Source organism: Veillonella sp. VA139 (assembly GCF_003992005.1).
In the GTDB taxonomy this organism is placed as follows: Bacteria; Bacillota; Negativicutes; order Veillonellales; family Veillonellaceae; genus F0422.
Window position 1 is genome coordinate 1 of the sequence record NZ_RQVL01000004.1, and the last position, 55784, is coordinate 55784.

Annotated in this window: 74 protein-coding genes and 2 tRNA genes (1 of these 76 running past the window's edge); 11 read left to right on the forward strand and 65 right to left on the reverse strand. The window is 40.8% G+C overall.

Annotation, left to right across the window (positions count from 1 at the left end):
• Positions 1 to 98: 98 nt before the first annotated feature.
• Entirely contained in the window at positions 99 to 758 is a 660-nt protein-coding gene (locus EO125_RS02785) for a YigZ family protein (RefSeq protein ID WP_127147568.1), read from the forward strand.
• 236 nt (positions 759 to 994) lie between these two features.
• Here EO125_RS02785 and EO125_RS09805 read toward each other — a convergent pair whose 3' ends face one another.
• The 13 genes from EO125_RS09805 to rpmG form a co-directional block, all read right to left on the reverse strand.
• Positions 995 to 1165, reverse strand: a complete 171-nt coding sequence (locus tag EO125_RS09805) for a hypothetical protein (RefSeq protein ID WP_164726420.1) — start codon at positions 1163 to 1165, stop codon at positions 995 to 997.
• 270 nt (positions 1166 to 1435) lie between these two features.
• A tRNA-Ser gene (locus tag EO125_RS02790) sits at positions 1436 to 1526 on the reverse strand.
• Between the two features lie 50 nt (positions 1527 to 1576).
• Positions 1577 to 2143: a carbonic anhydrase gene (locus EO125_RS02795; protein WP_127147569.1), complete on the reverse strand. Its 567-nt coding sequence runs from the start codon at positions 2141 to 2143 to the stop codon at positions 1577 to 1579.
• 10 nt (positions 2144 to 2153) lie between these two features.
• A complete protein-coding gene (hydE, locus tag EO125_RS02800; protein ID WP_127147570.1) occupies positions 2154 to 3266 on the reverse strand; it encodes a [FeFe] hydrogenase H-cluster radical SAM maturase HydE in 1113 nt (370 codons plus the stop codon).
• A gap of 201 nt (positions 3267 to 3467) precedes the next feature.
• Positions 3468 to 4190, reverse strand: a complete 723-nt coding sequence (locus EO125_RS02805; RefSeq protein WP_164726421.1) for a YaaA family protein — start codon at positions 4188 to 4190, stop codon at positions 3468 to 3470.
• Between the two features lie 253 nt (positions 4191 to 4443).
• Positions 4444 to 4803, reverse strand: coding sequence for a hypothetical protein (locus EO125_RS02810; RefSeq protein WP_127147572.1), 360 nt, complete (start codon positions 4801 to 4803; stop codon positions 4444 to 4446).
• Positions 4804 to 4917: 114 nt separating this feature from the next.
• The gene (gene rplL / locus EO125_RS02815; protein ID WP_127147573.1) at positions 4918 to 5289 is read right to left on the reverse strand and encodes a 50S ribosomal protein L7/L12; all 372 of its coding nucleotides are present in this window, start codon (positions 5287 to 5289) and stop codon (positions 4918 to 4920) included.
• Positions 5290 to 5341: 52 nt separating this feature from the next.
• Positions 5342 to 5845 carry a 50S ribosomal protein L10 gene (gene rplJ, locus EO125_RS02820; RefSeq protein ID WP_062401680.1) on the reverse strand — a complete coding sequence of 168 codons (504 nt, stop codon included), beginning with the start codon at positions 5843 to 5845 and terminating at the stop codon, positions 5342 to 5344.
• 181 nt (positions 5846 to 6026) lie between these two features.
• The gene (gene rplA, locus EO125_RS02825) at positions 6027 to 6737 is read right to left on the reverse strand and encodes a 50S ribosomal protein L1 (RefSeq protein WP_127147574.1); all 711 of its coding nucleotides are present in this window, start codon (positions 6735 to 6737) and stop codon (positions 6027 to 6029) included.
• A 71-nt stretch (positions 6738 to 6808) separates the two neighbouring features.
• Positions 6809 to 7234, reverse strand: coding sequence for a 50S ribosomal protein L11 (gene rplK / locus EO125_RS02830; RefSeq protein WP_062401677.1), 426 nt, complete (start codon positions 7232 to 7234; stop codon positions 6809 to 6811).
• 105 nt (positions 7235 to 7339) lie between these two features.
• Positions 7340 to 7876, reverse strand: a complete 537-nt coding sequence (nusG, locus tag EO125_RS02835) for a transcription termination/antitermination protein NusG (RefSeq protein ID WP_127147575.1) — start codon at positions 7874 to 7876, stop codon at positions 7340 to 7342.
• A gap of 12 nt (positions 7877 to 7888) precedes the next feature.
• Positions 7889 to 8113 (reverse strand): preprotein translocase subunit SecE, encoded by a 225-nt coding sequence (gene secE, locus EO125_RS02840; protein WP_127147576.1) that lies wholly within the window; start codon positions 8111 to 8113, stop codon positions 7889 to 7891.
• Positions 8114 to 8148: 35 nt separating this feature from the next.
• Positions 8149 to 8298, reverse strand: coding sequence for a 50S ribosomal protein L33 (gene rpmG / locus EO125_RS02845; RefSeq protein WP_062401675.1), 150 nt, complete (start codon positions 8296 to 8298; stop codon positions 8149 to 8151).
• A gap of 240 nt (positions 8299 to 8538) precedes the next feature.
• Here rpmG and EO125_RS02850 point away from each other — a divergent pair.
• A tRNA-Lys gene (locus tag EO125_RS02850) sits at positions 8539 to 8614 on the forward strand.
• Positions 8615 to 8873: 259 nt separating this feature from the next.
• Here the strand turns inward: EO125_RS02850 and EO125_RS02855 are convergent.
• From EO125_RS02855 to EO125_RS02880, 7 genes are read right to left on the reverse strand one after another with little or no spacing between them, the layout of a single operon-like run.
• Positions 8874 to 9308 carry a hypothetical protein gene (locus EO125_RS02855; protein ID WP_127147577.1) on the reverse strand — a complete coding sequence of 145 codons (435 nt, stop codon included), beginning with the start codon at positions 9306 to 9308 and terminating at the stop codon, positions 8874 to 8876.
• Positions 9308 to 9832, reverse strand: a complete 525-nt coding sequence (locus tag EO125_RS02860; protein WP_127147578.1) for an N-acetylmuramoyl-L-alanine amidase — start codon at positions 9830 to 9832, stop codon at positions 9308 to 9310. The genes EO125_RS02855 and EO125_RS02860 overlap by 1 nt, the downstream gene beginning before the upstream one ends.
• Positions 9829 to 10161: a hypothetical protein gene (locus EO125_RS02865; RefSeq protein WP_240630423.1), complete on the reverse strand. Its 333-nt coding sequence runs from the start codon at positions 10159 to 10161 to the stop codon at positions 9829 to 9831. Before EO125_RS02865 ends, EO125_RS02860 begins: the two co-directional genes overlap by 4 nt.
• Positions 10133 to 10540 (reverse strand): hypothetical protein, encoded by a 408-nt coding sequence (locus EO125_RS02870; protein ID WP_127147579.1) that lies wholly within the window; start codon positions 10538 to 10540, stop codon positions 10133 to 10135. The genes EO125_RS02865 and EO125_RS02870 overlap by 29 nt, the downstream gene beginning before the upstream one ends.
• 3 nt (positions 10541 to 10543) lie before the next feature.
• Positions 10544 to 11914 (reverse strand): collagen-like protein, encoded by a 1371-nt coding sequence (locus tag EO125_RS02875; protein ID WP_240630424.1) that lies wholly within the window; start codon positions 11912 to 11914, stop codon positions 10544 to 10546.
• The gene (locus tag EO125_RS09810) at positions 11892 to 12062 is read right to left on the reverse strand and encodes a hypothetical protein (RefSeq protein WP_164726422.1); all 171 of its coding nucleotides are present in this window, start codon (positions 12060 to 12062) and stop codon (positions 11892 to 11894) included. Before EO125_RS09810 ends, EO125_RS02875 begins: the two co-directional genes overlap by 23 nt.
• A 12-nt stretch (positions 12063 to 12074) precedes the next feature.
• Complete coding sequence (locus EO125_RS02880) at positions 12075 to 12473, reverse strand: hypothetical protein (RefSeq protein WP_127147580.1); 399 nt, start codon at positions 12471 to 12473, stop codon at positions 12075 to 12077.
• A 377-nt stretch (positions 12474 to 12850) separates the two neighbouring features.
• Between EO125_RS02880 and EO125_RS02885 the strand changes: the two genes are divergently transcribed.
• Positions 12851 to 13777, forward strand: a complete 927-nt coding sequence (locus EO125_RS02885) for a site-specific integrase (RefSeq protein WP_127147581.1) — start codon at positions 12851 to 12853, stop codon at positions 13775 to 13777.
• 61 nt (positions 13778 to 13838) lie between these two features.
• Positions 13839 to 14090 (forward strand): hypothetical protein, encoded by a 252-nt coding sequence (locus EO125_RS02890; protein WP_127147582.1) that lies wholly within the window; start codon positions 13839 to 13841, stop codon positions 14088 to 14090.
• 198 nt (positions 14091 to 14288) lie between these two features.
• Here the strand turns inward: EO125_RS02890 and EO125_RS02895 are convergent, their stop codons facing one another.
• From EO125_RS02895 to EO125_RS03090, 40 genes are all read right to left on the reverse strand, one after another.
• On the reverse strand, positions 14289 to 15353 hold the full coding sequence (locus tag EO125_RS02895; protein WP_127147583.1) for a phage tail protein: 1065 nt from the start codon (positions 15351 to 15353) through the stop codon (positions 14289 to 14291).
• Between the two features lie 12 nt (positions 15354 to 15365).
• Complete coding sequence (locus tag EO125_RS02900; protein WP_127147584.1) at positions 15366 to 15986, reverse strand: putative phage tail protein; 621 nt, start codon at positions 15984 to 15986, stop codon at positions 15366 to 15368.
• On the reverse strand, positions 15983 to 17017 hold the full coding sequence (locus EO125_RS02905; protein WP_127147585.1) for a baseplate J/gp47 family protein: 1035 nt from the start codon (positions 17015 to 17017) through the stop codon (positions 15983 to 15985). The genes EO125_RS02900 and EO125_RS02905 overlap by 4 nt, the downstream gene beginning before the upstream one ends.
• Positions 17010 to 17435: a DUF2634 domain-containing protein gene (locus EO125_RS02910; RefSeq protein WP_127147586.1), complete on the reverse strand. Its 426-nt coding sequence runs from the start codon at positions 17433 to 17435 to the stop codon at positions 17010 to 17012. The genes EO125_RS02905 and EO125_RS02910 overlap by 8 nt, the downstream gene beginning before the upstream one ends.
• Positions 17432 to 17854, reverse strand: coding sequence for a DUF2577 family protein (locus EO125_RS02915; RefSeq protein ID WP_127147587.1), 423 nt, complete (start codon positions 17852 to 17854; stop codon positions 17432 to 17434). Before EO125_RS02915 ends, EO125_RS02910 begins: the two co-directional genes overlap by 4 nt.
• The gene (locus tag EO125_RS02920) at positions 17847 to 18962 is read right to left on the reverse strand and encodes a hypothetical protein (RefSeq protein ID WP_206168348.1); all 1116 of its coding nucleotides are present in this window, start codon (positions 18960 to 18962) and stop codon (positions 17847 to 17849) included. Before EO125_RS02920 ends, EO125_RS02915 begins: the two co-directional genes overlap by 8 nt.
• Entirely contained in the window at positions 18962 to 19672 is a 711-nt protein-coding gene (locus EO125_RS02925) for a phage baseplate protein (protein ID WP_127147588.1), read from the reverse strand. The genes EO125_RS02920 and EO125_RS02925 overlap by 1 nt, the downstream gene beginning before the upstream one ends.
• Positions 19672 to 22467 (reverse strand): phage tail tape measure protein, encoded by a 2796-nt coding sequence (locus tag EO125_RS02930; protein WP_127147589.1) that lies wholly within the window; start codon positions 22465 to 22467, stop codon positions 19672 to 19674. Before EO125_RS02930 ends, EO125_RS02925 begins: the two co-directional genes overlap by 1 nt.
• 171 nt (positions 22468 to 22638) lie before the next feature.
• Positions 22639 to 23001 carry a hypothetical protein gene (locus EO125_RS02935; RefSeq protein ID WP_127147590.1) on the reverse strand — a complete coding sequence of 121 codons (363 nt, stop codon included), beginning with the start codon at positions 22999 to 23001 and terminating at the stop codon, positions 22639 to 22641.
• 18 nt (positions 23002 to 23019) lie between these two features.
• Complete coding sequence (locus EO125_RS02940) at positions 23020 to 23475, reverse strand: phage tail tube protein (RefSeq protein WP_127147591.1); 456 nt, start codon at positions 23473 to 23475, stop codon at positions 23020 to 23022.
• 16 nt (positions 23476 to 23491) lie between these two features.
• Complete coding sequence (locus EO125_RS02945; RefSeq protein WP_127147592.1) at positions 23492 to 24622, reverse strand: phage tail sheath C-terminal domain-containing protein; 1131 nt, start codon at positions 24620 to 24622, stop codon at positions 23492 to 23494.
• On the reverse strand, positions 24612 to 25088 hold the full coding sequence (locus tag EO125_RS02950) for a DUF6838 family protein (RefSeq protein ID WP_127147593.1): 477 nt from the start codon (positions 25086 to 25088) through the stop codon (positions 24612 to 24614). The genes EO125_RS02945 and EO125_RS02950 overlap by 11 nt, the downstream gene beginning before the upstream one ends.
• The gene (locus EO125_RS02955; protein WP_127147594.1) at positions 25081 to 25446 is read right to left on the reverse strand and encodes an HK97 gp10 family phage protein; all 366 of its coding nucleotides are present in this window, start codon (positions 25444 to 25446) and stop codon (positions 25081 to 25083) included. The genes EO125_RS02950 and EO125_RS02955 overlap by 8 nt, the downstream gene beginning before the upstream one ends.
• 1 nt (position 25447) lies before the next feature.
• Positions 25448 to 25810: a hypothetical protein gene (locus EO125_RS02960; RefSeq protein WP_127147595.1), complete on the reverse strand. Its 363-nt coding sequence runs from the start codon at positions 25808 to 25810 to the stop codon at positions 25448 to 25450.
• A complete protein-coding gene (locus EO125_RS02965) occupies positions 25803 to 26201 on the reverse strand; it encodes a hypothetical protein (protein ID WP_127147596.1) in 399 nt (132 codons plus the stop codon). Before EO125_RS02965 ends, EO125_RS02960 begins: the two co-directional genes overlap by 8 nt.
• Positions 26202 to 26248: 47 nt before the next feature.
• Positions 26249 to 26524, reverse strand: a complete 276-nt coding sequence (locus EO125_RS02970) for a hypothetical protein (protein ID WP_127147597.1) — start codon at positions 26522 to 26524, stop codon at positions 26249 to 26251.
• Positions 26490 to 28142, reverse strand: a complete 1653-nt coding sequence (locus tag EO125_RS02975; protein ID WP_127147598.1) for a minor capsid protein — start codon at positions 28140 to 28142, stop codon at positions 26490 to 26492. Before EO125_RS02975 ends, EO125_RS02970 begins: the two co-directional genes overlap by 35 nt.
• A gap of 4 nt (positions 28143 to 28146) precedes the next feature.
• Positions 28147 to 29112, reverse strand: coding sequence for a major capsid protein (locus EO125_RS02980; protein WP_127147599.1), 966 nt, complete (start codon positions 29110 to 29112; stop codon positions 28147 to 28149).
• A 16-nt stretch (positions 29113 to 29128) separates the two neighbouring features.
• Complete coding sequence (locus tag EO125_RS02985) at positions 29129 to 29761, reverse strand: phage scaffolding protein (protein ID WP_127147600.1); 633 nt, start codon at positions 29759 to 29761, stop codon at positions 29129 to 29131.
• Between the two features lie 71 nt (positions 29762 to 29832).
• A complete protein-coding gene (locus EO125_RS02990) occupies positions 29833 to 31269 on the reverse strand; it encodes a phage portal protein (protein ID WP_127147601.1) in 1437 nt (478 codons plus the stop codon).
• A gap of 11 nt (positions 31270 to 31280) precedes the next feature.
• Positions 31281 to 32537, reverse strand: a complete 1257-nt coding sequence (locus tag EO125_RS02995) for a PBSX family phage terminase large subunit (protein WP_206168349.1) — start codon at positions 32535 to 32537, stop codon at positions 31281 to 31283.
• Positions 32518 to 32961, reverse strand: coding sequence for a terminase small subunit (locus EO125_RS03000; protein ID WP_127147603.1), 444 nt, complete (start codon positions 32959 to 32961; stop codon positions 32518 to 32520). The genes EO125_RS02995 and EO125_RS03000 overlap by 20 nt, the downstream gene beginning before the upstream one ends.
• A gap of 396 nt (positions 32962 to 33357) precedes the next feature.
• On the reverse strand, positions 33358 to 33801 hold the full coding sequence (locus EO125_RS03005; RefSeq protein WP_127147604.1) for a DUF1492 domain-containing protein: 444 nt from the start codon (positions 33799 to 33801) through the stop codon (positions 33358 to 33360).
• A gap of 9 nt (positions 33802 to 33810) precedes the next feature.
• Entirely contained in the window at positions 33811 to 34191 is a 381-nt protein-coding gene (locus EO125_RS03010; protein ID WP_127147605.1) for a DUF5651 domain-containing protein, read from the reverse strand.
• 56 nt (positions 34192 to 34247) lie between these two features.
• Complete coding sequence (locus tag EO125_RS03015; protein ID WP_127147606.1) at positions 34248 to 34715, reverse strand: hypothetical protein; 468 nt, start codon at positions 34713 to 34715, stop codon at positions 34248 to 34250.
• On the reverse strand, positions 34712 to 34978 hold the full coding sequence (locus EO125_RS03020) for a DUF3310 domain-containing protein (protein ID WP_206168350.1): 267 nt from the start codon (positions 34976 to 34978) through the stop codon (positions 34712 to 34714). The genes EO125_RS03015 and EO125_RS03020 overlap by 4 nt, the downstream gene beginning before the upstream one ends.
• Positions 34971 to 36338 carry a DEAD/DEAH box helicase gene (locus tag EO125_RS03025; protein WP_127147607.1) on the reverse strand — a complete coding sequence of 456 codons (1368 nt, stop codon included), beginning with the start codon at positions 36336 to 36338 and terminating at the stop codon, positions 34971 to 34973. The genes EO125_RS03020 and EO125_RS03025 overlap by 8 nt, the downstream gene beginning before the upstream one ends.
• Entirely contained in the window at positions 36319 to 36618 is a 300-nt protein-coding gene (locus EO125_RS03030) for a VRR-NUC domain-containing protein (RefSeq protein WP_127147608.1), read from the reverse strand. Before EO125_RS03030 ends, EO125_RS03025 begins: the two co-directional genes overlap by 20 nt.
• 402 nt (positions 36619 to 37020) lie before the next feature.
• Positions 37021 to 39405, reverse strand: coding sequence for a virulence-associated E family protein (locus EO125_RS03035; RefSeq protein ID WP_127147609.1), 2385 nt, complete (start codon positions 39403 to 39405; stop codon positions 37021 to 37023).
• Positions 39406 to 39453: 48 nt separating this feature from the next.
• Positions 39454 to 41067 carry a PcfJ domain-containing protein gene (locus EO125_RS03040; RefSeq protein WP_127147610.1) on the reverse strand — a complete coding sequence of 538 codons (1614 nt, stop codon included), beginning with the start codon at positions 41065 to 41067 and terminating at the stop codon, positions 39454 to 39456.
• Between the two features lie 7 nt (positions 41068 to 41074).
• Positions 41075 to 41422: a hypothetical protein gene (locus EO125_RS03045; protein ID WP_127147611.1), complete on the reverse strand. Its 348-nt coding sequence runs from the start codon at positions 41420 to 41422 to the stop codon at positions 41075 to 41077.
• A 12-nt stretch (positions 41423 to 41434) separates the two neighbouring features.
• On the reverse strand, positions 41435 to 42757 hold the full coding sequence (locus EO125_RS03050) for a DNA polymerase (protein WP_240630425.1): 1323 nt from the start codon (positions 42755 to 42757) through the stop codon (positions 41435 to 41437).
• Between the two features lie 622 nt (positions 42758 to 43379).
• Positions 43380 to 43967, reverse strand: a complete 588-nt coding sequence (locus tag EO125_RS03055) for an ssDNA-binding protein (protein ID WP_240630426.1) — start codon at positions 43965 to 43967, stop codon at positions 43380 to 43382.
• Positions 43954 to 45099, reverse strand: coding sequence for a DUF2800 domain-containing protein (locus EO125_RS03060; RefSeq protein ID WP_127147613.1), 1146 nt, complete (start codon positions 45097 to 45099; stop codon positions 43954 to 43956). Before EO125_RS03060 ends, EO125_RS03055 begins: the two co-directional genes overlap by 14 nt.
• Positions 45092 to 45514 carry a hypothetical protein gene (locus EO125_RS03065; protein WP_127147614.1) on the reverse strand — a complete coding sequence of 141 codons (423 nt, stop codon included), beginning with the start codon at positions 45512 to 45514 and terminating at the stop codon, positions 45092 to 45094. The genes EO125_RS03060 and EO125_RS03065 overlap by 8 nt, the downstream gene beginning before the upstream one ends.
• A 141-nt stretch (positions 45515 to 45655) precedes the next feature.
• Positions 45656 to 45985 carry a hypothetical protein gene (locus EO125_RS03070; RefSeq protein WP_127147615.1) on the reverse strand — a complete coding sequence of 110 codons (330 nt, stop codon included), beginning with the start codon at positions 45983 to 45985 and terminating at the stop codon, positions 45656 to 45658.
• 45 nt (positions 45986 to 46030) lie between these two features.
• The gene (locus EO125_RS03075) at positions 46031 to 46339 is read right to left on the reverse strand and encodes a LysM peptidoglycan-binding domain-containing protein (RefSeq protein WP_164726423.1); all 309 of its coding nucleotides are present in this window, start codon (positions 46337 to 46339) and stop codon (positions 46031 to 46033) included.
• Positions 46308 to 46559, reverse strand: a complete 252-nt coding sequence (locus tag EO125_RS03080; RefSeq protein ID WP_127147617.1) for a hypothetical protein — start codon at positions 46557 to 46559, stop codon at positions 46308 to 46310. The genes EO125_RS03075 and EO125_RS03080 overlap by 32 nt, the downstream gene beginning before the upstream one ends.
• 10 nt (positions 46560 to 46569) lie before the next feature.
• On the reverse strand, positions 46570 to 46938 hold the full coding sequence (locus EO125_RS03085; RefSeq protein ID WP_127147618.1) for a hypothetical protein: 369 nt from the start codon (positions 46936 to 46938) through the stop codon (positions 46570 to 46572).
• On the reverse strand, positions 46939 to 47136 hold the full coding sequence (locus EO125_RS03090) for a DNA-binding protein (protein WP_127147619.1): 198 nt from the start codon (positions 47134 to 47136) through the stop codon (positions 46939 to 46941). It abuts the gene before it with no gap.
• Between the two features lie 270 nt (positions 47137 to 47406).
• Here EO125_RS03090 and EO125_RS03095 point away from each other — a divergent pair, with 270 nt between their 5' ends.
• A complete protein-coding gene (locus EO125_RS03095; protein WP_127147620.1) occupies positions 47407 to 47730 on the forward strand; it encodes a YjcQ family protein in 324 nt (107 codons plus the stop codon).
• Here EO125_RS03095 and EO125_RS03100 read toward each other — a convergent pair.
• The 3 genes from EO125_RS03100 to EO125_RS03110 form a co-directional block, all read right to left on the reverse strand.
• Positions 47727 to 47924 carry a hypothetical protein gene (locus EO125_RS03100; protein WP_127147621.1) on the reverse strand — a complete coding sequence of 66 codons (198 nt, stop codon included), beginning with the start codon at positions 47922 to 47924 and terminating at the stop codon, positions 47727 to 47729. The genes EO125_RS03095 and EO125_RS03100 overlap by 4 nt on opposite strands.
• 12 nt (positions 47925 to 47936) lie before the next feature.
• Positions 47937 to 48119 carry a helix-turn-helix transcriptional regulator gene (locus EO125_RS10155; protein WP_127147622.1) on the reverse strand — a complete coding sequence of 61 codons (183 nt, stop codon included), beginning with the start codon at positions 48117 to 48119 and terminating at the stop codon, positions 47937 to 47939.
• 588 nt (positions 48120 to 48707) lie between these two features.
• Positions 48708 to 48917, reverse strand: coding sequence for a helix-turn-helix transcriptional regulator (locus tag EO125_RS03110; RefSeq protein ID WP_127147623.1), 210 nt, complete (start codon positions 48915 to 48917; stop codon positions 48708 to 48710).
• Between the two features lie 176 nt (positions 48918 to 49093).
• Here EO125_RS03110 and EO125_RS03115 point away from each other — a divergent pair, with 176 nt between their 5' ends.
• The 6 genes from EO125_RS03115 (at position 49094) to EO125_RS03125 (ending at position 51763) form a co-directional block, all read left to right on the forward strand.
• Complete coding sequence (locus EO125_RS03115) at positions 49094 to 49447, forward strand: helix-turn-helix domain-containing protein (protein ID WP_127147624.1); 354 nt, start codon at positions 49094 to 49096, stop codon at positions 49445 to 49447.
• A 103-nt stretch (positions 49448 to 49550) separates the two neighbouring features.
• The gene (locus tag EO125_RS09815) at positions 49551 to 49691 is read left to right on the forward strand and encodes a hypothetical protein (protein ID WP_164726424.1); all 141 of its coding nucleotides are present in this window, start codon (positions 49551 to 49553) and stop codon (positions 49689 to 49691) included.
• A 360-nt stretch (positions 49692 to 50051) separates the two neighbouring features.
• On the forward strand, positions 50052 to 50174 hold the full coding sequence (locus tag EO125_RS10085) for a hypothetical protein (protein ID WP_255416565.1): 123 nt from the start codon (positions 50052 to 50054) through the stop codon (positions 50172 to 50174).
• Positions 50175 to 50242: 68 nt separating this feature from the next.
• A complete protein-coding gene (locus tag EO125_RS10090) occupies positions 50243 to 50374 on the forward strand; it encodes a hypothetical protein (protein ID WP_255416566.1) in 132 nt (43 codons plus the stop codon).
• Entirely contained in the window at positions 50374 to 50577 is a 204-nt protein-coding gene (locus EO125_RS03120) for a helix-turn-helix domain-containing protein (protein WP_126939752.1), read from the forward strand. The genes EO125_RS10090 and EO125_RS03120 overlap by 1 nt, the downstream gene beginning before the upstream one ends.
• Before the next feature lie 115 nt (positions 50578 to 50692).
• Positions 50693 to 51763, forward strand: a complete 1071-nt coding sequence (locus tag EO125_RS03125) for a site-specific integrase (RefSeq protein ID WP_127147625.1) — start codon at positions 50693 to 50695, stop codon at positions 51761 to 51763.
• Positions 51764 to 52404: 641 nt separating this feature from the next.
• Here the strand turns inward: EO125_RS03125 and EO125_RS03130 are convergent.
• Positions 52405 to 53706, reverse strand: a complete 1302-nt coding sequence (locus tag EO125_RS03130; protein ID WP_127147626.1) for a Na+/H+ antiporter family protein — start codon at positions 53704 to 53706, stop codon at positions 52405 to 52407.
• Between the two features lie 22 nt (positions 53707 to 53728).
• A protein-coding gene (locus tag EO125_RS03135; protein WP_127147627.1) for an AAA family ATPase crosses the window boundary here: on the reverse strand, positions 53729 to 55784 show its 3' portion. 953 nt of this gene lie beyond the right edge of the window; 2056 of the gene's 3009 nt are visible here — the last part of the coding sequence; its start codon lies off the right edge, out of view; its stop codon occupies positions 53729 to 53731.

Consider the following 55784-nt stretch of genomic DNA (forward strand, 5'->3'; position numbering starts at 1 on the left):
GCTCACTTACTTTCATCCATTTAATTGCTTAGAGCATTTATTTCTTAAAGAGTTTACACAAAATTCTTGACAGTACCTTTTAATACACAGGAGTTTCTATGTCAGATATCCCCCAATCTTATATCACTATAGCCAATGAATTTAGAACTGAATATATTGTAGAAAAGTCACGTTTCATTTCTACTATTGCTCCAGTTACTACTGAAGCAGAAGCACAAGCATTTATCCAACGCATATCCAAAGAATTTTGGGATGCTACTCACAACTGTACCGCTTATACTATCGGTCCTCGCCAAGAACAACAACGTTCCTCTGACAACGGCGAGCCATCTGGTACGGCGGGAAAACCAATGTTAGAAGTATTAAAAAAGACGAGAATTACCAATGTAGCTGTCGTAGTTACTCGCTATTTTGGTGGTATTAAGTTAGGAGCAGGGGGACTCATTCGTGCCTACTCTCATAGTGCAGCCAAGGCTGTCCAAGAAGGACCTAAACTACTCATTGCACCTCGTCAAATTGTGACCATCTCTATAGATTATTCCAACTTTGGATCCATAGAACGCCAACTACAAACACTAGGACTTCACTATACAGCATCGTTTACGGATCTCGTATCTATTGAAATCTATGTAGAGCCGGAAAATGTGACCATCCTCGAAACAGATTTGACAAATCTAACTGGTGGTAATCTAACTTGGCAATTACAAGAGGTTCGTATGGTAGAATTACCATATATTGCTGATATAACTGATGACTGATGTTTAGATGTCATATACACGCAATTGGTAATAGAATGGTAGAGTTACTGCAGGCCATCCCTCCCATACCACATAAATCAGTTATATAATAGACTAATAAAATTTTTGATTCAACTCTGATTAACAAATGATATGGGATTATCCAAAAGAGCAACAAAAAACCACGGTGTCTTCCTTCACCGTGGTTTTTTGTGCTTCTTGTTGGAGTCCTCTATATAAAGGGAAAGTACGCTAAATTAATGGCTGCAGCATTCTGCTACAAATACTTCTACAACTTCTTCATCTTGCAATTCAGAAGTCCAAGGATGTGGCCAACCTTTAATGCTATTATCTTTGCATTGGCTTGCTTCACATGCTTCTAAACGATGTTCTTTTAAATTTTCTATCCATGCTGATACTAAACTCATATTAGTTACTTCCTTCCTGATATATACACCGCAAGGTGTGTGTTCTTATTGCATGACTGTAGTATACAAGAGTCTAAGTGTTTTGTGAAATGACAGATAGTTATTATCTCATAAACTATTTTTTATAACACTTTTTATAGTCTTTTTATTAAATCAAATTTAATTATAACTAGTGTGCATATCGTCCATAACTTTTTGACGTTTATTTGACGATTTTTGACTATCAAAAAAACAAAAGAACACACATGCTAGCATATGTGCTCTCGTCTGTGGCGGAGGATTAGGGATTCGAACCCTAGCGCCGGTAACCCGACCTAACGATTTAGCAAACCGTCCTCTTCAGCCTCTTGAGTAATCCTCCATGATACCTATTAAGGATACCACAAGTTGATTCTATTTGTCAATCATTTTTTATAATTCATAGCCAACTTCTACCACTTCGACTTCTCCAGAGTTTGGATGCATCATCAACCCATGGACTGCTACATCCTTTGGAATCAATGGATTCATGCGAAGCATACTAACCGTTTCTTGTACATTATCTACGGGATGAGAGAACCCATCTGCCCAGTGCTCTAGTTCGTGACGCACCATTTGAATTGCTTCCGGTGCTACACCACGAGATAACATAGCCTTGGTTAAACTTTCAGAAGTAGTTTTCGCCATGCCACACTCATAATGACCGATTACAAAAATTTCAGATACTCCTAATTCATAGATGCAAACTAACAAGCTACGTACCACGCTATCAAACATACCTGAAATGGAGTTACCCGCCGATTTTATAACCTTTGCATGGCCCCGTTCAATACCAAGAGCTTGCTCCATAAAGTTTACTAATCGCGTATCCATGCACGTCAAAATTGCAATTTCACGGGTTGGTACCTTACTTACCGTTGGCATCTCATCGCCATGTTCTTGAGTAGCATTATCCAAAAATTCTCGATTATGTCGTAATATTTCATTCAATAAGTTCATCGTTTACCTCTTAACGTATCCGTTTTTTATAATGTTGCGAATTGCCTTGCTGTTTCCATCCTACACGATCACCAATAGACATGACACGGCGTGTTAAACATTCTTTGCATTGGTCTGCATTGTCATCCACGCATGGTTTATTATCATATAGCAAATATTTCGCGCGATGCTCTGGTACAGTAATGATAGGCATCAGGATGTTCGCCCCTGCCGCCAATCCTTTTTCACGACCCAATTTGTCTAAGGCTTGTAAAGCTGTAGTAGCGGCAATATTGACATCTTTCAGAAAGAGGCGAGTTAAGGCGATCATTTTTAGTCCTAACTGCACTCGTTCTAATTTACCCTCTTGTGAATCAATACCCAATTCTAACGCGCGCTGTCCTAATGGTGTATCATGGTGTACCACATAGGGTCCCATACCAATCATATCGATATCCATATCACGATAGAATAAAATGTCGTTGACAAGATCATCTAGTGTTTGTCCTGGTAAACCAATCATAACACCTGTACCGACTTGAAATCCTACCTTGCGCAAAGATTTTAAGCAATTTACACGTGTCTCAAAGGAGTGCAATGCATCCTTTGGATGAATCATCTCAAATAAGTCTTTATTTGTCGTTTCAATGCGAAGCAGATAACGGTCCGCACCTGCTTCACGCATACGTCTATATGCCTCTTCCGATTGCTCCCCTACACACATGGTGATACCTAGCTCATGATTGCTTAGCTTTTTAATATCTCGAATTAAATCCACCACATACTCTACAAAGGCATCATCAGTACGTTCTCCGGACTGTAGTGTTAAAGACCCATACTCATGGTCGTAGGCCCATTGTGCCATTTTTAGTACATCATCACGAGACATATCAAATCGTTCTGTCTTGCTGTTTTCATGGCGGATACCACAATATAAACAGTTTTTGATACAACGATTGGAAAACTCAATGAGTCCACGGTAATACGCAACTTTATCTACATAAGCAGCTTTTACTTCATAGGCTTTTTTATATATTTTTTGTAATTCCTCCTCATCCGTAATGGTCATGAGAAATCGTAACTCCTCCTCCGTTAACCACTGGTCTCCCACAAGGTCTTTTTGTAAAATACTATCTACTGTCATAATTCCTCTATTGCGACATCCCACCCAAAATGTCTATTTCTTATCTACAACACGTACCAATACATCTATACAGATCACAATATATCTTACATACTATGTTGACACATTATATTCGTATACAATATGCACATACTATGTACTTATTACCCTGTTCACTATATATGATTAGTACACTAAAATTCTATATCTCTTCGCATCCTTTTATACTTGCTTACGATAGGCAATGGTAAAAGATGTATCCATATTCTCTGGCAAAGGATCCAATACAAACCCTTTTAATTCTTTTGGTAACTGTGAAAGTTCCGTCACTTGATGTTCACAGATATAATGTGCCAAAGATCCACGCATCTGTTTTGATGAAGTGCTTAGTTGCTTCCACACACCATTACGATGCTCTAAAAATTCTATGGTTACCATCTTAGGATGATGAATCCATTTAGAATATTCCTTAGATGCCAAATTGATTATCCAATCTTCCTCACCTACAGCGGCATCCACTAAGGGTTGCCACCAAGCATAGAGATTTGTTTTTTCCTCTTTCAATACAGGATCAATTAAATCCAGCCGATACCCTTTGATACCACTATTAGGGGCTACTAAACCATACAAAGCAGAACCAATCCAAACATGAGCATTGGCGAATGCTTTTCCTCTCTCTGAAAGTCCATCATAATTAAAATTTTTGAAAGATAGCCCGTCATAGCTAAGCGCCGCCATGCCTTCCACTTCTTTGTCGTAATTTTGATAAAAAGCATATACTTCATCTAAGATTGTATCTTTTATTTTTAAAGCTTTCCCCAGTGCCTCTTTTGATACGCCCTGCATGTGCTTTACAATTTGTTCTGTCATATGCGGTGCAAACTGAGATGCACTTGGGGTGCCTTTTATATCTTTTGTTTTACTAGGGGATATAATTAATTTCATAGTTTCCTCTACTCGATTAGAATTATCTTCATTATATATAACATATCTACCAAGAGGACAATACCTCCTTGCACTAGCAAATGTACCCATAGCCCTCACCATAGATTTTGTATTATATTATACCTATAAAGTATATCATATATCGAAGAGTTTTAATATAAAAAGACGGGCTAATTTGCCCGTCATTCATCATTTTTGTTATATAAGCTACCTTTAAACTTGCTACTAGTTCTCTATGCTTTTCATTTACAATCTAAATTTGTTCATGACAATGTTTACATTTTTTTGCTACTTTAAGTACAACTTCACCACAGTATGGGCAAGCTTTATAATTTTTTTGATCTGCTTTAACTTTATTAGAAGACATCATAATAGAATGCATAATAGCAGCTATCCATAGGAATATTCCGTAAATAGCAAATAAACTAAACGATCTACCTTTTCTATGAGCAATATTGGCCGGAAGAAGCAGCATTACGCATTTAAATATCTCTGTGACCAAGTATTCAGAAAAATCATTAACTTGATATCTTCCTTGATAAAAAGGATCTAGCATAAATCCAAGAACTATGAAAGCAACAATGAACCACACTATATTTAATAATATAATCATATAGTTGTCTCCCTTTAAATTTTCTCATATAATTATAATTACTACCAACAACTATATTATAACAAAAACCCCTCAAACACAAGTGTTCAAGGGGTTTTTTGACTAGCCAATCAATTATTTCAATTCTACAGATGCGCCAGCTTCTTCTAATTTAGCTTTTAAAGCTTCAGCATCAGCAGTAGCTACGCCTTCTTTAACAGCAGCAGGAGCGCCGTCAACGATAGCTTTAGCTTCTTTTAAGCCTAAACCAGTAGCTTCACGTACAACTTTGATTACGTTGATTTTGGAAGCACCAGCATCTTTAAGAATTACGTCGAATTCGGATTTAGCTTCAGCGCCACCAGCAGCAGCACCAGCAGCAGCTACAGCTACAGGAGCAGCAGCAGTTACGCCGAATTTGTCTTCGATTGCTTTTACAAGATCATTAAGTTCTAAAATAGTTGCAGTTTCTAATTCAGCAACGATGTTTTCGATGTTCAATGCCATGATTGATATCCTCCATTTTTGATATATGTTATCTTAGTTAATTGTGTTGCTATTATGCAACAGTTTCGTCTTTTGCTTCCGCAACAGCTTTTACTGCGTATGCTACATTGCGAACTGGAGCTTGAAGCACGGAAAGAAGCATGGAAAGCATACCTTCGCGGTTCGGCAAGTTTGCAATTTCTTGTACTTTTGCAGCGTCAAGAACTTCACCTTCCACAATACCTGCTTTAATAGTTAAAGCTTCTGTTTTTGTGTCTTTAATGAAGTTTTCAAGAATACGAGCTGGAGCTACAGCATCTGTGCTAGAAGTTGCTAATGCAGTAGGACCTTCTAAATGCTCAGAGAAAGCTTCGTAACCTAATTCGTTAGCAGCGATGCGAGTCAAAGTATTTTTGATTACTTTGTATTCCACACCTTCAGCCAAGAATTTACGACGAAGATCTGTTACTTGAGCAACAGTCAAACCGCTATAACCAACTAATACAGCACCTTTCGCTTCAGAAAGAGTTTCTTTCATTTGAGCTACAACTGCTTGTTTTTGTTGAGTGACAGCCATTAGAATACCTCCTTGTAGATTTTTGGTGATTTTCTATGTACTATCTTAGCGTAAAAACGACCTCAACGAAGACGTTGAGGTCGAGAACCATTCCATAATAGATTGGATTCAGCCTCAGCGGGCGAGTTTCCTCATTAAATCAAATGATGCCAGCCGTCTACAGCTAAGAGAACATATATAATTATTGTTCCTTGTTAGTGCTTGTTAATTTAAACACGTTCATAGGAACGCCAGGACCCATAGTGGAGCTAAGTGTCACAGTTTTAATGTATTGACCTTTAGCTGCTGCAGGTTTAGCTTTAATAATAGTATCAACGATTGTACGGAAATTGTCAAGTAATTTCGCATCATCGAAAGATGCTTTACCGATAGGACAAGCAATGATACCAGCTTTGTCTGTACGGTATTCGATTTTACCTGCTTTAATTTCGCTAACAGCACGAGCTACGTCAGGTGTTACAGTACCAACTTTAGGGTTTGGCATTAAGCCTTTAGGACCTAAAATTTTACCTAAACGACCAACTTGGCCCATCATGTCAGGAGTAGCTACAACAACGTCGAAGTCGCTGAAACCACCTTGTACTTTTGCTACTAATTCTTCGGAACCAACGATATCTGCGCCAGCATCCTCAGCTTCTTTAATTTTGTCGCCTTTCGCAAATACGAGTACGCGTTGAGTTTTACCTGTACCATGTGGTAATACAACGGCACCACGAACTTGTTGATCAGCGTATTTAGGATCGACGTTCAAATTGAAAGCGATTTCAATAGTTTCGTCGAATTTTGCAGTGGCAGTTTTCTTAACTAATTCAATACCTTCTACTGGTTCGTAGAATTTATCTGCTTCGATAAGTTTTACTGCTTCAGCATATTTCTTACCTACTTTTGCCATTTTTATTCCTCCTTATGTGGTGTAACGGGATGTCCCTCCCACCGATATGTGAGTCACATACCGTACGCTAATTAATCAACGATTTCAATGCCCATGCTGCGTGCAGTACCTTCTACCATACGCATAGCTTGCTCAACAGTGTTAGCATTTAAGTCAGGCATTTTAAGTTCAGCGATTTCACGAACTTTATCGCGACCAACTTTAGCTACCTTATCACGGTTAGGTACTCCAGATCCTTTTGGGATACCTGCTGCTTTTTTCAATAAAACTGCAGCTGGTGGAGTTTTTGTGATGAAAGTGAAGCTTCTATCTTCGTATACAGTAATAACAACTGGGATGATAAGACCAGCTTGTTGAGCTGTTCTTTCGTTAAATTCTTTAACGAAGCCCATGATGTTAACACCTGCTTGACCCAAAGCTGGACCAATCGGTGGTGCTGGACTCGCTTTACCAGCCTCGCACTGTAATTTCACAACTTTACTAACTTTTTTAGCCATGGTGATTACACCTCCTTGCGTCAAAATGTGGTGGTAACGGAGCGAAATTGCCCCTCCCACTGGCAACCTCCCGGCCGCCTAAAAAGGTTAGAGTTATATAGCATATTAAAGAATCTTCTCAACTTGAGAAAATTCTACCTCTACTGGGGTTTCACGATTAAACATCTCTACATTCAAACGTAGTTTTGCATGATCGTGATTGATTTCAGTAATAACGCCTGTTCTATCTTCAAAAGCACCGGATGTAATTCGGACAGTTTCTCCTACTTCAACATCAAGAGTTTGTACTGGTTCTTGGTCTAAACCTTGAGACTTCAAGATATAGGCTACTTCAGAATCAGATAGTGGCACTGGTTTCGTTACAGAACCGACAAATCCTGTAACACCTGGTGTATTACGCACCACATACCAAGATTCATCATTCACTTCCATTTCTACCAGCACATAGCCCGGAAAGACTTTGCGTTTTACTACTTTTTTTACGCCATCTTTTTCGTCGATTTCATCTTCCATTGGAATTAAGATTTGTGAAATCACATCTTCCATTCCCATAGCTTGAACTTTCAACTCCAAAGTGGTTTTTACTTTGTTTTCGTAGCCTGAGTAAGTATGTAAGACATACCACTTTTTATCTGTTCCCATTAAAAAAGCCTCCTACCTTACAGCACTCTTTAACAACTTAAAAAGTTCTGCAAATACTGTGTCAACGATACCGATAATAACAGAAATCAAAATTACTGCAACAAATACGGCAATCGTATAGTTCACTAGCTCTTTTTTTGTAGGCCAGACTACTTTCTTGAGCTCAGACCGCACTTCACGAACGAATTTACCGTTACCATTTTGTTGTGCTTGAGCTTTTGAATTAGTTCCTGCCATGATATCACATTCCTCACGTCAACAAATAATCACAATTATTTTGTTTCACGGTGTAACGTGTGTTTACCACAGAATTTACAGAATTTATTCATTTCAATTCGATCTGGATTGTTTTTTTTGTTTTTGTTAGTCTGATAGTTACGTTGCTTGCATTCAGTACAAGCCATAGTTACTGCGTTACGCATCAGTTTACACCTCTCTTTAAAGTGCCTAGACGGCTATTACTTCATAAACATACTAATATAGACTACCACAAGTGGAAGACTATGTCAAATGCAATCTAAAAAAGCCAGGCAATTCCTGACCTCTTTATTATTACATAGAACCTTGTAAATAGCAAGTAGCTAGGTATGTAAATTATAAATTTTTCGTTTACAAAATTGAATGATAGGTCTATAATGAAAGTATAATTTCACAATTCTTATGGAACACTAGCTCAGCTGGCAGAGCATCTGACTCTTAATCAGAGGGTCCAGGGTTCGAACCCCTGGTGTTCCACCACACTTAGAACCGCTCAACTGTGCGGTTCTTTTGTTTTGTAACGTCAAAATTGATTGATGCAACTTTTTCAAGTTGACATCTTTTTGACATCAGTTTGACATCAGTTTATTTTTTCTAAACTTGATTACGTGAAAAATGCACGTAGCCACCGGCTAGCTATTTGAGCTAACTTTTGAAGCTACGTGCATTATTTTTATTCCCTAATATTGTATTATTTATTCTAATTTACTTAACAGCCAAGCCAACCAATAATAAGCTACTAATCAGCGCCCACGTATTTCGTTGGCGGTGTAGTCGTTGTTCCGTTTCCCTGTTCTTCTTGATGTCCTTGTTCAACATCTCTAATGAGTTGTTTATTTCGTTCAAGTAAGCGCTCTGCTTCATCAAGTCGTTTTGTGCTTTCATCAATTCGTTCACTTGCTTGTTGTTGATAGACTTCAGTTCTTGTAATTCGTTCGCTTGCTTGTTGATTAAGTTTTGCGATTCGTTCAACGGAATCCTCGACTGTCTGATTAAGCTCAAGGCTTTTTCGTTGTTGCTCTTGAGCTCGTTCCAAGTGGTCAGTGGCACGTTGATAGTCTGTGTCGTTACTTCCGCCGTAGATAATCCAGCAGATTGTACAGGCAATGCCTGCCATGATAAAGTAAGTAACCCAAGAATAGCGATCCATGTAACTTTTAAATTTCTCATACATTAGGCAACCTCGTAATCCGTCACACCACGTGCAATGGCTCTTACAATTTTATCTAAGTCATTATTTAATAATTGTAGGTCAGCATCGTTGTCGATGAATGCCATCTCAACTAATACTGCTACTGCATCGGTTGCCCCTAACACGTATAAGCCACCTGATGGTGGTGGTTTCACTCCTCGGTCTGTCGTCTTAACACTCCGAATGATTTGGCTTTGAATGTAATTAGCCAAGCGTTGGCCATTAAAAGATTTGTAGTAGGTTTCCGTCCCTACCGCCTCTCTTGAGTTGGATGCGTTGCAATGTAGTGATACAAATACATCTGCACCCCATTCGTTTGATTCATCACAAACCATCACTAAGTTATCGTCTTGCATGATGCGAACCTCGCACCCTGCGCTAGTGAGATAATCAGCAAGCATTTCGCCTGCTTCTTTTACAACATCACACTCACGTGTTCCATAGTTAGGGTTTACTGCCCCGCTATCTACTCTAGGGTCGTGCCCCGGATTAATAAATACTTTCATTTCTTTTCCTCTCTTTCTAGCTGATCTGGAATACCATCATTATCCTTGTCCACCCATAAGGCAAGGAACCCTACTAAGGCGGTTAATACTGACGGAATAAATATGTGGTCAATGATATTGATGCCTACATTAATTAGCTTACCTAGGTCGTCGGATACGTGACCTTTCATGAAAGCAAGCATGTATTCAATGACCACCAATAAAATAGGTACTAGCATGACTAGTACTAGTAACCGTGTAGCTATCACCCCCGTAGGGTGTATGTTGGCAAGTCTAATATTCTGTAATACATCCTTAGCCTTATTGATTAGTACAGTTTTGTTTAACACGATTATCGCACCCCCTCTCTCTTAATTCGTCGATTCTGTAATGCGCTGATTTCACTGACGCCTTTAAAGTGGCTTGCTCCTTTGTTAAATACACCATCTGCTCTTGTGTATCTCTGATTGTCTCCTTGAGCTCACCGATACTTTCCGTTAAATGCTGCATAGCCTGCGTATTCATCTTGACGGTATTCTCTGCGGTTGCTCCTTGTATTTCAAGCCGTTTCTGCAGTTCATCCTGTTTGAGTAAGAAGTCGTTCTTGACCTTTTGCAATTCCATTTCTCTTTCGGTTGATACTTTGGAATCATACAGCCATACGACCATTTTGGCAATGGCGAATACACCGCTAATGAGCGTCACTATTTCTAATAATCCATAATTCATCGTCTAGCCTTTCTTAATTGTTGAAATCGTCAATTTACCATGAAGTGTGTCGTTGATTTCGCTCGTAGGCGGGGCATCCTCTGTTATCCATACACACGCCCCCAATCGCAATAATGATGTAGGGATATTCCTGCGAGCTTCTTCACCAGCACCATCAAAGTGAAACCTAATTAACCGCTGATTGTCTAAGTCGCCAAACATAACTGTACCAACAATAAGGCCATTGTCATTGACTAATGGTGCGTACGTTGATTTTATTGGCGTAAATCCCTGTGGAATTATCTGATGTCCAGTAAATCCACCGTCCAATGGTTTCTGTACCAATAGCCATGTTCCCTTACGTCCGTTGACCGTTGATTCTCTTTTTGGTAACACTTTAAAATTCTCATTAGTAGGTGGTGTAATAGATATAGAGCCCCAACTACCTCCATCTGCACCAGCAACTACCATATTGCCTATGCGTGTTAATTGGAAATAGCTGTTGCCACTCATCCACGATGCGCCTTTGGGTGTTTTATATACGTATTTCTTTTGAGTAGTTGATTCCTGTACTGCTCCACCACCTGTAGGAATGGTAACAGTGTTGCCACCGCTGATACTCAATTGACCATTGCTGTATGATAAGGTTTGTGGCGAGGCATTAGCACCCGATGGACCTACTGGACCGATTGGCCCCTGTGGTCCTTGAGGCCCTACATCACCTTTAGGACCTTTCAAAGATTGCAGTTGTTCCTCTGTAAAGTCGGAATATCGGAATGGATCACCCTTATCACCTTTCGGACCCGTCGCCCCTTGTATTCCCTGTAGTCCTTGCTCTCCACGTGGTCCTTGTTGACCATCTTCGCCTTTGGGACCTCGTTCGCCAATGTCTCCTTTAGGGCCTACTGGTCCTACTGGACCCATTTCACCTTGAATACCTTGAGGACCTTGCTCACCTGTATCGCCTTTAGGACCACGAGGACCAACGCCACCGCTACCGTAATCTTTCACTTTAACTACATCATGCGGTACGCCCTCTATCACACGTACATCATCCATTGGCTCGCCCCTATCTGATACACTAGCCTTAACTAAAATGTGACCTTTTAGAATTTTATAGTTAGGCTTGTTATTTGCGTCATATACAAAGACATCATAAACGTAACGACCTTGAGGAATATCTCCATCCAATGTCAGCTTGAATGTAGTCACGGCGTCATCGGATACATTTTCGATTTTTACAATAGTAAACCTTGCCACGTAGTCCGTATCGTTCGCATTTACACGCACCACGGCGAATAGATCCTCTGCTTGTACTTCCTTGTTATACTCAATAATAAAGGAGCAGGGCGTGCCTTGCTCCTTCATAAAATTATGCGTTTGTACTAGTTTCATCCTTAGTATCCTTTGTATCCTCTGTTGTATGTTCGCCCTCTGCGTCTGCTAATGCATCAAGAATTACATTTTGCACGCAATCCTCAATCGGACAACGCCCATTTTCCAATAATACCGAACCGCACCATTCGCAATATGTTTCTTTCATAGTCAATACCTCCTAGTTCAATTCTTTAATTTTCTTAATAAGGTCAACGTCAATTTGTTTAAACTTTACCTTGATGTCATCAGTAGGCAAGCCTTTCATCTGTTTGGTGAGAAATGCTTCCTTTAATTTCTCCCGTTCCTTTTCTGCTTCTTTCTTTAACTCTTCGATTTTATCTTTCTTCGATGGTTCAATAACCTCTGGTACATAGTCGATAAACTCGCCATCAACGTAGCACTTATAATCAACAAATTGTGCCTGCATATCGTCGCCACCAGTCACATAGGTATGATTAGGGTAGTCACGTTTTGCAAGTTCTAGGCATGCCTCTTCCGTCTCACCATGGATTCCAATCAATAAGGACGTGATACGTGTCCCCTTTTCATCCAATACAAATACATAACGATTTTCCATGTTGTTCTCCTTTCTAAGAGATAAAAAATTGCATAAAAAAAGCACCCTTGAGGTGCCTAGTATGTTATAATTGTCATAAGAACTCGATGTGAGTTAGGTTCATCACCGAAAGGTGGTGATACTATGCGTAATTATGAAAAGATTCAACTAATCATTTCCATTCTTACTTTAGTAGTTGCCGTATTACAGTTGCTTAAATAGTTTCTGATAATACAACGACCCTAGCGCTTACACGTTAGGGTCATCATAAACTGTCCAATTTTAAGATGAACCTAACGCCTGAACACATCGGGTTCTTCTTGTTTGTAATTTCATTATATCATATTCTCCGCTCTCGTCAATGGACGAGGGCTTTTTTATGTTGAAAGAGGGATACGATGAAACTTATACAAAAACTAAAGCATGCTACGAAACGCCCTTATGTTGTGTATTCTGTCCTAGGCTATTACTCCACTTACGATGAAGCCATTGATGCACTTAACAACAGCCGTCAATCTCTATCACTGCATCAAGTCTATGACATGTGGCTACCGTCGCATGCTAAGAGTGTTAGCAGTAACACTCTAAATAATTATGGTTCAGCCTTTACGCACCTGGTTAGTATTCACGATGTAGCAATGAGTAACATCACATACTTACAACTACAAAACATCATTGACCATATGCTTAGTACTGGTCTTTCCTACAGTTCCTGCAAGAAGGTCCGCACATTGATTAGCCAACTATTCGACTATGCCATCATCAATGGGTGGTGCACCACTAATTATGCCAAATTCCTAAACCTTGGCCATAATAAACCAGTTCGCTCCCATAAGCCATTCACCACGCAAGCAATTAATCGCTTGTGGTGTTTAGAATCACCGCTTCATGATATTCCGCTCATTCTTTTGTACACGGGAATGCGTGCATCGGAATTGATTAATCTGAAAGCTCGTGATGTCAATCGCAAGCAACACACGATTAAAATCACATCGGCTAAAACGAAATCAGGCATCAGAACCATTCCCATACACGATCGTATATGGCCTATCATTGAGCGTAGGCTCCACACGATATACGTTATCCAAGAATGCCGTACCTACTCATCTCTAAGTAGAGAATTTAATAAAGCAATGCGTGCCATCAATGCTAAGCACACCACTCATGACTGTCGCCATACCTTTGCTACACGCCTTGACAACGAGGGTGCCAACTACAATGCCAAGCGATTACTACTTGGCCATGCCAGTGGCAACGTTACCGACGGAGTTTATACGCATAAGTCCTTAGGTCAGTTACGTAAGGCAATTAGATTACTTAAATGACCAAGGGGGAAAATATCCAGAATCCAAGGGGTTAGAAATTACTAATAATAATGGGCAATACATGTATACAGAAACTACTGGTAATAAAGGGTATCATAAATTTCCTATAGCTTTTACTAATAAATGTATCTTTACAACTGCTAGTTTAGATATTAGGACAATGTTTAGTTTAGAAGGTATGAGTCCTATTCGCCCTTGCTTTTCGTATAGTGTTTCTAAAGATAGTTTTATATGTGGCTATGATTATAATTCTAGTGGAGCCCAAACAATAAATAATAAAAAACCAGTAGAGATTATTGCAATCGGAATTTAACGTCCAACAGCTAGCCATGTAGTTTTATAACCTCTATTGTCGTGGGAATACATGGTGAAATTAGTCAAGGTGGCGTTTTTGTAACTTGCAGCATTAACACCCCAACCTTTTGTTAACTGAATACCAAATACCTTATGTTGGAACGCAATAGGGAACGTTACTGAATCATCGTTTCTTTCGGTGCGTTTTCCCCCTTGGTTAAATGCCAAATGCTAAATAGTAAATATCGTGATATGCGGTGTCATGAGAAGAGTCAGCTACCATTATGAATCCTGTTTTAGTAATGGATCCACAGTAACAAACATTAGCCCCTGCTTTTGCACTTTCACTACCTAATGTAAGCATTACACTTACGCATTTTGATATGAAAGCAGTAGGAAATGTAATAGGGTATTTTTGGTTATCCCAAACATAAGCATTATAGTTCTTTCCCCCTTGGATAATGAGCCCTCCAAATGCTTCGCCCAAGCATAGGTACCATGCGTTTTCGTTGCTAAAGTCATATCTAACTCCTTTGGATTGTAAAAGGCTTGTGACATCTACGTTAATATCACCGATTAATGCTTTCACTAAGGATAGTGTAGGGGCTAATGCCGTGTTACTATCTGCTTTGTCTGATGTGAATAATTTGAGTAATTCCGTGGCTCCCCCTTTGGTGACGTTGATGCCCTCATCGGCTTTGGTGACCTCTGTCACCGATGTTCGATGTACTTCTTCCTTGAACGCTCTTATTTTGCTTTCAACATCCGATGTAAATGCTTGAACTTTTCCATCTATATTTGACTTAATAGCCTCTATATTATCTTTCGTTATATACATTTGGCTATTTAAATTAATCGTCACATTCTCTGCATTACCCACATAAAATGTTATGGTGATTAATTTTTCATCTAACGATGTACCAGCTACAGTATAACTTGCTTGAGCCCCTGCATTGGTATAAGCAAATAGTTTTTCAATACCATCTTCTCCTACTTTCGCAAATACCCCCAATTCACGTGCATAAAATCCAGTGCTTACATTTGCATTAGAAATGGTGGCGACTACATCAATTTCCCCATTACCTTTTTTCTTAATAGATTCAACACCATTTTCACAAATTTTATGCTTTAAATCTGTTAGTAATTCCACATCGTCATGTTCTAACAACGTGCCTTCACCTAGTGCAACCCTTGTAAATATTAATGGTTTCTTTTGGTTAATGGATTCTACAAGCATATTACTACCTGCCAATGTTGTGACTATTTTATTATAATTACTCACTGTATATCTCCTTTAATAATGTACTTTTTCCCTAATGGCTACAGCCCCTATAACTCTAGCGACTGCCCCTCTAGTTTCGATATGATTATCTTTTTCTTGTGGCATGATATGGATACGTTCCACTTGTGATACAGCCCCTATTATGCGTATACCCACTCGCCCAGCTAAGCTATGACTAATTAAATACGATAAATGAGCAGGCTTATATATCTCTACCACTCGCCGTACTTCTTCCAAGGCATCGATTGTATCTACAATCACTTTGAATGTATTAGGACCTGTATTTTCTCGTACAATCGCATTCTTTGGTGGATACACCAAATTTACAATCTCTTGTAATTTACTTTCTGTAATTGTTTGGGTACCACGCATTTTGACCAATAATAAATTACGTCGTTGGTCTACTGGTAAATGCTTATTGTGTAATCCATATACTCGCTCCCAATCATCTAAGCCCCATGTAGCACTTTCCACGAATAACTGCTTGCATATGTCAATAATCAGTAGTCGCTGTTTCTCATGTTCTTCGCTTAATGAATCCTGTGTTGCCTTGAAAGTACTATCTTTACTCAAGAACTTAGGCAAATATCGCAAGACATCTACTTTATACGTTCTTAATAAATTAAAGATCATATCACTTGCACCTCGCCTAATACCATCAATGTTTCAGCTCCTACTGTGATAGATTCATTTCGTCCATTTAATACTAGATTGGTGTAATCAGTAGCTCCTGCATCCAATGCTAAACTACCAATTTTAGGGTATGAAACTTTTACAATCTGATTACCTGTAATCACTTGATGTGCTAAATCCACAAAATAGGCTTTTACCAATTCTTTAAATATATCTATTTTGAAAGCTCCCTCGGGTCGTATCCCTATAGATACTACACTAGGCTCTACGGTTTTTACCGTCACTACAGCCCCCATAGGTCGTACTCTTTCAATATAAGCCTGTACATTATTAATAATATCTGTAGACGCCTCTTTATATTCTGTATTTACGATAATCACTTTTACAGTGCCAGCACCATTCCATGTAGGGATAATCTTAGCACCACCTACACCCGCTATTGACATTGCCCATTCATAATAATGGTTACTATTACCCGATGTGCCTGGATTGCGTACATGATTGAGGTATCTAGTTCTTAACTCTTCATCTGTCTCAGTTTCAAACCCATCCTGCATAGGCTCTGCATTCGATACACTCAATATGCCAGGTATCGACATAGGTATTACCGAAATAGCCTGTGCCATCACATTACCACCTATACCAGCTATTACAGCTTGCACCTTTACGGTAGATGTACCTTGCACTATTACACTCTCTATTGTTTCAAATAATACCCCTGATTGGGTCGCAAATTGACTGCCTTTAGGTAATTCACCATTACCTTTTACCGTTACAAATCCTATCGCTTTTGTGGCTTCTTTTCGGATTACTCCACTATCTGCGGCCTTTCTTGTTAGAAAATCACCATATGCCGTATCACCAAATGCTACCTTATATAGTTCTCCCAATTCTACATAGGTTTTCATAAACTCTATAGCATTAGATGAAAATACATCATACTCGAATGTACCCTCAAATTTACTGAAAGGCGATTTACATTGATTTTGTAACTCTTTTAATATGTCATCTGAATTAGGAATCCTAAACATTTATATTTAATCCTCCATATATAGTAGTTAAAGATATGAAACAATCGACCTTATCCTGTTTCTCTTCAAACTCTATGCTATCAATTGATTTGATGTACCCATTGACCATTAAGCACTCAACAATAACCCTCTTTAATTCGCTGTATCTTTCATCTACACTCATCACCTTACCGATAAATGGTTTTAACTCAATCCCATATCTTGAGGAATACGCCAAATATTGATTGCGTTCTGTCATGAGTGCTTTGTAGATCCATACTTTTAGTGCCTCATCTCCAGTCACCTGTATACGATTACCTAAGCTATCATGCTTGAATCTGTTGTTTTCAAAATCCCTATCGTATTCAATAAATAAAGGCAACTCTTGTTCTCTTTCGTGTATAGTCAATCCGCCTACAAAAGGGAACTCTACACTCATAATTTCACCACTTTCTGCCCAATGTAATACAACTGTTCACCTTGACCATATACAGGAAATACCGTTACCTCGTCCCCTACTCGGAGTGTATCCGTCATGATAATTGTGTCCGTATAGTCATTGTGGATAGCATGGGTATGGCTGGCAAATTCTGCATATCCTCCACCGCCTGCACGTGGCTGTGTTTCACTAATAATATGCCCTTTTGCCTCTCTGTAATGGTTTGGTTTCCAATAATCATTGATATAAATCTGCTCATTGGTAATGTCGATATTATCTACCCTCACAACAAGATTAGGGTATGGCGATGTCACTACACCGATACGCATCCCCATCGGCTGTTCTCCTTTAGCAATTCCGTGGATAGTATCTACCACCTTAGCCATGGAATGTGCCGCACTCGGTATGTCTTTAGGCATAATAATCCACCTTTCTCGCCTGTTGTTTAATCGTTGAACGTCTACCTTGACCGCTACCAGTTTCTACATCTTTAGCAGTCTGCTTTTGGTTATTTTCTTCTGTTTCTAAATTTTCTTTGTTCATGATATTTTCAAACTCAATTTCTAATTTCATCGTATGTTGCCCATTTTGGAATGTATGGGTATCGCTTTTAATCCAAAACTTACCACTTAATTGAGTTATGACATCACGAATCTCAACAGAATACGAAGATACAGCATCATAATCCCCTAAGCAATCAATGGTACCGCTACGCTCTGGCCCTTTAAAAATTGCCTTTACCTCTTCAGCAGTATTTTTGTTCTTGCCCTCCTTGTAAACCTCTTGTATCATGGAATATCGTTTGATGTGGTCGTCATTACTTTCATAACGAATCAAGTTTCCTTTGTCATCGGTAACCATTACCTTATTGACCATATTTTCAATGCTTTCTTTGTAGGATGAATCTGTAATATTCCGATATTGGTCTATTACCAATCCCTCAATCAATGAGCCTTTTTCAATAACATCTAACTCATCGCCCTCCATCATGGTTTGGTATTTCTTCCCCGTCTTTTTAGACGCCTCTGTATATGCCATAACAATAATCTGATACCCGGATTTATTGTTAGCTATAAATGTCATCTTTTCTTTAGTTTTTGCTAGCTTGCCAACCTTGATACCCATTTCTGCACAAACTGACTTTGTTATATCTTCAGCAGTCATATTCGTAAACTTTTTAGTTGTTTTTGACTTACTCAAGATAAACATGTTGTCATAACAAGTAACGGAAATAGTAGATGCCGATGTTTTTCGTTCCGTACTGTAAATATTGCCTACAAATTGTAATGCACCATCTTCGGAATAGGCTTTTATGGTTTCTCCTACGCCTACTGGATATACTGGAAAATTTGGATCCCTAGGCTCTTGCGTATAAGTAAATTCTAACTTTCTAGCCGCTTGAATCCTAGAACCCGACCATGTAGCACTATTGACTAAGTGAGATATATCATTTTCAACTGGTTCTCGCTTTTCTTGCCCTGTCTTTTCATCCTTAACAACCTTTATGCCTATATGCTTAATAATCATTATTTCACCTTTAACTTTCTAAGCTGACTAAGATTATTAATTGCTAAGTGCTTCAAATCATTAGATTGGATAATACGTTCATAATGCTTGTAATTCCCATAGGCTTTTTTGGCAGCATCTAGTACGTCCGACCCTCTATTGAATAAGGTTGCCGTTGTTGGCTTAGTTTTCATCGTAGGTCTATCTTTCAAACCTGTAGTAGAATCCACCACCTTTGTTTCATCACTTACGGTAGATGTATTCAAATCTTTGTACTCTTTAAAACTAAGGGTAAAATACAAATCCCCGGTATTTTCTTGTTTCTTCCATGGAAACGACATAATCGCCATCATTAAATTAATGGGACCATCGGAAATAATCACACGGACTGGCTTTTTAGATACTGCCCACTTTTCAATAAGTGCTACTATCTCCGATGGCTTTCTTTTATCTCCAACAATGAAAGGGTAATCTTTCGCTGGAAAGAATCCATCAAATGAAAGCGTTTTCAGCTTAGGATTGCCGAACAATAACACCTCACCTATTTGTGTAATATCTACAGATTTATGTTCTTGTTCAAAACCTACATCATACTTGGTTGGTGTCACTGGTAAAACTAGCCGTTCATTTCCTTGCGATAAGATAATAGTAGGGTACTGATTACCACTTTTACCCATAATAACGGATAGATAGGACAATGCCCTACCTATCCCCGCTACTAATTTTGACATTATACACCTCCGTAGTTGGTTTCAGCGGACGCAATCATAGAAAATAAAGAATGTGCAATTCTATCAATGTCAGCCTCTTCACGTACTACAAACGTATTGCCACTAATAGAATAGTTATTACCTCCACTATTAGAACCGCTAAATTGCTCTGCTAGCATTTTTTCAGTAGTTGCATGAGGGTATATTCTCGATCCACTAGGTAAATCTACAATCTCCCCACCACGTTCATTGATTTCAGTCCAACCACCGCCAAAGTAATTACTACCTGTTGCATGGCCGCCAATACTTAACCCAGTAATGGAAGCCCCTTTCGACATAGCCGAACCAATGCCACTAGTAATAGATGATATGGCTTGTTGACCAAATTGTTGTAACGGTTCCCATACGTTTTGATTAAACCAATCAACAATGCCACTCCATGCCCCTTTTACAGCACTACATGCACCATCAAAAGCACTTGTAATTGTATCCGTAGTAGATTGTGCTAAGCTAGCAATCGGCATCCACACCGTAGATCTAAACCAATCAGCTAATGGGGAACATATAGAAACGATACCATCATAAGCCATTGCGACTACACCCACTATCGTATTGATGATAGGGGTACATGCACTAACAACAGTATTCCATGTATCACTAAACCATTGCTTAATGCCATCAAGATTAGAAGTTATCCCATCATATATGCTTTTGCCTAGTTCTTCGCCAAAGATAGCACCACCTACACCGCCAACTAATCCACCTAATGCACCGCCTACAGCTGTACCAATACCAGGTATAACAGAACCCAAGGCCGCACCGCCCATAGCTCCTAATTTAGCACCAGCCAAACCGCCTGCCAAACTACCTGCCATGCCACTCGTTGCTTTTGCTTTGTTATCTGATGTAGCTATGTCATAAGCACCCATAGCTAATGACAATGGAATGGCCGCCTTACCGCCAATTTTCACCAAACCACGGCCAAGCATACCAGCACCCTTGCCAATTCCTCGCCATGCCTTGCCTAATCGACTACCCCATTTAGATGGTCCCTTAGGTGCTCCCTTAGGTGCTCCCGTAGGAGCTCCTTTTCCATTCCCTTGAGGTAATCCCATAGGGCTTTGACCGGGTAATAATTTGGCGGCATTCAATGTGACTTGTAATGCGTTTATAGTCATAGAGCCTACTGTATCATCACCGCCACTAGAGCCACCCTTGCCTTTTCCTTTTTTGAAAAGATTGAATATACCTTTCCCCAATTTAAAAGCACCAATACCACCCATGGCAAGCACAACACTAGATAGAATAGATGGCAAGCCTTCCATCTTCAACGTTTGTCCTACTAATTCTTTTACAGCTGATGTAATACCATCAAGAACAGATGTAATGGTAATCCCATTGGTTTCTATATTCTCAGTAAAACCTGCAAACCAATTATCGACCCCTTGCACAATGTCACGGAATCCACCAATTTTGCCATCCATGATTTTGGTAGTAAATGAATCCCAATCACCTGATAATTGTTCAAGGTCGCCTTTTAAATTATTCATCCGTTCTTCTGCCATTTTTCTAGCTGCACCATTGGAATTATTAATAGCATTGGCTAATTTATCGAAATCTGCATCCGAAGAATTGACCATCGCCAATAATCCCGACATAGCCTCTTGCCCTGCTAACATGGCCGCTACCGATGCCCTACTTTCAGGGGTTAATTTGCTCATACCTTGGCGAATATCCTTGATGATTTGCCCAAATGGTTTCATTTTTCCATTGGCATCTAAAATGTTTAAGCCCAACATATTCATTGCTTTACTTGAATCTGCTGTAGGTTTAACTAATCTAGTCATAGTAGAACGCAATGCCGTACCTGCTTCACTTCCCTTAATGCCTTGATTAGCCATAAGCCCTACACCAGTTGCCACATCTTGAATGGAAAATCCCAATGCTCCAGCAACAGGCGCCGCATATTTAAAAGTTTGACCCATTAAGGATACGGTAGTATTTGAATTTGTTGCAGCTGCTGCTAATACATCAGCGAACATAGCAGAATCTTTTGCTTGCAATCCAAAAGCTGAAAGGCTATCCGTCACAATATCCGATGTCATAGCCAAATCTTCACCAGAGGCGGCCGCTAAGTCCATGATACCTGCAATACCATTGATCATGTCTCCAGTTTTCCAACCAGCCATGCCCATATATTTAAAGGCTTGAGCAGATTCCAACGCACTAAATTTAGTATCTGCCCCCATTTGAATGGCTTTCTCTTTCAACTGAATAAATTGATCTCCAGTAGCTCCCGAGATGGCTCTTACTGCTGACATCTCTTCTTCAAAGTCTGCATACTTCTTGATAGCATCAAAGATACCAAAACCAATACCTGCCATGCCCGTCATTTGTGCAGTAGCTCCAAACATGGCACCGCTAACTGCATTGATTCCCTTATTCACTGACCCCGATAAGTTTTGTTTTACATTTATCGTAGCCGTGTATACCTTACCTTTGAATGTATTCAATTCTTCTTTGATTTTACGAACTGTAGGGGTTGCCACATCTTTGGCTTTAATCATGACGGTTGTGTTCATTGCAGTACGTTTGAGTTTACCAATCGCACTGCTCGCCTCTTTTGCTTTGCCAGTGATTCCCTGTAATACTACGGAAGCCGTTCCCATACTCTTTTCCATTGATGAAATGGACGGTCCCAACCCCTTAGCAGATTTAGCAAGTCCCTCTGTTGATTCTTTTGCTTTCTTGACGCCGTTTATAAATCCCTTGTCATTAAGAGATATTACAACGCCTAATGTTTCTTTATCAGCCACTGAATACCCCCTTTATTGCAAGTTTAGCGACCTCTAACCGTTCCTTACGCTCTTTCTCCATCGCTACATGGCACATAACTTTTTCAGCCATGGATAGATTGAAAAAATATTCAAACGTATGACCTTTTAGCACTAGATAGGCAGCCGTAGCCGCCTCCCAGTCCTCTTCTATTACTTTTTTAATTCATCCAAAATAGCATGGTCTAACTTCTTGCCCATACCTACAGATTTAACCAATACTTCGGAGATAGCTTTCACTTCACCAAACTCAAATAATTTGCCAACAATATCAATAGGGTCGTGGCATTCATAAGCCTCTTGTAAATCTTTATCTTTCAAATTAGGCTCTTCAATGCAGTTGTATACTAAATACTCATCGTTATGCTCTTCTAACCCCATAGCCTCTGCCATTAAATACGCAGATGGTTTCTTGGCTACTATCTCACCAATAGATGTATTGATAGTCATTTTTTGAGCCTTACGCTCTTTAATCTCTTCACGTTTTGCGATTAAATCATTAATAGATACTGCCATGTTTCTACTTCCTTTCTACTAATCAATAGATTCAATATATTGTAAATCTTCTGGAGTAAATCCGAACGGAATATCTGTTTCTATTACCTTACCTTTTTCAAAATGTAATGGCGTTACTTTTGTAAACCATACATTATCAATGGTGATACGTTCTTTTTGTCCGTCTGGTGCATCGGGATCATCCAACAACCCAGTAATCACAGAACGTGGGTCATGACCTGCACACCATGCTTCATGCAATTTACGGAAGTTGCGATTGATGACATTTTTGACTTTCATCGTACCCTCGCCTTTTAATGCCGTTGTTTTGGAATCAACAGAATTACCGATAATCACATCTTCACGTTGTGCCTCTACAGTACATTCGAAAGATTCAATTTCAAATACTAACTCGCCATCAAGCCACACTTTGCCGTGAGATCCATTCCAACGGCGTCGACCTCTGTATTTTACATCTTCGCTTGCTCTTGCCATATGTTGTTACCTCCTATTACATCGTAAAGCTAATTTTTAAATCTTCCATAGCATCCACGAATTTAACCTTACCAGCTAATCCAATTTCAGATCCAGTATTATATTCACGGATTTGCATTGGTGTCATTGTAGATACATCCTCACCTTTAATGATGGCATAGTCTTTTTGGAACTGCTCATCAATATCTACAGTGTTACCTGCTCGATTATCTAATACATTTCCTTGTAATTGACCGAAATATACCATAATTGCAGAAATAAATAGCATTTTATGGTTGTAATCATTGATGTATTTACCAACATAGTATTTTTTGAACGTGTCACGAATATCATCCGTTACCATGTCCACACCTTCAATAATTTTGATTTTACGGAACTCTTGCCCCTTATCAGTGGTGAATGTTTGTAAAGAGTTGCAAGCTCTAGCAATTTTTACGCCTTCTCCATCTTCTTCATCAAATAAATGTAACTCCCCATGGTCGATACGGTCTGTCAAATCTTCAAATACTTTGACGGATTCAACCTCTGTTAATTTGAAATACGTAGCAGAACGATCCAAAGCAAGACCTGCCAAGATGCCTGCAATACGTGCTGTATATTCAATAGCCGTGTACGTTTTATACGTAGGATTACCACTAGTATCCTTGCCTTTGACTACTTTAATTTCATCAGCACAAAAATTAATAATACCCTCATGGTCAGAAGCCACATTTGCCACTACAGCTTTTACTGTTTTACGTGCATTATTTCGTTCTGCTTTCACATACGATGCTAAATCTTGTTGCTCTTGTTCCGTGCCTGTAGGTGCTGCGATATAGTTGTATCGAATATGTTTCAATTCTTTTAACAACGTAGCTTGCGTATTTTTTGCCCCCTGTACTGTCACCTTAGGTAATGTATACACCAATACACGAAGTGGCGTACCATCTAAACATTTTTTGAGTAAATCAACGCTTGCATCGTCAAATGTTTTATCTGGAATTTCTGAAATATCCGAGATGCGATATTTTTTACTTACATCCGTAGTTTCACATTTTAAAATCAATACCACCACGCCACGTGCTGACCGTTTGATGGCTGTCACGCCTTTTGTTTTAAAGTCAATCAAGACCTGCGGTAAACCGAATTTTTCTGTTTCATTCGCCATGTTCGTTCTCCTTTAAATTAATCCCATTTAAACGTAATGATAACGTTTGAGCTACCTCACCTCGTACAAATCCGATTTCTTCATCGGTAAAGGCATCAGTAAACTCTAAATTAAAGATAAAATGTAGCACTTCATCCATAAACGTATGCTCAAAGTCATTGATAGTAATATATCTATCATCAACTGCGAAGCCCGGTCTAATTAAGCACTCCAAACCATCTGACATATCATATAATTCGGCTCGCTTAATTCTCCCTTGTTTGTCCTCCATAGTTCTAAATGCGATATCGATTTGTACAGTTCTATCAAAATACGTACAATCCCCTACGCCACTATGCACAAACATTTCTACATAAAAATAAGGCACATTCGACTTTTCTACGTTATCGAAATATACCTTATACGTTGGATATTTACGTTTTAAAAGCTCTAATAATGCTTTCTGTATATGCCTTAGTCTAATCATTTAGTAGGTTCCTCATAATCATTCTGGTGTTGTGAAGAAATTTACTTTTAAACCCTACCATGGACCGATGTAGCATTTTGCGACCTCTCACGAAACCGCCCTTCGGTGTCCGATGACCATACTCTACATGGTTCGCATATTCCGTATTATTGTACACTTCTACAGCCCCTGCATTAATCGGTGTACGTTTCCATGCATTCCTAAGTGTACCAGTATCTACTGGTGTTTTCATCTTTACATCATTAATGAGCAATTCTGCCTGCTGTGCTAATAGTGTATCTCTATGTTCAGAATGTTCTGCTAATATTCTACTCCATTTCGCATTGAGTTTATCAAATCCGTTTATACTAGCTCCCATATTATGCCTCACTTATCCTAAACAAAGAAATCTCTTGATGTGACATATACTTGAATGGTGTATCTGACCTCATCACAAAGGTTTGACCCTTATGTTGGATAGTAATAATGTCATTTTCTTTTACATCATACTCAACAGGCAAGGATAGCCGTAAATGGTCTTGGATCATAAACGCCCTATCTGTAGATTGTCCATTCATGCTACTTTGTCCTGTTTGTCCTAGTTTACAAGGCACATCCGTATAGATGTCTTTCATCTCATATACATCTGCCCCTATATCGTCGGTTGTTTCTACTTGCCTAGCAATCGTACATCTATCCTTATACATGTACTGAGCAAGCAAGGCACTATATGTGTTAGCCATTAGGCCATACCACCTTACGATATAGGTTTAGCTTAGGCTTGATAGAATTAAAATCTTGTTCGCTAATGCACCCAATAGGCGACATATCCGATACTGCCCATGTAAACTCTACATCATTTTCTTTTAAGGACTTCAACGGCCCTTGCGATTGGTTCAATGTATCCTTGCTATACTTTACTGCAAGTTCAGCACCAGTATACACCAGCGAACGAGGGAAATCTGTTCTATGGCAATAGTCCATACAATCTAATACGAATTTTTCAGCAAATAACCCAATCGGATCTAGGCTTTTCTCATGTGCCGAAGTATCCACCATAAACAACATTCGATTAGCCGTATCAGTAATAGACTGTACAGCCTCTTCATAGCTTATATATTTCACATTTCCCATGCTACAACCTCCTTTTGGGTACTAAAAAAGCACCCTATGTAGAGTGCTTAACCGATAGTTTTATTAGTCATTAAATACTGCTTTATTTTTTTATTGTACTGCATAAATTCCAAGAATTTGTCACAGGCATCCTCTTCGCGAACAAAAGTATCAACTTTAACAGTCGTACCACGCTCTATTACAGAGACGTTGAAGTGTTTCCCATTAAAATCTATAGATACATATACTTCTGCCCAAGGCCCTTTCCCATGACCCAAGATAAAATACTCATATTCATCTATACTAAGATTATCTAAAACCTTTCGTAGGTCGCCAATCTTCATCTGCATACATCTCCTCTATATAGCCTTCTTGAAGTAACTCCCCAATAGACATTTCAAACTTATATTGAATTCCTCTACCTGGTTTAGAAAACCACGGTGAGATTAATGATTCACTCGCCTTGATAGGCCTAATAACCTTATACACATGATATTCCAAAGGCATTTTAGTGTGCAAATCATCCATAGCTCTTTTTGTAAGCGGAGTTCCTACAGGGGAAGTATATCGACCCGACTCTTTTCCAAGTCTATCAATTTGGGTTCCAACCGGTAAGTCAATGATTTTAGCTACTCCAATACCTCCATCATTAGGCGGCCAAATAGGCTTGCCATCATCAGAATGATAAGGGTCTATAGGTTTAGTATACTCCATTCCTCTTTCTTTTGCTAGCATTTTTATGAAGTCAAATGAAGGAGGGATATAATTTAATCTCATCAGTTCATTCTTGCTTAAGCCTTTGTGATTATCTGCTATATTTAAACCTTCATAATATCTTGCATCATGTTCTAAGATCCTTTCTATCCGTTTCTTTGGTTGCATAGGCATGCCTAGCTTCCACTCATCAAACGTCTTAGATTTATCTACATACACCGCTTTCCAATCGTCATACGCCATATTTCGTGGGACTTTAGTATATTTTACTGTGTCTCCTTTTTTTGAAGGTTCTGTCTTCACTGTACGAGATCCACTAGTTCCCTTTTTAGGTCCTAATGCTCCAGCTATGGTAGAACGGCACCTAGGATGTAATGGCGGTACATTAGTGCCTACCTCTGCTTCATCCAAAGGGTATACGTTATTGTCGTGGTTTCGACATACAGACGATGTTCGCTTATCCAGGGTTGCAATAAATTGAAAGTAACCCATCTTAGCTTCACGTAAGGAATCAAGGGTAGCTTGATTATGAATATAGTTGAGTTCAGTGCGAACTAATCGAACAGCATCACTCTTACCTACTCCCATTCGAGTTTGTACTTCTTTGGCTAGCGTATTAACAGATACACCCCGATGTACGCCATTCACAATCGTATCTTGTATTGTTTTGGCGAGCTTATCAGAGTTCTTCCATATCCGTTCGCTATAGTTTTTACCGCTCCAAGGCGTTCTTAGTACATCTTGCATATGTTTACTATCTACAGAGACTTGCAAGGGACCATTGCCTCGTTTGGCTAATTCATACGCAGAATGTAAGCGATTGTCTTTATATGCCTCTTGCAAAAACTTTGTTACCGCCTTATCTGCATGCTGACCTAGCTTATCTAGCTCAATGAGTGTTTCACTATACAGCTTATCTAGCCTAGATATACGGGACCTCATAGCAAGAGTATTGAGTTCTAGTAATGTCTTTGGATTGCCTGTTTCTTTGTATTCCTTCACATACTCTTCAATATCTTTTCGCCAAGTCCTATATTCTGTGCCAGTAATTAGCTTTCTAGCCTCTTCCTTGCTTAATCCGTTATCCCTAGCAAACTTGCCATACAACTTTTCTATATTCCCCTGGATGCGTATCGCTGACCTCTCATATTGGGATGCCAGCTCTTTTTCGATTGTTTCACGGCTCTTTTTATTCCATTCATTCTCTCGCTCGATGCTACGCCTTGCCCAATATGAATCAGCGCCCATAACCCTAACCTAATTTATGTACGAATTTAACAATACGGATTTGTTTTGGTTCGTATACACGTTTCCAGTTTTGCGCATCTTTTAACTCATCACGAGATACAGATTCAACGTGTGCACGAGTTTTATTTTGCCATGCTACTCCACGTGGATGCATGATAAAAGCTTTACGCATGATTAAGTAATCAATGCCAGAGCCTTTCTTTTCATCACGATCAACGGCCGCTTGTTTTAAGCCCACTGGATTACCTACGCCATAGGCAATTGCGCCCTCACCAAATAAGTACGTTGTGTATTTATCTGTCTCAACAGGACAACCATCGTCTACGATAACACGACGACCCATGTATGTGTCGAAAGATAACGCATCAGATTGACGAATTGTTTGGATTAAATTCAATTTATCCAAATAAGATTTTGTAGCAGAGTGCATCACTACTGCTGTTAAGGAGTTTCGTGCGTCCCCCATGAGTTGCATCGCGTCAATAAATGATTCGCCAGAGAATTTAGATGCTTTACCCGTTTGTTCGGAAATATCTAAAACGTGGCCAGACATAGAATCCGATGCAAATACTCCGGAAAGAATATTCAACAACTCTTTTTGATGGTCACGAGCCCAGAATCCTGCCGCCAAATCACCAATCGCCTTCATTGGGTCGGTACCTGCCAATTGTGCAGCTAAGTCAGTAGAGCTCCACATCTTAGCACGACGGATTGTTGTAGATGCATCTTGGCTAGATGTAATTTTATCCGCTGTAAGGTCTGCCCCTTCAATCACATTTTCAGAATCTCCTGTCAAATCATTGAAGAACGGCATATTATGCACTTGTGCAGGTTCGCTTGCCAATTGGTCAAAGCGAGAGTCACGAGTGATGATACCTGATTGGAAAATCGCAGATAATTGAGCCGTACGATTTACAACGTAATTTGCAAAAAACGGCGTAGGATTAATAATATCTTGTAAAGTTGTCATTAGTTACCTCCCATGGTTAAAAATTAATCTCGACACCTGCTTCACTTGCTAACTGCTTAGCTTTCACAGGGTCTTTAGTAAATAATTCTGCCTGTTTAGTTAGATTGAAATGCTCTTGACTAAACGGATTGTTTTTAGGAGTACCCTCACCTTGTTTAGGCTCGTATTTATATTTAGGGTCTCCATCAGGTTTAAATAAAAACGATTTTTCGGTTTTTAGCGCCTTTATCTGTTCATCTAAACCAGTCACTTTGCCATCTTCAGATAGGATGAGTTTTGATGTGTCTACCAAGTTTGCTACTAGGTCCACATCTTGAGCAGTATCGCCAATAGCTAGCTTAATCGCTGTAGATAGTTTTAAGGCTTTCATATCAGATTCAGCTTTTAAAGTCGCAGCTTTATTATCTGCTTGTAGCTTCTTAATTTGCTCCTTCAAATCGTCTACGTTGCCTTCACTATCCTTCAATGTTTTCAACTGCTTATCTCTTTCTTTAACAGCCTCTTCTAAGGTTTTCTTTTCCACGTTGACCTCGTTAAAACGTGATTTTGTCACATATTGACCGTCCAAAAACTCATTTACATGTTGCGTTGCACTTGCGATGTTATCGTCTGTAACGCCTATCTTTTGTAGTAATTCTTGTATCGTCATTGTGTATACTCCTTTTCCGGTTTTTACCGTGGTTACCTGCCACGACTAAGAGATAAATATATAAATGATGATTACTCTTCAGAGTCATCACTGTTCTGCCCGTCTATAGGGTCATGGTTGTGTGTTTCTGAATTCCAATCATCATAGATACCATTGTTTGTTTCTGCTTCCTCAGCTTTCAATTGTTCAAGCTCTTCATTAATATCTTCTACAAACGGATGATGCGCCAATATAGTACGTTTAGATACAATCCCCATAGATTGAGAACACATAGCTACTAGATCCCCATCATTCTTGACAGATGTTCTAGTCCAAGTCTGAGTAATAACAACATCACTACGCCCCTGCGCCCTACAAATAGCACGCACTAGTTCATTAAATCCAAGTTGAAATTCTGTTTCCATCATGCCCGCTTTTAGCTCTAGCAAAGTATATAAGAATTTCATGGCTTCACCGCTGGTGCCGTCTAATCCTTGTTGCTGTGGGTCTACCCCTTGCCCCATGTCAAAGATGGCCTTACGCGTGATATTGAGTAATTCCTTTCGTGCTTCTACTGGTATATCGATAGTCAGCGTAGAAATGCCTGACCTATCATCAGGCCCTGTAGAATCCATCTGGATAGCTTTGTATTTTTTCATACCTTCTAGGAACTCTGTTAGATTTTCTCCGCCATAATTCGTGAGTACATAGATAACCTCTTGTACGTCTTCTAGGTCATTGAGGAACCCACTATATGTTTTATCGTAAGTATCTATAAGCGCCTTAATACGAGTGAGGTCGCTTGTATGATTCGCATTATTGGCAAATGGGATGAACGGAACTTTACCCATTCCATGCGGTATTGTTGATACATCTGATTCTACGCCGCTAGGATCCACCATTGTAAATAGCGCGTGCTCTCCTAAAACCTCTAAGTTGCCACCATTAGGAATCGAATAGGCTTGTACTTCCTTATCATTCCAGTACTCATACACCGTAATACTTTCGCCTTCCTCATTCCTGTCAATATAGACCCGCAGCACCCCTTCTAATTTAGTATTAATGCGCCGATTCCATATAGGTATGATTTCTACGGCAGGAAGTACCGCCCATTGAAAGCCCTCTTCATCGTCTATCCAATAATGCACCCATGCGATCCCGCCATTAGTTGCTTTCACACATAGGTCTTTGCATTTCTTTTCATAACTATCCCCTAAGGTATCAGCAATGATAGTATTTAAACTATCGTCCTTTACATCAAAGATAGGTGGAGCAGTAAACATATACGCCGTTTTTTGGTCAACTAATAAAGGGTAAAAAGAATAGGCGATTCTATTGTCCGCTTGATGCATCGGATTATAGGTTTCGCCTGATCGTTTCGCTTCTTCTACGTCTTTTGGTTTATCTTTCTTCCGCAAGATATCGTTTTGCACTAAATAATACCTGTCAGCTATTTCCATTTTGGAAACTACTTCATCATGTTGCAATGTGTGCTTTTTGATTAACTGTTTAATTTGTTCTATGTCCAATATCTCACCTCCTAATATGTCATCAATCGAACACCCTTACGCCCATCAAATTCTTCCATGGCGTATCGCATGGCGTCCATTAAATGGTTGAAATCATCAATAGGCTTATTGATCATGTTATCGAACTTATCCTTGTCCCATGTGTAGCTGTTTATCTCTGTTAAGAAATTCACACATCTAGGATGAATGATAATCTTATAATCTTGTATTAAAGATATACCCGCACGGATAGAATCAGGACCTTTCTTCGCACTACGTATATTTCTCAATCCATGTTTACGCAAATAGGCAATAGATTTAGGTTCAGCACTATCTGCCCGTATTCTCTCCTTGGCATATCCCATTTCGGTAACCTTTTCTATAATATCCTCATTACTCATACCCTTTTGGTACATTTCATCGAATACATATATTTCACGGGCTACCGTATCCACCAGCCCACAAAATAATGTACTAGGGTCGTTGACATACCCAAAATCCATACCAAATGCAGACTTTACACTCGGCCGTTTCGTTATCTCTTCTACATCGAATACTCGCTCTTCCCAATTATCGAATACAAGCCCCTCGACTATACCCCATTCGCCCAATCCTGCGGTACGGTATCGTCTAGGATTCTTCTTCATTTCTTCAAATAAAATAAGGTCGGACTCTGAAAGGAACTCATTGCATAAATAGTTCGTTGTAATTGCTAATATATTAGGGCTATCTGCATCAAAGAATCGCTTTTTCAACCAATGTTTATCCGACCAGGGGTTAAAGGTGAGTACTACTTGATGGTACATTCCTTCTGGCAATCGCCCACGAATGGATTCATCCAATCTATCGAATGCTTCCTCAGATGTTAGCTCAAACGCTTCTTCTACCCATAATCTACATAAGGATCCTACATCAACAGTAATAGATGTTACTTTTAACGGATCATCTAGTCCTCGAAATAATATCTTTTGCCCTGTCGGTATATAAGTAATTTCCAAGGGCGAGGTCGAGCACTTAAAATACCTGTCCAATTGTAATCTACGTATCGCCCATTTTAATTGGGCAAAGCAGCTATCACGAAGCGTTCGCTCTACCTTACGCACTACGAGCCAATTAATATGTGGATTCTCCACAATCTCTGTAATGACCTTCAGCGATTGTGTAGAGGACTTCTTGCTAGCACGGCTACCTTTTACCACTTTATACCGTCCTTTAAATCGCCAAAAGTCGCCATAGCCCTTTCCTACGATATCAGGTAGATACACGGTATTAGTCCGCAATCTTATCACCACCCATAATGATTACAGGCTGTACATCTATTGTTGTGTCTCCACTCAAAATCCTATGACGTTTAGCCATTAACTCTAGCGCTTTAAGCCTTGATTTCTCATCTGGCGGCTTATCGATAATGCGGGCTTCGGAATACCCTTCCCCCGTGCCCTCGATAACAACCTGCTTTTCATTTGAGAGCCCCAGGGCGATTTTAGTCAATTCGTACTCAACCTGTTTTGCCGTCATGATATTTTCATCTAAATAAGCATCGCGTAATTCTGCAACTCTTTGTTTAATGTTTGGATTTGTTAATAAGGTGCTACCTTGTGACCTTGCTGTTTTTTCAGAGTAGCCGGCTCTAATAGCGGCTTGTGTCGCATTCATATCTTTCACATATTCAGTACAAAATTTTTCGTGCTTTTTGTTATGTAACCCAGCCACTATCTCACCTCCTAACTACTTTAATACCTGCTTATCTGCAGCTGTTTTCCGTCCATTCGTGCGCACCGTTCTTTGATGCCCGCCATTCATAACTGAAGATGGTGAAGCATATGACCGACATGTTCCATCAATATGAATCGCTTTTGCTTTGCACCATCCCTTACAATTATTTAGGCACTGCTTCCGGTCACAATGTACATCTGTCATATGCTCACCACCTTTCTTCTAATTAAAAAAGACGCTCATAGGCGCCTATGAAAAAACCGCCCAATCACTCAGGCGGTTTTTCAGTGTATAGCTGTCTCATGTAAAGGAGGAATTTAACCTTTTTTGACAATACTATTATAACACAGTCAATAGGCACGTTATGGCTCATTTTTTAAAATTTCAGGCTCATTATGGCTCATCTTTTGTCAGTTTACAATATTCTTCCAATGCCTCCCGGTGTAATCGTTTTACATGCCCCCACGAATATTTGACATGATTCGATAATATCTCTCTCCATGATAGATTATAGATATATCGACTTGAAAGGATCGACCGATGTGCTTGCTTGGGTAAGCTTTCAATTTTAGTGATAACCTCATCCCGTACCCCCAAAAGCTCGTCCCACTTCCTCTCATATTCCGCTCTGATGTCGAGGAGCTTTGCAACTGTATCTGAGTGATCTTGTTTAATGCCTCCCATTATTGGCTCCTTGTCATATCGTACAGCGCCTAGTATACCTAGGCTTGATTCTATCTGCGCCAACTGGTACTCAATTCGTTTCAGCTCACCAGCTATTTGCCTAAGCCTTGCTAATTCCTCAGGCACTGCCGTACGTTCTTTTCTTGCTATCAATACATCACCTCATTCCTTGATGCGGTACGGACAATCTTCAGTGAACTCATCGTATACAGGAACAGAGGCGTGAATAAATGCTACTCGTAAATCACACGCTTTAAAATCTTCCTTAGTACAATTAGTGCACGATCCTCCGAGTGCATGGTCCACAATAATTCGCAAGAACTCTTCGTTCTGTTTATCTTCTTTTGAATAAGGTACGGTTTGTACCGCGGTCACGCTATAATGTGTCGCCGCTCGTCGGGCCTGCTTTTGTTGCTCTTCATCTAATTTTGTTCTTATATCTTCGATTAACCAATCAGCAAAAGTAGCCATCGTGTTAGCTTTTCTTTTGGCTTCGCCAGTTAATTTGAACGATTCGACAATATTTCTACACTCAAATGACATGCAACACAGCATAAGCAGTCGTCTCTTATTTTGACTATTTAAATATTTTATTGCCATTACTCTAGATCCTTATCGCTTACTGTAAACAGTTCGAGATGGAGCTTTAATAGCTTTATGCAAGTCGATAAACCATACATAAAGTCTTCCGGATCCACTAGAATATCGCTTATCACACTTTCAGAACGGGCGAGATCTACTTCTACTTGCTCTAGTAAGCGCACCACACCTGCTATATGTATATTGTCGTCCATTTGGGACCGCTTTGACTCTAATATTCCAAGTAATGCTGCTCCCATCGCTTCTATTTCTATACGTAGTTTTGAGGTCTCCGCTGATAAATCTGCTGAGTCTGCCACATCCGAATCCCTATATTGTAGGCAGTAATTTGGTGGGAATTGTATGTGCCTAATTTGCCCCTTCATAGACTCCAATACATGAAACGACATACGGATAACCCAGTCAAAGTGTTCATTTTTATATTCTCTTATCGTTGCTCTCACCATTGTTGTCAATAGTATTTTCATTCTTCCAACTCCTTAACTAACCATTCTAAGAATTTAATAGATTTTCTCGCGTCTTGAATTTCCTTATCCTTCTTGCCAAGTCGCATCAAATACTTAATGGCATTTCCTTTACACCAGCCGCGAAACTCTTCGGCAGTTAGTACCGCCCGAATCACATCTACACTTTCGATGTCCAGTCCATTCAATTTGTAATGCGGTGGACTGTTCACCATATCTATTAGTTCGTTACTCAACACTTCTGCGTTTTTCTCAACACTATTCATCCGCGTATAACTCCTTTCTATACTTAATCGCCTCTAATAAAGCATCCTGTCCTACTTCTTTTCTTTCCAAAGCTCGCATTACCTGCTCGTCCATGGTATCTTTCGTAACTAAGTGATGAACGATAACCGGCTCTTGTTGCCCTTGGCGATGAAGCCTTGCATTCGCTTGTTGGTACTGCTCAAGGCTCCACGTTAAGCCATACCATACGATGATATGACCACCAGCTTGTAGATTTAACCCATATCCTGCGCTTGCTGGATGTGCTAAAAGCATTTGTATATTACCTGTATTCCATTCTTCCACATCTGCATCCGTTTTCAGTTCTACCGATTTAGGAAATGCGTCTTTGATTGACTCCAGATCGTGCTTGAAGTTGTAAAATACAAGAATTGGTTTCCCCTCGTTCACTTCAACCAGTTCTTTCAATCGCTCAATCTTTTGTCTATGTATTACGATTGCATCGCCGTCCTCGTTATATATAGCACCATTTGCCATTTGTAGCAGCTTATTTGCCACGGCAGCAGCATTGAGTGCGCTTATCTCCTCATCTACTAAGGTAAGGATGTGCGTACGCTCCATTTCACGGTACAGCTCTCGTTCTTTGTCAGTGAGTTCAATTGTAATCACATTGTCTATCCGATCAGGTAGGTTCAAATAATCCTTAGCTTTCAAGCTCATACAGATGTCTTGGATTTTACTATAAATCAGTTCATCGCTACCGATTTGTAGGCGATAACTGTAAACGATATGCCCGTTTGTTTTATCGGGTCTGAAGTATCTCGTTCGATATTCTGTAATAGTCTTGCCTAACCGCTCCCCACCGTCCAATAAATACATCTGCGCCCATAAGTCCATCAACGTATTCGGTGCTGGTGTGCCTGTTAGAATGACGATACGCTTAAATAAAGGTCTCATCTTTCGCATCGCTTTGAATCGTTTGGCTTGCGGGTTCTTGAACGATGAACTCTCATCTATGACTAGCATGTCAAATGGGAACTGCTTCTTCTTTTTTAAGTACTCATATAGCCATTGCACGTTCTCACGGTTCATCACGTAGATATCGGCTTCACTTTCCAAGGCTTGTATTCGATCGTTAGCGCTACCCAATATCGATGCCACTCGTAGATATTTCGTTTGGTCCCATTTCCGCGCTTCTTGTGCCCACGTTGATTCAGCGACCTTCTTAGGGGCAATGATTAGCACCTTTTGCACATCGAACGAATCGTACATGAGTTGTTCGATTGCGTATAAGGTGGAAATGGTCTTGCCTAGTCCCATATCTAGTAACAAGCCGTAGTGCGTATTCTCCATGACGCGCTCAATGGCAATTCTCTGGTACTCATGGGGCACAAAATACATCGTACTTCAACTCCGCTAACATTAATAAATCCCGCGCCTCTATTTTATTAGATATGAGAAACACCATGGCGCCTTTCTGCTGCAATCTTGCTATCTGGAATGCCTGCGTGTGTGAAAGTCTTCCCGTTTCCGATTTTAGTTCTACAAATACCACATCTCCACCTGGCATCACGACAATACGATCTGGCACACCATCATTTCCGGGTGAAACAAACTTCATATATATACATCCTAGTTTTTTCAGCTCTTGGCCAAGCCATCTCTCTAATTCTTTTTCCATCGTCTATTCTCACTCCTTCCAAAGCATCCTAAAAATAATTGGACACACCCGCAAACCGTTGGTATCACTGGTCTCACCGCTTTAGCGTGTCCAATGTGTCCAATTTTCAGCCCATATATATATATACGCGTATTTGCGTTTTTTACGTGTATATATATACTTCTATTTTTTATTTTTTTATTTATTATAAATAATTGGACACACTGGACACAGCAGCTTATAACTATAGTAGTACCAATACTTTGTCGGTGTGTCCGAAGGTGTGTCCAATTGTGTTTAGCGTGTCCAATTATTGCCTTATATTAGCAATCACTCATGTATGTAAAGGTATGTTTATTCTTTCAAATATTTATACTATTTTAAACCCGGACACGCGGACACACTCCCGCATTCTCAATTATATTAGTGCACTGGTTCTTCCCGAACAAACGCTCTTTGCGGTCCGTACAGCTTACCAAATCGTATCTTTCCAGTTCCGTTTGTATATGGAACCCACCCGGGGATCGATTGTAATACATCTGTGATTTCACGGGCTTTAGCGTTTAACAAATTCTTTCTATCCCCTTCTAACAGTTCACACCAGATCTCCAAGGGGCACACGCGTTCCCGCAATCGGAATCCACTGGCTTCGGTCTCATCATATTCACGGATGTATTCACGCCTGTCATAAAGATCGTAATCCTCCCAATCAGCAGGTAGTCGCATGCTCAAATACTCTTCAATCAGACCCATCAGCTCCCCGCCTTCCGTATGCGACATTTGCACCCGCATCGCTTCTTCTGCAATGGCGCCCTCAAGCACTAAAGATTCACCTTCGGACCAATAATAGAACGCCTCCGCCCAAAATTGGTCGATTTCTTCATCCGTAATATCCCACGAGTTCGCCGTCTTTCTATCCTTATCTCCAGTGATTGGCCAAAAACGACGGTTACCCGTTCTATCTTTTAAAAACATCAAGTTATTAGTTGACCCTGCAAAGACGCACTGGCGAGGGTATTCTTCGGTACGCCTGCCGTAAGGGGAACGGAAACGATCCGATGCACGGCTTATGAAAGCCTTAACGATTTCATTTTCGTTTTTAAAGGTAGGCGCCAGCTCTCCTAACTCTATCACCCAAGATCCTTGTATTTGCTCCATGGTATCTTTAGTTTTGATATCTACTAATGAGTTATTAAACCAGCCCTTGCCTAGCTTTTCTAAAATCAAAGACTTTCCCAGCCCTTGTGACCCGTACAAAACAATAGCTGTATCGAACTTGATACCAGGGTGCATGACCCTGGCCACTGCTCCACATAACCATTTGCGCGTCGCTGCTCGAACGTAGGCAGTATCTTCTGCACCTAGGTATTTGATGAATAATTCGTCAACCCTGCACTCACCATCCCATTTGACGCTGTGCAAGTAATCACGTACAGGATGAAATTTGTTATCTTGCGTCACTTCTTGCAGGGCATCGTCTATGATTCCTTTGCCTTTAATACAAAATTTCGTTGCGAAGTAGTTCCTAAGGCACGCATCGTCTGTGTCTGTCCAGAATAAAGAACTGTTTCGCGTTCTCCACGGCAAATCCCCAAGCACAACTAACCGATGTGCGAACTCATCTAATCCTACTTTATCTTTTAAAGCTGGATCGTGCTTTAGGATGACAAGACAGTTATAAACGTCGGACTCTGGGATGCCTTGCTTGGTCCGCTTTAATTTCGACAAAAAATCTATATCGTCTTCCTCGATGTCGTCAAAGTCCATGTCCTGCATCCGCTCTTTATCGAGCAAGATGGCAGCAGCGCCGTCCTCGTTGGCGAACTCAATCATAGCTTTGTAGCTTGGCTGTTCAGTGATTTTAAGAGTATCGTCCTTATCTCGATCGCCAAACTTGTGTAGTCGTACTAAGTCGAAGGCATTCACTAGCTTACCGCCTACTGGGTCTGTAGCATGGTTCGAGTAGGCGAACGTGTCATTATCATAAATCACTAAACCGCCTACTGTGCTACCAGCTGAATACGTGTATCGACCTTCCACTTGCGTGGGGGTGTATACCTCTGGTAAGAACTTAGCAATGGCTTCCGTAATGGAATAGCTCCGGCAGAACGCTCCAAGTAAGCCCTTTTTCTCCAGCGGGTTTCCCTGCTTATGGGCATCCGACAATCTGACCGCGGACTCTTTCTCAGATATTGGCCAAAAGCTAGTATCTCGCCAATCATGATAGGTTGCAAGGTACGCATCCACGCTAACGAGGTCGCCCTCGCCATGTTGGTAAACGTATTCTGCGTCTTTTGGACAAGACGGCCAATACATAAGGCGCTCGGCTTGATGGGTAGAGCTATCGAACATTTCGATGCCAATATCATCAGCCATACGCCGTGATACCGCTTGGAACTCATCAGGCGACATCGAACGATCAACTGGCACGATAACACGGTAGCGAGGATGCTCAGTTGTATGGCTATGGGTGGAGTACAGTACGTACTCCTTACCCCCTAAGCACATATCAAGGTCAAATAGGAAGTCCTCGGACGGACTATCTGCATCAAGTGTAATCAAATACCGTTCCTTCACGGCACCGCGAACACGGCGACCGTTTTTAGGGATATACCCACCTACGAAACCGCCTACGTCCTTTTGCTTGCCCTGCGCTGACTTTGACATCTTCGCATATTCTGCTACGGTTTCCTTCGTAACAGTAGGCGAGGCTAACCGCTTGGCTAGGTCTTGCCAAGTCATCTTCTCCGATTTCCATTTGAGAGAAGTGCGGCTATGGCCAATCGCAATGATTATGTTGTTGTCCATCTACGTCGCTCCTCCCATTGCAATGTCGTGCATATACGCGCCTACCGTTCACTGCCTATCCTGCATCCAAGCAAGGACTGCTTGATTGACAATTTCGTCTTCGCGCACACCTTTATTACTTATAATCTTGGCTTGCGCTATTTCTTTAAATTTCTCCCCTACCGGCTTTACTTCTATACACGCCACTGGCTTATGGTTTTTATAAACGCCAACGATTGCGCATTCCGCTCGTTTCACTCGTTTGATATACGTACCAACACAGTTTTTGAGTTCGTGCCCTAATGCTATTATTTCATGCGTTGAGCCTACTGGTACGAAAGATAAGCCATTGCAGGTATCTTCTAACCTTTTATGTTGGTCTGTTTGCTGCACAGGTAGATTTTCATTTTTCTCGAAATCTAACATGTGCATCACAGTATCGTGCAAATCTTTTATTTGAACCTTACTGGCCCATAGGAGTTTCTTCTTTTCTCGAGATAATTCGTAGTACATATTCGCCGTATCCCGCAAGTCACCATAACTCTTGGAGGATTTGAAGAATAGTAAAGCCTTTCGTTCGCCCCAATTGTGGCACAAGGTGCGCACGAACTTCGCCAAAGGGTCCCTTTCAGATTGAATGCGGGATAGCGACCATAAGTGGAAGTCGTTCGCTTTAGTTGTCTCCGTGATCCAATCAATGAACGCTTTCTTATAGTCCATCGTCAGGAATAGCATGCCTGCCGTATGGATCAGTTGGGCGTAAAGAAAAGGTGACTCAGTCAATAGTCTACGGACCCAGCGCACATTCGGTAATTGGTGCCCTTGAACGAGCGCATCCACAAATGACAAATTTTTCGCAAGTCCTTCGTAAAAGGCATTCACATTTGTTTTGCCGTTCACGAAATGCACCGAATAATCTATGTATTGTGCCTTTAACTTTTGGTTTATAGCCGGGCCATCTGGTGCCACCATTTTCCATGCTAAGTTGTGCAGTAAGTTCACCAACGACCCAGCGGGTTCTGTCAGTTGTACTCCCGATCGAAACGGCTTAACTTTATATCCTACCTTCTTGGATAACTTTTGAAAGAATGCCTCTTTCAACACTTTCCCAAACTCCTTAAATTTAGGGCGGTGCTCGTAGAGTCTACACTTGTCATGAGCCACCAGCCACTGAATTGGTAATGGATATAGTTGGAACTCATCTACCACGCACTCTAATTCACTGACAATATCAGATGCTGTGCGTCGCTTTTGCACTAAGAACACCTTGCGTTTCCTAAAGTCGAAACGGATTACATCAATTACACGGGGCTTTTGGCCAACACGCACAATGAGATAATCCGAATCAACCATCATATAGGAGTATTCAAATTTCACATCGAGAATATGTCCACGGTCAATAATGGATAGATCCATACTCGTTGGAACTGACTGCATTCCGTACGCATCCGCAACGTATAACCTATTCATGTTGAGCAGTTTCCCGCAATGGGGACAGTAAAACTTATCAGCATACGCTGGATCAGGTCCGTATTCCATGCCCCTATACTTAGTTGGCCACAAGCAGTTGAAGGACTGCCCGCAGTCCACATGGTGGTAGATTGCGGGCGAAGTATCACCGACTTGTTGTCTCCGAATCACGTCGTAGAGCTTATCTACTTGTAATCTAAATAAGGTTTTCATATCCCACCTATAACAAATCGTCTAAATCGTCGTCCTCTTCTTCAATTTCTGGTTCAGTCACTTCTGGTTCCACTACTTCAACAGGCTCTTCCTTTTTCTTTTTAGAAGATTTGCGTTTTGGCTTTTCTTCGGTTTCGACTACTTCTTCTACAGGTTCAGCAGCTTTCGCCTTTTCTGTTTCAGCAGAAGCAGTCGTTCCGTTCATTACTTGTAAGGCTAGTGAGCAAGCTGCAATGCAACCTTCGCAGTAAGCAACCGCTTGTTCTTTTCGTTCGCTATCTGGGGCTTCCATTACTTTCTCGTATAAACCTTCAATAGCTTGTTTTTGTTGTTCAATTTGTGATTTGCTAATCATAATATAATCCTCCTAATCTTTCATGTAGTACGGGTTCTCAAACCCAGCAGCATCTAATATAAGCCCCTCATTCCAGGGCTCTTTTTCACACATAATACTAATTACTTCTTCAAGGCTACCTACTCCGATAGGTGCCTCAATAACCACCTCATCGTGGATGTGAGCTACTATTTTGTACCCGGCTTTTGAAAGTCTAAGCATAGCAGATGCTAAGCAGTCTCTTGCCACCGCTTGTACGATGTTCTCCACTAGCTTACCGCCGTACGTCTCCACTTTGCCCCACGTGTTCTTCACTTGGTCCATACCGTCATACTCTATGGAAGGCGATCCGAATCGATTCGTTCCTATTCTAGGTCTAGCATAGGCAAGCCTACGACCAGATGGCAGTTCGACAAACATAAACCCTTTTGATTTAAAGAACTTTATTCCTTGTGGTATCTTAACAGGCTCACCTGTTTGCACAACACGCTTTGCCGCTCTATCTGCATCATTCCAAAATCTGACGATGCGAGGACTTGCACTGCGCCATGCGGAGATAATACCAGGCAATTCGTCTTCTGGAATCTCTTCCGTAGTGTCCATCGCTTTCATAGCGCCCACTCCACCACCGTACCCCAAGGCAAGTTCAGCGACTTTACCTTTCTGCCGTAAATGACCATTCTCGCCGTGCTTTTCGACCGGCACATGGAACATACTGGATGCCGATGCGCAGTAGATGTCACCACCACTAGCGAATACCTCTTGGCGCCATTTCTCTCCGGCGAGCCAAGCGATGACCCTCGCCTCGATCGCACTGAAGTCTGCCACAATGAAACGGTGACCCTCTTCTGCGACAAGTGCCGTTCTAATGAGCTGCTTGATGACGTCACCGGGATTGCCGTATAGAATATCTAGCATTTCCACATCTCCTGCTTTTAGAACTTCCCTTGCCGTATCAATGTCGGATAGATAGTTCCTTGGCAGATTCTGCAACTGCACGATGCGACCAGCCCAGCGACCACTGCGCATAGCGCCGTAGAACTGTAGCATGCCGTGGATGCGACCGTCGGAACACAGTGCATTCCTCATCGCTAGATACTTTTTAATTGAAGAGTTACCTAGCACTTGGCGATTCTCAAGCACGGTTCGCACATCGCTAGGGATATCCTCGGCAAGCAGTGCGCTAACATCTTCCTTGCACAAGGTTTCAAACTCACGACCTAAGCGCTCACCTAACCACTCCTTGAGTTGCATTGTACTATTGGGATTGTCTAGCCCAGTGAGTAATTGCGACGACTTTGTGGCGGTCTCTACGAGTTCATCGTTACAGGCAAGCGCCGCATCAACGAGTTCCATGTCGACCTTTACACCACGCCAATTAATCTCTTGATCAAGTAGCCAGTATTTTTGTTCAATCGCTGGCGGTTTGAGCGATAAGAGCTTGCGTCGTATGGTCTGTTCCACCACGACGTCTTGCCGGCAGTATTCGATGAACTCCGCCCACTTCTCCGGCGCATCACTAGGCATGTTGCGTGTACTTGGGTTGTTCTTAGTCGGTGTTCTAGGCACTGAGAAGAATTGAATCAACCGTTTCCCCTTGCTATCCTTTTCTACGGGTAACTTGAGGGCTTTAGCCACATTGTCTAATCCAGCAGGTAGACTACAGTATAAGGCAAGCACCGACGTACACTCCCAATTCCTGTAGTCCGCATCAGGATAATATTTCTTCAAACACAACATTTCAAAGGCCGCATTGAACGCGGTTTTGGTAATCTCTGGATTGTACAAAGCAGCAACCACCTTGTCCGGTAATTGCTGCCTTGTCATATCAACGACCTCAACGGGCTCGCCATCGAATGAGTAGGCAAATAGGAGTATTTCAAATGAATCACCATCGACGTATCGCTGCGCCCCATAATTGATAGGGCATTCACTATACGTCTCTAGATCAATACTCAACTCCATAATTACCTCCTAATTAAATAATGTCGTCCTCGTCTAGGTCGTCTCCTAAATCATCGTCAAAATCGTTAACATTGACGGTCATTCCGCCAAGTCGTGGGCCGTCTTTGACTTTACGAAGTCCGTTAAGGCCAAATCCTACGCCCTTCTTGCCATTGACGTTGTAAACGAATACGCCAATTTGTGCCTGTACGAACACACCGCTGTAAATCTCTTCCTCGATATCGAATGGGTCCATTTTAACTTTGTCGCGAGTAAAGCACACTGGTTGCTTATCTGCGTTCACGTTGATGAAGAACTTACCTTCATAAGTTTCTGGTTGATCGGCAACCGCTGCATCCGTGTCGCCATCTCGTAAATTTAACTTGATGAACTGTGTTTTGCCTTCCATTTTAGCGATTGCCTTAGGGTAAGATTTCAATTCTGCGATAGCGGCTTCTAATTTTTTAATTGTTTTCGTGTCGCTTTTGTCGATAATAATTTGAGCACTATAACGTTCTTTTCCTTCTGGGTTTCGTTTAGGTTCTGCGATATTCGCGTAAGATAATCGAACGATTCCTGTTGTTGCTTTTGCCATTGTTGTAATCTCCTTATTCAATATCATCGTCGAAATCATCGACATTAACTGTGTTATTTGTAATTGCCGGTCGCTTATCCGATTCTGGAACTAGGGTTGGTTTCCCTGGTGGCTTTTCAATGAAAGCCTCAAGGTGTTCTGCTACACCTTTTTTACCCAGTACTTTTTGTAGGGCGGTAATGCCCTCAAGTTCTTTAGGTTTGAATATTTCTTCTTCTTTGTAGCCGTTTTCTAGTAGTACTTTTGCAGCACCTTCGGGATCTACGATAGTTCGCCTTGATGTGCCTTCTACTAACTTGTAGCCCTTCCATTCCTTCTCACCACTTACCGCTTTATCGTAGGCGTAGTCATACACGCCTTTGATCCATTTGGTGATAAGGTCCTTCATACCAATAAGCTCTGCTACCTCGTCATCCGTAAGTAGCTGGTTTAGTTTTCCGCCATGCTTGTAGAATGGTGCAAGGCATGCATCCGCTAGTGCCCTGCATTGGTGCCTAGCCTTGCAAAAGTTACAGTAATCACAAGGGGTACAGTCTCCACTGCCTTCCCATGCAGCTTGCGCTTTAGGGATAATCTCATCGCCCCATGCGAGTAGCTCCTCGATAGGTAGCTCTTCAGTAGATACACTATCAAGGCGAGGTTGCACGATTGTCATTCTAACTGTATGAATATCGTACAGCAGTTCAAATGTATCGTAAGCACCTAATGCATAGAGTCGCATTTGCGTATTGCCTACGGCGCTTACTGGTACGCCTTTACCGAACTTCAAATCGATAACCTCTAATACTCCATCGGACACGATGCACATATCACCAGTTCCAAACCCTTCCGGCACCCAGCGGGAGAAGTCTAAACGAGCCTCGATGAGTATCTCGGCATCGACGGAACGGGCTCTTGCCTCGTTCACTTTCTCTTCGCAGATATCTACATACTTATTAACCGCTTCGAGCATCTCATTCGTATGGCTACCGTCAGCTGGTGCCTTTGCACTTTCTAATTTGTGGCGTAGAATTGACTCTGCCAGATCGTGCGCCTGTGTACCTTCCGCAGCATAGGGAGACTGCTCATCAGGGAACTGTGCCTCTAGCCTTGCACTAGGTGTGCATACTAGCCACCTAGCGCTACTAGATGCCCCTAGTAGGGCATGTTTCTTAGGCACGAGATTTCACCCAATCCATAATCGCCAAACGTTGTCCGCCATTGGCGTTGGATACTTTGTCAAGTTTAATACTTTCCAAGAACGCCTTAAGTTCTTGCTTATCCTCTTTTGTGTCACAAGCTTCTTTGACCGCTGCACGTACTTCTTCAACACTAGGCACATCGACCGGTAACGTTTCTTGCTTAGGTTCTTCTTTCACCACTTCAGCTTTCACATCTTCCTCAGAAACTTCTTCTACTTTAGGTTCTGCCTTAGGTTCTGTTTTCTTAGTAGCTTTTGGTTCTTTCTTATGCTCTACAGCGTTCGCTTCTGGGTACACTTTAGCCATAGGCTCGCCTACAACTTTCTCGTAAACTGCTGTTAATTCTTTCGTTAAATCTGCTGCATCGTTAACTGTGATTTTTAATTCGATCATGGTGTTCTTTCCTTTCAGTTTTAAAATGTGATATACTTTAGTTGGAAAACTTGTGATTGAGCCTTTCGGTGTTAGCTGCGCCGAGGGCTCTTTTTTATTGCCCGTTTCCGGGGTACAATCCTGCAATGTTCTCACCCCCCTTTAAATGTGCTTGAGGATCATGCGAATTTCTTGGCCCACTAATAAGCGGTCTTTGAAAGTATCTTGGCTCCGGAAGTCATCCATGTAGACCTCCAGCATTTCACGGTAAATTTCCCCTTTGAACGTAACAGGGATATCCACCTCTTCACGGTACGGCTTTAGAATCTCTACATCTTTACCAAAGTCATAATCAATATACCCTTTTACCTTCAATTTCCGTTTCTGATTTCTGACCTTATCATTAGACCACTCTAGCAGGTCCATCACTTCCTCATTAGTCACTCCGCCAAATTCCTTGTAGACGTTGTACAGTTTTTCTTGTTCCGTCATAGATCGTTCCTCCTTTTCTTCTTTGGTTTTAAATGTAAGCTAATTTCATTCTTTCACCGCCCTAACCTTTAAGGTCATTCCTGGGTGGATGATGCCGTTGTGAAGGTTATTCTTCCGAATGATTTCGGATACCGTTTGCCGTACGTCTTCCGTTTCCCCCACGGCGTCCTTAGCGATACCCCAGAGAGTATCTCCTTGCTGCACAATGACGTCACGTTCCTCGTACTCTACAATATTGGTAGGAAACGCCGCTCGGAACAGTGTAACTGCAAGGACTGATACTAGAGCCACCGCTGCTACTCGATCCCAGTAAATGACGTATTTAGTTTTCTTCGTTTTCCGTTTCGGTCTCATCGCTCCACTCTCCGTCATAAACCGCACAGTAGTATTGGTGTTTCAGCACCTTAAATTCATCAATAGAAATCACCATTGATAACTCCTTAAGCACCTCATAGGCACGTTGTGCGTAGAAGTCGTACTCTTCCATATTTGTACCGCCGTGCTCGTACATTTCTTTCAGACTTGTCTTAAGGTCACATCGCAACGCATATTCCGCATAATCGTAAAAGTCCATTATTTCCTCCTCATCTGCCCAACCACAACAGGATGAGCGCCATAACTAATAGTGCCAGCACTGTAGCACCTACCGTGAATATTGTTGAAAGACGTACCGCTTCATCGCTAAGCCCTTGCAGTTCAAATTGTTGGCGCTTTTGTTCACGTAGTTTTCGCCGTAACGCTTGCCTATCTTCCTCACCTTCTAAAATCTCCGCCTGCTTGCGTTTTTCTTCTGCAAGGGCTCGTTGCACTGCATACAGGTCATCTTTTGCTTGTAGCACATCGTGCTTTTTCTTTTCTACTTGAGCGTGCTTTTGCAGAATATTTTGAAGTTCTGTGTCTACAATCGCAGCGCCTTTGTAACGCTTGGATGCGTTTTTGTGTTTTCTTGCCATTTATCGCACCCCTTGTCTCATTTTGCACTTATTCCTAAGCCACTCATTGAGTGACTCCAAGTGCACTAAGCTCTTACCTTTTTTTGCGCCTATTTTCATGCTAGGGAAGTCGTATTCCTCGGACCATGCTTGCATTTGGTCGTAGGACACAGATGCAAGGTCTGCCGCTTCCTGTAATGTGATGCAAATCTTATTCATACTTACCTCCTACAACTCATCTTCCCGAGGATCCTTGTCGAAGTTGCCGAGTTTGAACAGTAATTGAGCTACAGCCATAGCTGCTATATACTGCTCCAAGTGTTTTGGCACCTCTGTGACAACTGCTAGCGCGTAGCTTAGTTCAGCTGCATCGAGGGATTTAAGGTATAGGCACTCCAAATACTGATTCTGAATCGGTGTTAAACCCGGTAGCATTAATGATTACTCCTTCCTTCTTGTGCTATAATCACCTTGAAAGGAGGTGATTATATGAAATACTCAACTACTATTTATAAAGTTCTTATGTCTATAGACGTCGCATTTGAAAATAATATTCCGCCTTATGAAACGTTTGACTTGGAAAAAATTGGAATATCTTATAAACGGCTATGCGTTATTTTGAAAAGTCTTTACGAATCTGGTTATATAGACGGCATCGCATTTATAGAATGTATTGGGGAGGAAATCCCAGACTTTAAACTATGCGGGTGTCATTTAACTATGGACGGTATGTTATACCTAGAGAATAATTCTACGATGAAACAGGCCTATAGAGTTCTAAAGGAAGCCAAAGATTGGATTCCCGGCTTTTAAGACATCCTATACCTATATTTGATTTCAATCTGAATTAGTTCTAGTAGTGTTTTTGCATCTGACTGCGAAAGCCCTACTTTATTGCGTTCTAAATCATCAACAAAATTTAGGGATATCTGTTGCAATTCTATATATTTCTGTTTGTCGTTTTTTGTAATGAGCCTCTCTTGCAGGGGCTCTTTTTCTATATCCAAATCTTCACCTCTTCACAGTAACTCATCAATTGTGCAATGCAAGTAATCTGCTATCGCCTTTACATTCCCCAATTTTGGGTCGGATACTCTCCAGTGGGATATGCTCCCTACTGAAAGATTTGCCGCTCGTTCAAGTTTGGCAATACTGATGCCTTTCGCCTTACATTTCTTTTTAACGTTTTCGTATATATTCATTCCTTTAACTTCCTTTTTCGCTGAAAGTATTCATTGACTTATGAGCGTATTCAAGCCTATAATCAAATTAAATAGTTTCTCCTTCCGATTCTTATACTCCCCATTGCGGGGACGGAAACTGGTACATCTCATCGAACACATATATTTCACCTTCTTTCGAATTACTCCCCCATTACGGGGACGGAAACATAACTAAGTCTATTACTTTACTCATTTTTTCTACCTTTCTAACAATCTCCCCATTGCGGGGACGGAAACGCCTTAACTAAAATGTGACCTTTTAAAATTTTAGAATTACTTCCCCATTGCGGGGACGGAAACACGTATTCATCATCGCTAGCATTCACACGTACGACCTTTAGAATTACCCCCATCGTGGGGACGGAAACCCTAGGCATATATACCAGGCATTTTCATTACTAACTTTAGAATTACCCCCATTGCGGGGACGGAAACTCATCAATAGTGCAGCCAAGGCAATCTGCTACCTCCTTCTTTAGAAGTACTTCCCCATTGCGGGGACTGAAACTCTGCGTCTCGTGATTGTGTGTTCATGGTTGTGGTTCTCCTTTTTCGCATTTATGCGAATTACAAAGCAAAAAAAATCGAATTAATATCTTCACTATTAAGTTGTAACTCCTTGGCGATAGATTGCACTTCTGCAACAGTAAAACTATCTCCGCCAGAATTTAGTTTTCGATAGATGGTAGAGCGGTCTACTCCAATTCTTTCCGACATTTCAGAAATAGAGAGTTCATTCTCAACCATCTTTCCTTTTAATTTAGGGATGTTTACCATATTTAACTCCTTTCTTTTTTTAATAATTCGCACTTATGCGACCCTATGCGACTATAATACTACACAGCAACACACATGTCAATAATTTTTTTGCACATTTGCAAATTTATTTATATAATACTGTTGCATATTTGCAATTTTAATATTATAATTAGTACAAAGAAAGGAAGGTTACTATGAAAATCGGCGAAATTATAAAACACAGGAGAAAAGAATTGGGGATGAGTGTTGATGAATTAGCGGCTAAATTAGGAAAAAATAGGGCCACTGTTTACAGATATGAAAACGGCGATATCGAAAGCCTGCCACTAACTGTGCTAGAGCCTTTAGCCAAAGCACTCCATACTTCACCTGGGGAGTTAATTCAAGAAAGTAACTCCGAATATTACACTTCTCCACAAGTCAACTTCAGGGCAGAATACGCACGTGTAAACGAAGGTATCCTACTGGATGCATCAAAAGATCTAACCGATGAAGAGTTAGAATCTGTGATTAACATAGTCAATCAATTACGAAACAAGGGGAGATAATTATATATAACATCCCGATCATATACCACAACCTACCACAGTCGGTGAATGCGCCCCTGTGCACATCAGAGGACACCGACCTATCGAGGTGTTACGTGAAAGCATGGCACATGAGATATGCCACATTGCAGAAGGGCACTTCACATCAGAGCAACATGCCAGTGTGATAGAGGCTCTACTGCATAGCAATGAAGTAGGGTTCAATGAAGAGGAAATAAACTTCTTTTACCATTATGCTGAATAAGGCAATCCCGCTCGATTTTGTTGACGCCAACAAAATGCAAATAAATCAAGTTTTATAAATAAAAAAATCCCCCACTCCACGGTAATGGAATGGGGGGCTTAGTACACACAATAGGAGCGTGTATCACAACCAATACTAACGCAACCTATATAAGGAGATAAAAAATAAGCTGACCCTAGGGGCTTGAGATTTCTAAGATTCTATCCTACTCCCATTCGGGAACCCAGCCTTGCTCCTTCACAAGTCAACTTTACTATAATATACACCAAAATATTATTTTTTTCTATAAATTCTTTCATTTCCCCCTTGACTTTATACACTAATTAGTGTATAATATAAGCATAGAGAGGAGGTGAAATAATGAACTTTGATAAGAATGATATTGAGTGGCTCATCGGATGGCTAGTAATGATTTACTTACACTACGATAGCAAAAAGAAAAAAGCCCCTAAGAAGAAATCCACCAAGAAATCTAAGAAATAGGGACTTAAATACAGGCGGAGGCGAAAGCCTCCCAACCTGTATGTATTATACCACAAAGGAGAGATACAATGAAACAATATTTACCAATGATTGTATTGGCAATTGCTATGACTTTTATTTTTGATTGGAACAAGCATATGATTGAAGTTGCTTTGTTCTATGCTGTTTGGGGTTTTATCATGGGAAGGATGAAAAAATAATGAATGTACTACATGAGGTCTTAACATTAAAAGAAGCGGCTGAACTTTGGCATGTTTCCGTCGATACATTAAAGCAAAAATGCATCGGCAGGGTAAAAGGGGATTTGGCTTTCACCCAAGAAGAATGTCGCCAATCTGGCAAGACGTGGCTTGTTACCCGCGAAGCCATGGTTCGCTTATACGGAGAAGCACCACAACAATAAAAAAATCCCCCACTCCGATGGAATGGGGGAACAGTACACACAATAGGAGCGTGCACCACAACCTCTACTATTATAGCACGTTCCTTCGTATTTGACCACGAAAGGAGCTATATTTATGGCTAAACGAAAAGACGGTAGATACCAGGTAAGTACTACCATAAATGGTAAGCGCCAGTTTTTCTACGGTAGCACTAAGAAGGCTGCCACCAAAGCAATGGAGGACTACCTCGCAAAGCTCACCTGTGCGATTAATTACACCGCAGGGCTTACCCTTTACCAATGGTCCGAGGAATGGCTCCGCATCAAGGAGTCAACAGTCGCTGCATCTACGCTAGCCAGCTATAAGTATGTTATCAAAACCTACATACTACCTTATTTAGGCAATATGTATCTCGATACTATTACTACCCTCAATGTTAGGGCACTACTGCGCACCTTGTCGGATAAATCGGCACGTACGCAATCCTACACCATTACGGTGCTACGAATGATGTTAAAGCTCGCCGTTGAGGAAGAACTCATCCCTAAGAATGTAGCCGACTTTGTGAAGAAACCAAAGGCCCAAAAGATGCGCGAAATGGTTACATTATCCAGGGCACAGGTAGACCAATTCCTAAATGTTATTTCCGATGCAGAGCTACACACGATATTCCGCCTCGCATTCACTAGTGGATTACGTCGGTCGGAACTCTTGGGACTTAGGTGGTCCGATGTGGATTTTAAGGCAGGTACTATCTCAGTCAATCAAACCGTACTCAACATCGAAGATAAGACCACCGTCGTAGCTAGCACTAAGAACAAGTCATCGAAACGTACTATCTCCATAGACCCTGCCACAATGGCAGAGCTCAAACAGCATAGGGTGAACGTGAGCAAGCGAAGACTGCAAACCTTGCATTGGGAAGACCACAACCTTGTATTCCCGGGAAGAAGAGGAAACGCACGAGACCCTCAAAAGGTAAGCAAGCACTGCCGTAAGTTCGCCAAGGCGATTGGAGTCGAAGGGTTCTCGATGCACGGCACACGTCATACGCACGCCACCCTATTAATTGAAGCGGGGGTAAATTTTAAAGTGATCCAAATGCGGTTGGGCCATTCATCCTATCAAATGACGATGGATATTTATTCACATCTAACCCCTGTTATGGAAGCGGACGTGAAAGAAAAATTAGCCTTGATTTTTTGAATTACGATTACACACATTTTTCCTATATTTTGACATCAGTTTGACATCACTTTATTTGAAAATATAGGAAAATATAGGGAATTATCAGAAGTACAAATCGCATGAAATAGTGGTTTTAAGCCATTTTCTCATTCTCAATATGGAGACTCTTAATCAGAGGGTCCAGGGTTCGAACCCCTGGTGTTCCACCACACTTAGAACCGCTCAACCGTGCGGTTCTTTTCTTTTGTAACACAGATATAGTGTCTAGGGAGTCTATTCATGTTTAAACGAATCCTTTTTATCGCTACCAATCTTATACTTGCTCTATACTATCTCTTATATGCTATTGGATTAGGGACGCTATCTATCATCGGCTTATTTATTTTGCTTCTGATTGTCAGCTCCATTGTATTGGGAATATTTTTTTAATCACTATCTTATATGATACATTTAAAACCATCATATACGTGAGGAGTGAAGATACTTCGGCCTTGAATCTCACCAATCAGGTAAGACCTGACTTGTTATCCCTAAAGATATAACTCGTTTATACGGAGAAACTCCCCAAAATATAGTATAAAATTATAGCATAGTATAGAGCCTACGATAAAGGACTGCCGTAATATGTATTTCTACATGTTACGACAGTCCTTTTTGTATTATAAAATTAGCGCCCCTACGACACCACCCAGTAGCAAGGTAATATCATAAAATATAAATGTTGGCACACAGGTATCCCATATATGATTGTGTTGTCCATCTGCATTGAGCCCCGATGTAGGTCCCAATGTAGAGTCCGATGCTGGTGAACCGGCATCTCCTAAAGCAGCTGCAATACCGATTAGCAAAATGATAGCTGGCACAGAAAAGCCTAGATGTAATCCCATAGGAATATAAATGGATGCAATGACCGGAATAGTACCAAAGGAAGTGCCGATACCCATGGTAACCAACAGCCCTACGATCAGCATAATCACAGCGCCCATTAGTTTAGAATCAATAATAGATACTGTGGCAGTTACCAACTGATCCACTGAATTTGTTTCTCGCAATACGTTGGCATACCCTGCGGCAATCAACATCACAAAGGCAATAGTCCCCATCATGCGAATACCACCATCTACATCTTCATCCATTTTAGACCATTTGATAAGGCCTGTAGCAAAGAATACAGCTAGCCCTGCCAACGCACCAATTGGTAAAGATTTAAAATACAGTTGTGCCACAAAAGCCACCGCTGCTCCTGCTAATCCTTTCCAACAATCCGCCGTCATACGAGTTGTATGCTCTGTAGATTCTTCTTGCTCTACCGCAATATCTTCATAGTCGCGGTTTCGACTATAGTACACAATGGCAAGTAATAATCCTACCACCATGGATATGCCCCCAATCCACATAACAGAAGCTATATCTGAAATCGATACATTCACACCGTTCGCTACCATTTGATCTTTGATAATGGTCATAAATAGCAAACCAAAACCAACTGGCAATGATACATAGGGTGCTTTCAGACCAAATGTTAAAGCACACGCCACCGCTCTACGGTCTATTTTCATACGATTCATCACCACTAACAAGGGGGGAATCAAAATAGGAATGAAGGCAATATGCACAGGAATTAAATTTTGTGAAAAACAGGATACAAAGGCGATGAGCAATGTAAATGCCACTTTTTTCGTACCTACAATGTTCGTAATTTTTTTCGTCACCACAGTGGCTAGTCCAGATCGACCAATGACAATGGCTAAGGCACCCAATAAAATATAACTAAATGCAGTCTCTGAGTTGCCACCCATGCCACCGATTAAGGATTCGATGGTAGTAGTTACCGTCATCCCTCCTGCTAGGCCTGCCACTAAGGAAGCTACGATAACCGATAATAACACGTTAAATCGTAGCAAACACAGAATTGACATGGCGATGACTGATAACACTATGGGGTTTAACACTATATCCATTTAGGATCTCCTTCTTTTGTACTTACTCGGCTTGAAGCAACTGTTCTAGGTACGTCCGTTCCCACACATCTCCATAGCCATCTAATTGTTGCAATGCTATTGTACCATAGGTGTCCAAACTTTCAGAAAAAGCTTGATCCACCTCTGCACTAGGATACTCAGTTTTGAGGAAACAAATAGCCCAATGCACACGACCAACTTCCTGCCCATGTTGCTCGACCACACCATGAGATCGGGCAGATTCCAACCAGGACACAGCTGTATGTATATCTCCTTTAATTCGGGCTAACAAACCAAGGTATGCCTCAATAGTCGGTCTCCGTCGACTTATGGTATATTGCAAGCATAATTCATAGGACTGTTGAAAATAGGTAAATGCTAATTCATATTCCTGCAATGCAAAAGCTGTCATACCCGCATTGGTGGCAAATACAATCCATGAACTATATAGTTCCGTTTGATCACAATAGTCCAGTGCTTTTTGGTACATCTCTAATGCCGTCTCCAGACGAGACTGACTTTTTTCAATATCTCCTAAGTAGTTATAGGCCGCCGCGATATTAATAGCATATCTGCGGGCCACAGTTTGGGTTACCGAGAATAATCGTATGGATTCCTCTAGGAGAGGAATTGCCTGTTCTGGCTGACCTTCCATAATGAAAGCTAGTGCTTTCAGTCTTAATATAACCCCAATCTCCTTTTTGAAATGGTACTGCTCTGCCAAGGCAAGAGCCTTTGTGGTATATTGATGTATCTCTAGAACATGACGCTTTTGCAAATGGTAATAGATAAGCTCTTTGTAGGCTTTCAATGTATAGTTCGCTGCATCTTGAAGTTTACTTTCTTCTAGTAACTCTTGAAAGTATCGTACACCCCCACCTGCATCGCCTCGACTCATAAAATACTTACCAACACCATATAAATAAGGCAATTCCAAAGCCTTCATTTCCGGTGTATCACCATATAATGCATAGGCATGATTCAAATCATCTTCAATTTCTCGCAATGCCTTCTGTGTGGCCTCTCCCATAAAATACCCTGCATAGACAGAGGATAATTCCCCTACGCCAAGTTCTGGAGAGGCATCTTTATTAAAGTTTAAATAATGCATGAAAGATTTTAATTTATACATTAAAGCTTTTTGATATTGTCCTGCTTCACGGAAATGAAATTCTAGTTGCTTATAGCGAATCATATCTTCCTTGGAGTGTGTTAACCGTTTTTCCCAGGCTTCCCCCAAATAGGCATGCAAAATTTGACACCGATCGATAGCCATTTGATCTCGCAAATACTCTTTGCACTTGAATTGCTTTAAACTATATTGCACTTCACCATGTTGTGTGCGGTAATCAATGAATCCTTTTCTTTCCAACTCCTCTAAGGTTTGCAACAGACGTAGTTTATCCAAGCCCATATATTGTTCAATCATCCCTAGTGGTGCTTCATTATAGAATAAACTAATAAACTCCGCCAATTTACGTTCTTCTTCAGATAAAGTATCGCATTTCTTGCTATAGAGCAGTTCCATATCTTTGGTCAAACCATAAATGGAACCATATTCTTTCCATAGTTGCATACTTTCTATCAGTACTAACAGATTGCCTCGACTGACTTCCACTAATTGATCCACTATATCTGTGTCCTGTAACGTAGGTTCTCGATCTAAGATAAAAGCTCGCATCCGTTCATCTGATAAAGGCAACAAGGAAATTCTTTGCAATGCTTTCTGTTGTTCTAAACTTTGCAAGGTTCGTTGATGCATGCCTTTTACTTCCTCTACGTCAGTGACAATGATCATAAGACGTTCAGACCTATGATGTAAGAGCAATAAACTCAATAAAGAAAAACTTAAGGAGTCCATCCATTGCACATCCTCAAAAATCAATGTAAAAGGAATTTCTTCCGACACCTGTTCTAGCAAATTTGATACTGCTTGGTACACTACATCAAAAGGCAATGCTTCCGTCACTTCTAAAAAGCCCAAGTCTCGAGCCATACGGCGATCTAACTGTGGAAAGATTTCATAAATACGCCGTAATTCGATGTGTTCCAGACCTTGTAATTCGATTTCTTCAAGT

Excerpts from the sequence above, each read along its gene's own strand:
- EO125_RS02785 (WP_127147568.1), top strand. The coding sequence starts at position 99 with ATGTCAGATATCCCCCAATCTTATATCACTATAGCCAATGAATTTAGA.
- EO125_RS09805 (WP_164726420.1), bottom strand. The coding sequence starts at position 1,165 with ATGAGTTTAGTATCAGCATGGATAGAAAATTTAAAAGAACATCGTTTA.
- EO125_RS02795 (WP_127147569.1), bottom strand. The coding sequence starts at position 2,143 with ATGAACTTATTGAATGAAATATTACGACATAATCGAGAATTTTTGGAT.
- hydE (WP_127147570.1), bottom strand. The coding sequence starts at position 3,266 with ATGACAGTAGATAGTATTTTACAAAAAGACCTTGTGGGAGACCAGTGG.
- EO125_RS02805 (WP_164726421.1), bottom strand. The coding sequence starts at position 4,190 with ATGAAATTAATTATATCCCCTAGTAAAACAAAAGATATAAAAGGCACC.
- EO125_RS02810 (WP_127147572.1), bottom strand. The coding sequence starts at position 4,803 with ATGATTATATTATTAAATATAGTGTGGTTCATTGTTGCTTTCATAGTT.
- rplL (WP_127147573.1), bottom strand. The coding sequence starts at position 5,289 with ATGGCATTGAACATCGAAAACATCGTTGCTGAATTAGAAACTGCAACT.
- rplJ (WP_062401680.1), bottom strand. The coding sequence starts at position 5,845 with ATGGCTGTCACTCAACAAAAACAAGCAGTTGTAGCTCAAATGAAAGAA.
- rplA (WP_127147574.1), bottom strand. The coding sequence starts at position 6,737 with ATGGCAAAAGTAGGTAAGAAATATGCTGAAGCAGTAAAACTTATCGAA.
- rplK (WP_062401677.1), bottom strand. The coding sequence starts at position 7,234 with ATGGCTAAAAAAGTTAGTAAAGTTGTGAAATTACAGTGCGAGGCTGGT.
- nusG (WP_127147575.1), bottom strand. The coding sequence starts at position 7,876 with ATGGGAACAGATAAAAAGTGGTATGTCTTACATACTTACTCAGGCTAC.
- secE (WP_127147576.1), bottom strand. The coding sequence starts at position 8,113 with ATGGCAGGAACTAATTCAAAAGCTCAAGCACAACAAAATGGTAACGGT.
- rpmG (WP_062401675.1), bottom strand. The coding sequence starts at position 8,298 with ATGCGTAACGCAGTAACTATGGCTTGTACTGAATGCAAGCAACGTAAC.
- EO125_RS02855 (WP_127147577.1), bottom strand. The coding sequence starts at position 9,308 with ATGTATGAGAAATTTAAAAGTTACATGGATCGCTATTCTTGGGTTACT.
- EO125_RS02860 (WP_127147578.1), bottom strand. The coding sequence starts at position 9,832 with ATGAAAGTATTTATTAATCCGGGGCACGACCCTAGAGTAGATAGCGGG.
- EO125_RS02870 (WP_127147579.1), bottom strand. The coding sequence starts at position 10,540 with ATGAATTATGGATTATTAGAAATAGTGACGCTCATTAGCGGTGTATTC.
- EO125_RS02875 (WP_240630424.1), bottom strand. The coding sequence starts at position 11,914 with ATGAAACTAGTACAAACGCATAATTTTATGAAGGAGCAAGGCACGCCC.
- EO125_RS09810 (WP_164726422.1), bottom strand. The coding sequence starts at position 12,062 with ATGAAAGAAACATATTGCGAATGGTGCGGTTCGGTATTATTGGAAAAT.
- EO125_RS02880 (WP_127147580.1), bottom strand. The coding sequence starts at position 12,473 with ATGGAAAATCGTTATGTATTTGTATTGGATGAAAAGGGGACACGTATC.
- EO125_RS02885 (WP_127147581.1), top strand. The coding sequence starts at position 12,851 with ATGAAACTTATACAAAAACTAAAGCATGCTACGAAACGCCCTTATGTT.
- EO125_RS02890 (WP_127147582.1), top strand. The coding sequence starts at position 13,839 with ATGTATACAGAAACTACTGGTAATAAAGGGTATCATAAATTTCCTATA.
- EO125_RS02900 (WP_127147584.1), bottom strand. The coding sequence starts at position 15,986 with ATGATCTTTAATTTATTAAGAACGTATAAAGTAGATGTCTTGCGATAT.
- EO125_RS02905 (WP_127147585.1), bottom strand. The coding sequence starts at position 17,017 with ATGTTTAGGATTCCTAATTCAGATGACATATTAAAAGAGTTACAAAAT.
- EO125_RS02910 (WP_127147586.1), bottom strand. The coding sequence starts at position 17,435 with ATGAGTGTAGAGTTCCCTTTTGTAGGCGGATTGACTATACACGAAAGA.
- EO125_RS02915 (WP_127147587.1), bottom strand. The coding sequence starts at position 17,854 with ATGCCTAAAGACATACCGAGTGCGGCACATTCCATGGCTAAGGTGGTA.
- EO125_RS02920 (WP_206168348.1), bottom strand. The coding sequence starts at position 18,962 with ATGATTATTAAGCATATAGGCATAAAGGTTGTTAAGGATGAAAAGACA.
- EO125_RS02925 (WP_127147588.1), bottom strand. The coding sequence starts at position 19,672 with ATGTCAAAATTAGTAGCGGGGATAGGTAGGGCATTGTCCTATCTATCC.
- EO125_RS02935 (WP_127147590.1), bottom strand. The coding sequence starts at position 23,001 with ATGGCAGTATCTATTAATGATTTAATCGCAAAACGTGAAGAGATTAAA.
- EO125_RS02940 (WP_127147591.1), bottom strand. The coding sequence starts at position 23,475 with ATGGCAAGAGCAAGCGAAGATGTAAAATACAGAGGTCGACGCCGTTGG.
- EO125_RS02945 (WP_127147592.1), bottom strand. The coding sequence starts at position 24,622 with ATGGCGAATGAAACAGAAAAATTCGGTTTACCGCAGGTCTTGATTGAC.
- EO125_RS02950 (WP_127147593.1), bottom strand. The coding sequence starts at position 25,088 with ATGATTAGACTAAGGCATATACAGAAAGCATTATTAGAGCTTTTAAAA.
- EO125_RS02955 (WP_127147594.1), bottom strand. The coding sequence starts at position 25,446 with ATGGGAGCTAGTATAAACGGATTTGATAAACTCAATGCGAAATGGAGT.
- EO125_RS02960 (WP_127147595.1), bottom strand. The coding sequence starts at position 25,810 with ATGGCTAACACATATAGTGCCTTGCTTGCTCAGTACATGTATAAGGAT.
- EO125_RS02965 (WP_127147596.1), bottom strand. The coding sequence starts at position 26,201 with ATGGGAAATGTGAAATATATAAGCTATGAAGAGGCTGTACAGTCTATT.
- EO125_RS02970 (WP_127147597.1), bottom strand. The coding sequence starts at position 26,524 with ATGAAGATTGGCGACCTACGAAAGGTTTTAGATAATCTTAGTATAGAT.
- EO125_RS02975 (WP_127147598.1), bottom strand. The coding sequence starts at position 28,142 with ATGGGCGCTGATTCATATTGGGCAAGGCGTAGCATCGAGCGAGAGAAT.
- EO125_RS02980 (WP_127147599.1), bottom strand. The coding sequence starts at position 29,112 with ATGACAACTTTACAAGATATTATTAATCCTACGCCGTTTTTTGCAAAT.
- EO125_RS02985 (WP_127147600.1), bottom strand. The coding sequence starts at position 29,761 with ATGACGATACAAGAATTACTACAAAAGATAGGCGTTACAGACGATAAC.
- EO125_RS03010 (WP_127147605.1), bottom strand. The coding sequence starts at position 34,191 with ATGTCATTTGAGTGTAGAAATATTGTCGAATCGTTCAAATTAACTGGC.
- EO125_RS03015 (WP_127147606.1), bottom strand. The coding sequence starts at position 34,715 with ATGAAAATACTATTGACAACAATGGTGAGAGCAACGATAAGAGAATAT.
- EO125_RS03020 (WP_206168350.1), bottom strand. The coding sequence starts at position 34,978 with ATGAATAGTGTTGAGAAAAACGCAGAAGTGTTGAGTAACGAACTAATA.
- EO125_RS03025 (WP_127147607.1), bottom strand. The coding sequence starts at position 36,338 with ATGTATTTTGTGCCCCATGAGTACCAGAGAATTGCCATTGAGCGCGTC.
- EO125_RS03030 (WP_127147608.1), bottom strand. The coding sequence starts at position 36,618 with ATGGAAAAAGAATTAGAGAGATGGCTTGGCCAAGAGCTGAAAAAACTA.
- EO125_RS03035 (WP_127147609.1), bottom strand. The coding sequence starts at position 39,405 with ATGGACAACAACATAATCATTGCGATTGGCCATAGCCGCACTTCTCTC.
- EO125_RS03040 (WP_127147610.1), bottom strand. The coding sequence starts at position 41,067 with ATGAAAACCTTATTTAGATTACAAGTAGATAAGCTCTACGACGTGATT.
- EO125_RS03045 (WP_127147611.1), bottom strand. The coding sequence starts at position 41,422 with ATGATTAGCAAATCACAAATTGAACAACAAAAACAAGCTATTGAAGGT.
- EO125_RS03050 (WP_240630425.1), bottom strand. The coding sequence starts at position 42,757 with ATGGAACTCGTTGATGCGGCGCTTGCCTGTAACGATGAACTCGTAGAG.
- EO125_RS03055 (WP_240630426.1), bottom strand. The coding sequence starts at position 43,967 with ATGATATTGAATAAGGAGATTACAACAATGGCAAAAGCAACAACAGGA.
- EO125_RS03065 (WP_127147614.1), bottom strand. The coding sequence starts at position 45,514 with ATGATCGAATTAAAAATCACAGTTAACGATGCAGCAGATTTAACGAAA.
- EO125_RS03070 (WP_127147615.1), bottom strand. The coding sequence starts at position 45,985 with ATGACGGAACAAGAAAAACTGTACAACGTCTACAAGGAATTTGGCGGA.
- EO125_RS03075 (WP_164726423.1), bottom strand. The coding sequence starts at position 46,339 with ATGAGACCGAAACGGAAAACGAAGAAAACTAAATACGTCATTTACTGG.
- EO125_RS03080 (WP_127147617.1), bottom strand. The coding sequence starts at position 46,559 with ATGGACTTTTACGATTATGCGGAATATGCGTTGCGATGTGACCTTAAG.
- EO125_RS03085 (WP_127147618.1), bottom strand. The coding sequence starts at position 46,938 with ATGGCAAGAAAACACAAAAACGCATCCAAGCGTTACAAAGGCGCTGCG.
- EO125_RS03090 (WP_127147619.1), bottom strand. The coding sequence starts at position 47,136 with ATGAATAAGATTTGCATCACATTACAGGAAGCGGCAGACCTTGCATCT.
- EO125_RS03095 (WP_127147620.1), top strand. The coding sequence starts at position 47,407 with ATGAAATACTCAACTACTATTTATAAAGTTCTTATGTCTATAGACGTC.
- EO125_RS10155 (WP_127147622.1), bottom strand. The coding sequence starts at position 48,119 with ATGAATATATACGAAAACGTTAAAAAGAAATGTAAGGCGAAAGGCATC.
- EO125_RS03110 (WP_127147623.1), bottom strand. The coding sequence starts at position 48,917 with ATGGTAAACATCCCTAAATTAAAAGGAAAGATGGTTGAGAATGAACTC.
- EO125_RS03115 (WP_127147624.1), top strand. The coding sequence starts at position 49,094 with ATGAAAATCGGCGAAATTATAAAACACAGGAGAAAAGAATTGGGGATG.
- EO125_RS09815 (WP_164726424.1), top strand. The coding sequence starts at position 49,551 with ATGGCACATGAGATATGCCACATTGCAGAAGGGCACTTCACATCAGAG.
- EO125_RS10085 (WP_255416565.1), top strand. The coding sequence starts at position 50,052 with ATGAACTTTGATAAGAATGATATTGAGTGGCTCATCGGATGGCTAGTA.
- EO125_RS10090 (WP_255416566.1), top strand. The coding sequence starts at position 50,243 with ATGAAACAATATTTACCAATGATTGTATTGGCAATTGCTATGACTTTT.
- EO125_RS03120 (WP_126939752.1), top strand. The coding sequence starts at position 50,374 with ATGAATGTACTACATGAGGTCTTAACATTAAAAGAAGCGGCTGAACTT.
- EO125_RS03125 (WP_127147625.1), top strand. The coding sequence starts at position 50,693 with ATGGCTAAACGAAAAGACGGTAGATACCAGGTAAGTACTACCATAAAT.
- EO125_RS03130 (WP_127147626.1), bottom strand. The coding sequence starts at position 53,706 with ATGGATATAGTGTTAAACCCCATAGTGTTATCAGTCATCGCCATGTCA.